Annotated in this window: 47 protein-coding genes (1 of these 47 running past the window's edge); 7 read left to right on the plus strand and 40 right to left on the minus strand. The window is 40.9% G+C overall.

All coding sequences use genetic code 11. From position 1 onward, the window contains the following. The 3 genes in view from Q7P33_RS06625 to Q7P33_RS06635 are tightly spaced (at most 22 nt apart) and all read right to left on the minus strand, a layout consistent with a single transcriptional unit that may run on beyond the window. Positions 1-1,813: the 5' portion of a VWA domain-containing protein gene (locus tag Q7P33_RS06625; protein WP_303868643.1), read on the minus strand. The gene continues 83 nt to the left of window position 1, outside the view; 1,813 of the gene's 1,896 nt are visible here — the first part of the coding sequence; its start codon is at positions 1,811-1,813; its stop codon lies beyond the left edge, outside the window. 22 nt (positions 1,814-1,835) lie between these two features. Then, positions 1,836-2,573 (minus strand): ABC transporter permease, encoded by a 738-nt coding sequence (locus Q7P33_RS06630; protein WP_303868645.1) that lies wholly within the window; start codon positions 2,571-2,573, stop codon positions 1,836-1,838. Next, positions 2,574-3,410, minus strand: coding sequence for an ABC transporter ATP-binding protein (locus Q7P33_RS06635; RefSeq protein WP_303868647.1), 837 nt, complete (start codon positions 3,408-3,410; stop codon positions 2,574-2,576). 312 nt (positions 3,411-3,722) lie between these two features. On the opposite strand from Q7P33_RS06635, the gene Q7P33_RS06640 reads away from it, so the two are divergent. Next, entirely contained in the window at positions 3,723-4,037 is a 315-nt protein-coding gene (locus Q7P33_RS06640) for a hypothetical protein (protein ID WP_303868649.1), read from the plus strand. Between the two features lie 64 nt (positions 4,038-4,101). Here the strand turns inward: Q7P33_RS06640 and Q7P33_RS06645 are convergent, their stop codons facing one another. From Q7P33_RS06645 to Q7P33_RS06780, 28 genes are all read right to left on the minus strand, one after another. After that, positions 4,102-4,326: a hypothetical protein gene (locus Q7P33_RS06645; RefSeq protein WP_303868651.1), complete on the minus strand. Its 225-nt coding sequence runs from the start codon at positions 4,324-4,326 to the stop codon at positions 4,102-4,104. Between the two features lie 396 nt (positions 4,327-4,722). Continuing rightward, complete coding sequence (locus Q7P33_RS06650) at positions 4,723-4,941, minus strand: hypothetical protein (protein ID WP_303868652.1); 219 nt, start codon at positions 4,939-4,941, stop codon at positions 4,723-4,725. After that, a complete protein-coding gene (locus Q7P33_RS06655) occupies positions 4,942-5,364 on the minus strand; it encodes a DUF3842 family protein (protein ID WP_303868653.1) in 423 nt (140 codons plus the stop codon). It abuts the gene before it with no gap. 66 nt (positions 5,365-5,430) lie between these two features. Next, on the minus strand, positions 5,431-5,565 hold the full coding sequence (locus tag Q7P33_RS06660; protein WP_303868655.1) for a CooT family nickel-binding protein: 135 nt from the start codon (positions 5,563-5,565) through the stop codon (positions 5,431-5,433). Between the two features lie 114 nt (positions 5,566-5,679). After that, complete coding sequence (locus Q7P33_RS06665) at positions 5,680-6,435, minus strand: ABC transporter ATP-binding protein (protein WP_303868656.1); 756 nt, start codon at positions 6,433-6,435, stop codon at positions 5,680-5,682. A gap of 4 nt (positions 6,436-6,439) precedes the next feature. Further along, positions 6,440-7,225 (minus strand): ABC transporter ATP-binding protein, encoded by a 786-nt coding sequence (locus tag Q7P33_RS06670; RefSeq protein WP_303868658.1) that lies wholly within the window; start codon positions 7,223-7,225, stop codon positions 6,440-6,442. A gap of 27 nt (positions 7,226-7,252) precedes the next feature. After that, positions 7,253-8,809, minus strand: a complete 1,557-nt coding sequence (locus Q7P33_RS06675; RefSeq protein WP_303868660.1) for an ABC transporter substrate-binding protein — start codon at positions 8,807-8,809, stop codon at positions 7,253-7,255. Next, complete coding sequence (gene nikC / locus Q7P33_RS06680) at positions 8,806-9,690, minus strand: nickel transporter permease (protein ID WP_303868662.1); 885 nt, start codon at positions 9,688-9,690, stop codon at positions 8,806-8,808. The genes Q7P33_RS06675 and nikC overlap by 4 nt, the downstream gene beginning before the upstream one ends. Before the next feature lie 3 nt (positions 9,691-9,693). After that, positions 9,694-10,635 (minus strand): nickel ABC transporter permease, encoded by a 942-nt coding sequence (gene nikB / locus Q7P33_RS06685; protein ID WP_303868664.1) that lies wholly within the window; start codon positions 10,633-10,635, stop codon positions 9,694-9,696. 155 nt (positions 10,636-10,790) lie between these two features. Next, positions 10,791-11,705, minus strand: coding sequence for a LysR family transcriptional regulator (locus Q7P33_RS06690; RefSeq protein WP_303868666.1), 915 nt, complete (start codon positions 11,703-11,705; stop codon positions 10,791-10,793). Between the two features lie 95 nt (positions 11,706-11,800). Next, positions 11,801-12,757, minus strand: coding sequence for a M14 family metallopeptidase (locus Q7P33_RS06695; protein ID WP_303868667.1), 957 nt, complete (start codon positions 12,755-12,757; stop codon positions 11,801-11,803). A 38-nt stretch (positions 12,758-12,795) separates the two neighbouring features. Then, positions 12,796-13,140 carry a metal-sensing transcriptional repressor gene (locus Q7P33_RS06700; RefSeq protein ID WP_303868669.1) on the minus strand — a complete coding sequence of 115 codons (345 nt, stop codon included), beginning with the start codon at positions 13,138-13,140 and terminating at the stop codon, positions 12,796-12,798. Between the two features lie 84 nt (positions 13,141-13,224). Further along, complete coding sequence (locus tag Q7P33_RS06705; protein WP_303868670.1) at positions 13,225-14,823, minus strand: AAA family ATPase; 1,599 nt, start codon at positions 14,821-14,823, stop codon at positions 13,225-13,227. Positions 14,824-14,992: 169 nt separating this feature from the next. Then, a complete protein-coding gene (locus Q7P33_RS06710; protein ID WP_303868671.1) occupies positions 14,993-15,751 on the minus strand; it encodes a class I SAM-dependent methyltransferase in 759 nt (252 codons plus the stop codon). Positions 15,752-15,849: 98 nt separating this feature from the next. Further along, positions 15,850-16,881, minus strand: a complete 1,032-nt coding sequence (locus Q7P33_RS06715; protein WP_303868673.1) for an energy-coupling factor ABC transporter permease — start codon at positions 16,879-16,881, stop codon at positions 15,850-15,852. Between the two features lie 461 nt (positions 16,882-17,342). Further along, positions 17,343-18,887 carry a Tn7-like element transposition protein TnsE gene (locus tag Q7P33_RS06720; protein ID WP_303868675.1) on the minus strand — a complete coding sequence of 515 codons (1,545 nt, stop codon included), beginning with the start codon at positions 18,885-18,887 and terminating at the stop codon, positions 17,343-17,345. Continuing rightward, entirely contained in the window at positions 18,868-20,739 is a 1,872-nt protein-coding gene (locus tag Q7P33_RS06725) for a TnsD family transposase (RefSeq protein ID WP_303868677.1), read from the minus strand. The genes Q7P33_RS06720 and Q7P33_RS06725 overlap by 20 nt, the downstream gene beginning before the upstream one ends. 9 nt (positions 20,740-20,748) lie before the next feature. Continuing rightward, on the minus strand, positions 20,749-22,440 hold the full coding sequence (locus tag Q7P33_RS06730) for an ATP-binding protein (protein ID WP_303868679.1): 1,692 nt from the start codon (positions 22,438-22,440) through the stop codon (positions 20,749-20,751). After that, positions 22,418-24,580 carry a transposase gene (locus Q7P33_RS06735; RefSeq protein WP_303868680.1) on the minus strand — a complete coding sequence of 721 codons (2,163 nt, stop codon included), beginning with the start codon at positions 24,578-24,580 and terminating at the stop codon, positions 22,418-22,420. Before Q7P33_RS06735 ends, Q7P33_RS06730 begins: the two co-directional genes overlap by 23 nt. Then, a complete protein-coding gene (locus Q7P33_RS06740) occupies positions 24,577-25,452 on the minus strand; it encodes a TnsA endonuclease N-terminal domain-containing protein (RefSeq protein ID WP_303868681.1) in 876 nt (291 codons plus the stop codon). Before Q7P33_RS06740 ends, Q7P33_RS06735 begins: the two co-directional genes overlap by 4 nt. Positions 25,453-25,604: 152 nt before the next feature. Beyond that, complete coding sequence (gene glmS, locus Q7P33_RS06745) at positions 25,605-27,428, minus strand: glutamine--fructose-6-phosphate transaminase (isomerizing) (protein ID WP_303868682.1); 1,824 nt, start codon at positions 27,426-27,428, stop codon at positions 25,605-25,607. Between the two features lie 336 nt (positions 27,429-27,764). After that, positions 27,765-29,102: a phosphoglucosamine mutase gene (glmM, locus tag Q7P33_RS06750; protein WP_303868683.1), complete on the minus strand. Its 1,338-nt coding sequence runs from the start codon at positions 29,100-29,102 to the stop codon at positions 27,765-27,767. Between the two features lie 74 nt (positions 29,103-29,176). Further along, complete coding sequence (mnmA, locus tag Q7P33_RS06755) at positions 29,177-30,220, minus strand: tRNA 2-thiouridine(34) synthase MnmA (protein WP_303868684.1); 1,044 nt, start codon at positions 30,218-30,220, stop codon at positions 29,177-29,179. A 23-nt stretch (positions 30,221-30,243) separates the two neighbouring features. Beyond that, positions 30,244-31,008: a cobalamin biosynthesis protein CobQ gene (locus tag Q7P33_RS06760; RefSeq protein ID WP_303868685.1), complete on the minus strand. Its 765-nt coding sequence runs from the start codon at positions 31,006-31,008 to the stop codon at positions 30,244-30,246. Beyond that, complete coding sequence (locus tag Q7P33_RS06765; protein WP_303868686.1) at positions 31,008-32,363, minus strand: Mur ligase family protein; 1,356 nt, start codon at positions 32,361-32,363, stop codon at positions 31,008-31,010. The genes Q7P33_RS06760 and Q7P33_RS06765 overlap by 1 nt, the downstream gene beginning before the upstream one ends. Positions 32,364-32,393: 30 nt before the next feature. Then, a complete protein-coding gene (locus tag Q7P33_RS06770) occupies positions 32,394-33,434 on the minus strand; it encodes a potassium channel family protein (protein ID WP_303868687.1) in 1,041 nt (346 codons plus the stop codon). Positions 33,435-33,446: 12 nt separating this feature from the next. Continuing rightward, positions 33,447-33,710 carry a GIY-YIG nuclease family protein gene (locus Q7P33_RS06775; protein ID WP_303868688.1) on the minus strand — a complete coding sequence of 88 codons (264 nt, stop codon included), beginning with the start codon at positions 33,708-33,710 and terminating at the stop codon, positions 33,447-33,449. A gap of 150 nt (positions 33,711-33,860) precedes the next feature. Then, the gene (locus Q7P33_RS06780; RefSeq protein ID WP_070369760.1) at positions 33,861-34,028 is read right to left on the minus strand and encodes a zinc-ribbon domain-containing protein; all 168 of its coding nucleotides are present in this window, start codon (positions 34,026-34,028) and stop codon (positions 33,861-33,863) included. A 234-nt stretch (positions 34,029-34,262) separates the two neighbouring features. Here Q7P33_RS06780 and Q7P33_RS06785 point away from each other — a divergent pair, with 234 nt between their 5' ends. From Q7P33_RS06785 to Q7P33_RS06800, 4 genes are all read left to right on the plus strand, one after another. Further along, positions 34,263-35,369, plus strand: a complete 1,107-nt coding sequence (locus Q7P33_RS06785; protein ID WP_303868691.1) for an aminopeptidase — start codon at positions 34,263-34,265, stop codon at positions 35,367-35,369. An 88-nt stretch (positions 35,370-35,457) separates the two neighbouring features. Next, positions 35,458-37,128, plus strand: a complete 1,671-nt coding sequence (locus Q7P33_RS06790) for a glutamine--tRNA ligase/YqeY domain fusion protein (RefSeq protein WP_303868693.1) — start codon at positions 35,458-35,460, stop codon at positions 37,126-37,128. A gap of 42 nt (positions 37,129-37,170) precedes the next feature. Next, positions 37,171-38,478 carry a phenylacetate--CoA ligase family protein gene (locus tag Q7P33_RS06795; protein ID WP_303868695.1) on the plus strand — a complete coding sequence of 436 codons (1,308 nt, stop codon included), beginning with the start codon at positions 37,171-37,173 and terminating at the stop codon, positions 38,476-38,478. A 10-nt stretch (positions 38,479-38,488) separates the two neighbouring features. After that, positions 38,489-38,932 (plus strand): amino acid-binding protein, encoded by a 444-nt coding sequence (locus Q7P33_RS06800; RefSeq protein WP_303868696.1) that lies wholly within the window; start codon positions 38,489-38,491, stop codon positions 38,930-38,932. Between the two features lie 250 nt (positions 38,933-39,182). Here Q7P33_RS06800 and Q7P33_RS06805 read toward each other — a convergent pair whose 3' ends face one another. The 9 genes from Q7P33_RS06805 to Q7P33_RS06845 all read right to left on the minus strand — a co-directional run bounded on the left by Q7P33_RS06805 (position 39,183) and on the right by Q7P33_RS06845 (position 47,837). Continuing rightward, positions 39,183-39,797 carry a V-type ATP synthase subunit D gene (locus Q7P33_RS06805; RefSeq protein ID WP_303868698.1) on the minus strand — a complete coding sequence of 205 codons (615 nt, stop codon included), beginning with the start codon at positions 39,795-39,797 and terminating at the stop codon, positions 39,183-39,185. Positions 39,798-39,805: 8 nt separating this feature from the next. Continuing rightward, on the minus strand, positions 39,806-41,188 hold the full coding sequence (locus Q7P33_RS06810; protein WP_303868699.1) for a V-type ATP synthase subunit B: 1,383 nt from the start codon (positions 41,186-41,188) through the stop codon (positions 39,806-39,808). Between the two features lie 11 nt (positions 41,189-41,199). Continuing rightward, positions 41,200-42,987 (minus strand): V-type ATP synthase subunit A, encoded by a 1,788-nt coding sequence (locus tag Q7P33_RS06815; protein ID WP_303868700.1) that lies wholly within the window; start codon positions 42,985-42,987, stop codon positions 41,200-41,202. Then, entirely contained in the window at positions 42,988-43,605 is a 618-nt protein-coding gene (locus Q7P33_RS06820) for a V-type ATP synthase subunit E (protein WP_303868702.1), read from the minus strand. Between the two features lie 12 nt (positions 43,606-43,617). Continuing rightward, the gene (locus Q7P33_RS06825; RefSeq protein ID WP_303868704.1) at positions 43,618-43,920 is read right to left on the minus strand and encodes a V-type ATP synthase subunit F; all 303 of its coding nucleotides are present in this window, start codon (positions 43,918-43,920) and stop codon (positions 43,618-43,620) included. Between the two features lie 2 nt (positions 43,921-43,922). Further along, positions 43,923-44,363 carry an ATP synthase subunit C gene (locus tag Q7P33_RS06830; RefSeq protein ID WP_303868706.1) on the minus strand — a complete coding sequence of 147 codons (441 nt, stop codon included), beginning with the start codon at positions 44,361-44,363 and terminating at the stop codon, positions 43,923-43,925. A gap of 12 nt (positions 44,364-44,375) precedes the next feature. Further along, positions 44,376-46,346 carry a V-type ATP synthase subunit I gene (locus tag Q7P33_RS06835; protein ID WP_303868707.1) on the minus strand — a complete coding sequence of 657 codons (1,971 nt, stop codon included), beginning with the start codon at positions 46,344-46,346 and terminating at the stop codon, positions 44,376-44,378. A gap of 20 nt (positions 46,347-46,366) precedes the next feature. Further along, positions 46,367-47,413, minus strand: a complete 1,047-nt coding sequence (locus Q7P33_RS06840; RefSeq protein ID WP_303868709.1) for a V-type ATPase subunit — start codon at positions 47,411-47,413, stop codon at positions 46,367-46,369. Between the two features lie 73 nt (positions 47,414-47,486). Then, on the minus strand, positions 47,487-47,837 hold the full coding sequence (locus Q7P33_RS06845) for a hypothetical protein (protein ID WP_303868711.1): 351 nt from the start codon (positions 47,835-47,837) through the stop codon (positions 47,487-47,489). Between the two features lie 229 nt (positions 47,838-48,066). Between Q7P33_RS06845 and Q7P33_RS06850 the strand changes: the two genes are divergently transcribed. Both Q7P33_RS06850 and Q7P33_RS06855 read left to right on the plus strand, forming a co-directional pair. Further along, positions 48,067-50,649 carry a heavy metal translocating P-type ATPase gene (locus Q7P33_RS06850; RefSeq protein WP_303868716.1) on the plus strand — a complete coding sequence of 861 codons (2,583 nt, stop codon included), beginning with the start codon at positions 48,067-48,069 and terminating at the stop codon, positions 50,647-50,649. A 3-nt stretch (positions 50,650-50,652) separates the two neighbouring features. Further along, the gene (locus Q7P33_RS06855) at positions 50,653-50,919 is read left to right on the plus strand and encodes a metal-sensing transcriptional repressor (RefSeq protein ID WP_303868718.1); all 267 of its coding nucleotides are present in this window, start codon (positions 50,653-50,655) and stop codon (positions 50,917-50,919) included. Positions 50,920-51,114 lie beyond the last annotated feature (195 nt).

The raw sequence follows: 51,114 nt of genomic DNA on the forward strand, positions 1-51,114 counted from the left end.
TCATCGCTGCCAGCTCTTTGGCGATGCCAAAACGCATCATCCCCTGTTTTTCAATGTCGATAACCATCGTATTGATCTGCTTGAATTCTCGAATTTTCTCACCGATTTCAAACAGTTCCGCTTTGGGTTTTTTGTCTTCCTCAAGGCTGACATTGCCCTTACCATCGGTAATAACAATCATCATCGGCATCAGATCCGGAGCTTTTTTGAGTTCGCTTTTAATGACCTGAATGCCCTTGGTCAGCCCGGCATTTAAGGGCGTCTTGCCACCGATTTCCATATTTTCCAGTAGTTTGTAGCCCCGTTCGACACTGCGGGTGGGTGGCAGCAACACTTGCGCTTCATCGCCGCGAAACGATACCAGACAGATTTTATCCCGTTTCACATAAGCATCTTTAAGCAGCGACATGATGGCGCCCTTGGTTTCGACCATGCGCTGGTTGGCCCCCATGGAACCGCTGGCATCGACTACAAAGACCAGCAAATTGGCAATTTTCTTTTGTCGTACCTTTTCCCGAATATCTTCTTCCCGAATATTAATCGCCATGCCGTTAGACTTTCGTTGTCGCTGAAACGGAGCGGCGGCACGAATGGTGGCATCCAGCGCCAGATCATCGTTTTTCCGTTGCATGGTGGTGAAGATATAGCGTCCGGATTTTGAGGCGCTGCGGATATTTGTTCGTTTCCCCTGTCCCCGTCTAACCCTTCGATCCGGCTGATGACCAAAATCCTTCAGCTTAAAGTCCTGTCCAATTTCAAAATTCTCAGTTAGCGGCTTGCCCGGTTTCTGCTGTTCCTTTTGCTGATCATCCTGCTCGGACTGATCCGCTTCATCCTTGTCCGGCTTTTGGTTATCCGCTTCTGAAGGCGCATCATCTGCCTGCGGTTCCTGTTGATTTTCGTCCGGCTCGAGTTCGTCTTCTGGTTCCTGAGAATCCGTTTGTTCTTCTTCCTGCTGTTGTTGCGACCGTTCTTTCTGTCGGTGCATCAAGGCAAAAAAAGCCGCTTCCTCAATATCATGATCGTTTATCTCTGTTCGTCCATTTAATGCAGCTATCGCTTTGGCGGTCTGTTCCATTACCAGATCGGCTCGATGTCCCATCACGTTGGACTTAAGGCAAAGCGAAATAATTTTCTCTAGATTTTCTTCGCTCACAACCATTCGCTTCATCAGCTCTTTGGCTTCTGAAATGAGCACCTTGAATTTTGCTTCCTGATCTCCAAAGGACTGACAAAAAAACTGACGATTTTCTTCGTATGCATATCTGTTTTTTAAAATATCAACCCGGGCTCGGGGATCTTGTTCGCCCTGGATATTCACATAAAGTCCGAACCGATCCAGAAAATGGGGTCGCAGTTCGCCTTCTTCTCGGTTCATGGTTCCCACCAGGATAAAATCGCTTTGGTGGGAAAAGGAAACCCCTTCCCGTTCAATCCGGTTCATACCGTTAGCACTGACATCCAGAAGAATATCAATGATATAGTCCTGAAGCAGATTAACTTCATCAACGTATAAAATGTTTTGATCCGCTTTTTTCAGCACGCCTGCTTCAAAGTGAACCGCACCGCACGCCAATGTTTTTTCCATATCGATGGAACCCACCAGACGGTCTTCAGAAATTGATAATGGCAATTCCACAATCTTTTTATCCGTAAGGGGTGACAATGCCCTGACTGCGGTTGATTTCGCCGTTCCTTTTTCGCCATTGATCAGGACTCCACCAATTTTAGGATTTACTACATTAAGCAACAATGCTTTTTTCATGGCTTCCTGTCCGATGATGGCGCTAAAGGGGTAATAATGTTTATTCATATCATCTGAGCCTCCTTCCTGGCTATAAATTTTTACTTATATTAATTTTGATCAATGCAACGACCATAAAAACAATGGTGTAGACAACCATGATGAAAAAACTGGCCAGACTTGCCGGTTCACCATAGGAAATCTGACGCAGTAGGCTACTTGAATGGGTTAATGGCAGTACCTGCACCACGCTCTTTAAAAGCGAGGGCATATTAGCCACCGGAAAAAAGGTATTTCCGATAAATGTCATCGGCAGAATCACAAAGGTTGAAAAGCGGCTGATATCTGCGTGGGTTTTCGAAATGATGGCCGCCATCACACCCAGGGCTGAAAAGGCCATCCCATTAAGCAACATCACCAGAAAAAAGATCAGATTGACCTGAATCGGTGCTCCAAAAATATATGCAATTCCGAGAATTAGGCTTCCCGCATACATTCCTCTCAAACTGCCACCAATCATCTGACCGATAATATATTGTCCCAAAGGCGTGGGCGATGCCAACACATTATCAAAGGATTTTTCATAAAGCCGCTGGACGTTTAAAGACATCCCAATAGCATTGAAGCTGGCATTCATGGTGGTCAACGCAATAATCCCAGGAATTAAAAACGCCATATAGCTGTGACCATCTACCACTTTGTCCATGCCCAGACCCAACCCAAAGGTCAGCAGATATAATATCGGGCTAATCATTGCTGTCCCCGTGATTTTCAACCATTCATGTTTAAACTCAATCCATTTTTCCCATAAGACGGTTAGTATTGCCATCTAATCGATTCCCCTTCCCAATCGCTTGATAAATACATCTTCAAGGTTTGTTTGCCGAAGGGTAAAGGGGTCATTTAAACTTCCTGCATAGGCCAATGCCAACTCTCGGTTTCTAAAATATTCTTGTTGTATTCCCCCAGGTGATACCACCTCAACGGCGATGTTTCCCAACTGATTAATGAGTTCCAACGGCGGGGCAATATCCAGTAGGCGACCCTCATCAATAAGGGCAATTCGTTTACATAACATCTGGGCTTCTTCCATATAATGGGTGGTGAGAATAAAGGTCATCCCCTGTTGATTTAAGCCACTAATCAGATCCCACATCTGCCGCCGAGAAAAAGGATCAAGCCCCACGGTGGGCTCATCCAAAAGCACCAGTTCGGGCTTGGGCAGCAATGCCCGACACAGCATCAGTTTTCGTTTCATCCCCCCAGACAGTTCGCGCACTCGTTTTTTTCGGTGTTCCATTAAGCCGCAGAATTCCAGCAGATCTTTTGAATCACGCTTGCGTTGTTCCCGGGGAATCCGATAAAGTCTACCCTGATATTCCATAATTTCATCCACACTCATATCCCCACGCAGAGTATATTCCTGGGTTACTGTGGTGATGCGCTTTTTTATCTCCACATTATTCCGGGTTATTTCGTTTCTATCCAGCAGGATTTTTCCATGAGAAGGCAGTAACAGGGTAGAGATGAGCTTTATCATAGTGGTTTTACCCGCGCCGTTTGAACCAAGCAGTCCGAAGAATTCCCCTTTGTCCACTTTAAAGTTTATATTTTCCAAGATTTTCTTTTCTTGAAATTTTTTTTCGATTTCGATAAGTTCCAGCATTCTTCTCTCTTTCCAGTCACAACACCATTGTTAATTGTTAATTTTTCCTTTTGGACAAAAAAAAGTCACAAAGAAAAAGACGGTTTGCAAACCGACATTAGTCTTCGAGACTTTGTATATACTTGTATTAAATTGTTTTTATTTTCTCATAATCAGATCATATTGTCAATCAAAATCACTTTTTCTTTGAACCATTATGAACCACTTATGATAATGTCCCAAAATTGAAATTTAGTATATAATGTAACCTCAGAAAATAAGGATCAACTTATATTGGAAAGAGGCAGGATAATCAGAAAGGTTAGCTTGAAAATGAATGAAGAATTGAAATATCAGACAATTCAATTACTGGTGGATACAAATGGAAATAAAAAGATTGCGGCATTAAGAATCGGGGGCTCCGTGCGACACATCAATCGGATGATTACCGGGTATCGAAAAAACGGCAAGTCTTTTTTTATCCATGGGAATCATGGACGCCAACCCACTCATACCATTGACGCCAAAACAAAACAACTAATTATTGTTCTCTACCGGACGCGATACTTTGGTACGAACTTTCAGCACTTTCAGGAACTTCTTGATTCGCGTGAAAAAATTCAATGTACAGTTCGTTCTTGCCATTAATCATACTAAGTCTGTCTTCGAATTGCAACCGAATCCGTAAAAAATCAATCTTACTCTGGCTGTCTTAAACAATCGCAAGGTCGACAATGGTCATTGCCTTCGCTTTAATAATGGCTATTTCAGACTTCTCGATGCCAAAGGTCATCCGGTTTATCATTACAGGGGCACCTCGGGGATGGTGATTCAGGCTTTCGATCATTCCCTGTTCTTTTGTGTTGGTAAAGTAATTTATGCGCTGGTGGAAATCCCGAAGTATCAACAAACATCCAAAAACTTTGACTTTGCTCAACCGGAAATGAAACCTCGTAAACTCTGCATCCCACCGATGTCTTATCCGTGACGACAGGCTTCTTTCTAACGATTCGTTAATCAACAGAAACATCATTATTATCTCCCTGAACTCAACTTTTGTTCCTTTTTTGTTCCCGTATAACTGTTTTATTCCGTCTTTATGCACTCACTTTTATGAGTGCTTATGTTTTATCTTTTTCGGAACATTTTCAAAAATGCTTGACATCATTATTTCGAATATGCGAGCATAAATACATGTTTAATTTTATAGCATTTGAGTATATAACAAATCTATCATTTTTCAATTCCAATCAACACAAAAAAAACAGCACTAAACAAGTCCTGCTTTCAAGCATCGGTTTATTTAATATTAAGAATTTGTGATTAGTATTACTTAAAACCGAATTTTTGCTTCCACAAATTTCTTTTGTGCTTCCCGCATCTTTTCAATGGCTAAAAATATTTCTTTTGAAACGTTATCTTTTGACGTTTCTCTTAGTTTAAATGCCCACTCTTCATATCCTTTGATGTGATCAGCAGTGTGGTTAATCCAATGTGCAAGAAACACTTTGAAAATTTCTTCTTCATTTGAGCTGTTTAATTTTCCATCCATTTACACATTCCCCAGATTCAACTCTTTCTTTATCAAGGTCACGGCTTCTCTGATTTGAAGCAATAACGGCTTTTCTTCCAGGGATACAATATGATGATTTTCCGGTAAAATAGGAATATAGATCTTAATTCCATCGCTGCTGGCAATGGCTTCGACCATTTTTGGCGTAACTTCACCCATCATAGAGTTAGGAATCGTCATCGCAATAGAGCAAATAATAAAATCTGCTTTTTTCACAGTAACTGATATTGCATTTTCTCCGGTCGCACCTTTATTAGCGCCCTTTTTCAACATCATAGCAGTCGCCAGCGAGTTTGTTCCCAGCCCATAAATTTCAATATACGGCGGCAATTGTTCTTTTAAAATTCCAACGATTCGCGATCCAATGCCGCCTCCCATACCGTCAAGCACTACAATATTCATACACTAAACCACACTCCCTTCTAGAATAATTTTATGGTTAAGTAATTTTACTTCTTTTAGTCTGCCTTAAACAATTTTTGTACCGCCTAATAAATTTGACAAAGTTAAGCTGCCATCGTTATTTGGCACAATATCCACCACGTAGTCTATAATTTTCGTTTCTCCTTCAGAAGTAATCATAAAAGCTGAAGATTCACACATGTTCGTAGCCTCCTTTTATTTAATCGACGTTATTCTAGCACAGACTGGCTCTTAACACAAGTTAAGGGCAAATTTGCTTATTTGAATGCTAATCATTCTTGTTTTTATATCTCTCTAAAAAACAGAGTCAATCAGTTTTTTCGTATAGTCTTCTTTGGGATACCTGATGATTTCATCCGGGGTTCCCTGTTCAACAATGCTACCGTTATGCATCACCATCACCCGGTCGCAGATCTCCTGAACCAGAGCCAGATCATGGCTGATGAACAAATAAGACATGCCGAGATCTTTTTTTAAACATTTGAGCATTTTGATAATCTGGGCTTGGACTGTTACATCCAGCGCACTGGTGGCTTCGTCACAAATCAGTAAGCTTGGCTTGATGGCAATCGCTCTTGCAATCGACGCGCGCTGGCATTCCCCACCACTGACCTGGTGGGGGTAACGTTCGGCGAATGTTTTGTTCAAACCACAGATTTCGAGATATTCCCGAGCTTTGGCTTTAGCTTCTCGTCTGCCTATTCCCTGGTTGATCAGGCTTTCCATAATACCTTCTCCCAGTTTAATTCTGGGGTTGAAGGAATCCACCGGCATTTGAAAAACCATTTGAATCTGCTGATAGACCGATCTCAACGCTTTACCACTCACCCTGGTAATCGCCCAGTCATTGAGACAAATCTCCCCTTCATCCACAGCTTCTAGGCGGGTGACCATTTTGGCAATGGTGCTTTTACCGCAGCCACTTTCGCCAACCAGACCGAGACATTCCCCTGAATTGATCTCAAAACTCACGTTATTTACAGCTTGAACCATTTCTTTGTCATGCTTATATGCTTTTTTTAGATGTTTGACTTCTAACACTGCACTCATGAAATTATCTCCTTCTGATTCGCGGTACAGCCTGAATCAATTGTCTTGTATATTGTTCCTGAGGATAGTCAATCACATCCCGGGTCTTTCCGTATTCTACCAATTGTCCCTGACACATCACCGCCACCTTGTCGGCCATATAAGAAACCACCCCAATATTATGGGTAACAATGGCTATAGCCGTTCCAAACTCATCCCGCAGCTTCATCATTTCGCGGATGACCTGGGCCTGAACGGTTACGTCTAGAGCCGAAGTGGGTTCGTCAGCAAACAGCATATCTGGCTCCAGCATCATGGCCATAACAATACCAACTCGTTGATTCATTCCCCCGGATAATTCAAAGGGGTAGCTATTCAGGATCCGGTCACTGTCGTTCAAATTGATCTTTTCAAACAGCGTTTTGGCTCTTTGATCGACCTCTTTATGATCTTTAAAACCATGCTGTTCCATGGTTTCGTAAAGTTGATCACGAATGGTTCGGATCGAGCACAAGGCACTTCCACAATTTTGGAAGATTATACCCATTTCCGGCCCTCGGAGCGCTCTGATTTTTTCTGCATTCATATTTAGAATATTATGCCCTTTATAAAAAATGTCGCCCTGATTAACTAAACCGGTGGGGTCCAGAAGACCCATCGCAGCTTTGATCAGAGTACTCTTTCCACTGCCGGATTCACCCACAATCCCAAGTATTTCACCTTGTTCTATTTTAAGATTAATATTATTAACCACGGGCTGGTCACCATATGATATGTCTACATTTTGAAAAGCCAATAATGGTTCGATCATAATAACTTCCTTTTGTCTGGATATCAATTACTCATTGATATCCAGGTCGGCGGTGATTTCATAATAATCGGATGGGTGGGCAGTAAAACCGGTCACCCCTTTTTTCATCACAAAGGACATTTTTAAATGTGATGCATAAATATAGGCATTATCATCAATTACCTGCTGGGCAATCTGTACCGCCAGATCCCCTCGTTTCTCCTTGTCAAATTCTGTCCGCAACTGGGCCACCAATTGTTCAACCTTATCATTATGGTAGTGCCCACGGTTGTAGTCAGAACCATCCACCACATGAGTTGTGAAATAGTATTGAGGATCTCCGGTGGGTGCGGTTACAAAGGCATTGGCAAAAACATCATAGTCTCCAGCTTTCAGGAAATCTTTGTAACTATCGGTGGCATTGACCTGAACATCGATTCCCGCTTGTTTGTAAGTTGCCTGAACGGATTCTGCCAATAGTGGCAGTTCCTGACGCGAAGTATAAGTCAGCCATTTGATCGACAATTTCTGACCGTCTTTTTCTCGAATGCCGTCACCGTCAGTATCAATCCAACTGGCCGCCTCCAGCACCTTCTTGGCACCTTCAATATCATAGGTCGCTGCTTTAACAGCATCTCCCCCGAATGAGAAATTGGCTGGGAATGGTCCGATGGCCGGTGTTCCGTTGCCCTGTAGTAAAACGCTGGTGAATCCATCCTTATCCATACTCATGGCCATCGCTTTACGAACTGCATCGTCTTTAATCACAGCCGAATTGTAATTCAAGCAGGCCTGATAAACCCGGGAAGTATTAGTTGAACTGATGGTATAATCGTCATTATTCTGAAACAGCTGCAGACTGGCATAAGGCAGACCTTGGGTGGCGTCGATTTCGCCGCTTTGCATAGCCATGGTCAAGGTGTCACCGTCGGTGATGCTCTTCACATTAACAGTTCCTACATGAGGTTTTCCACCCCAGTAATCCATATTTGCTGTCAAATTAATTTCGGTGTCAGTGACGTTTTTAGCCACGTAGGGACCTGTTCCCACCACATTTTTATCGGCTGATACGCCGGCTTCCATATCAATAATAGCGCCGTAGGGATCACAAAGGTAGTTAACCAAACCCGGCACCTTATTTTCAGAAACGATGATAATACTTTGTCCATCGGCTGTGATCGATTTGATCTGCAAATCCTTTGGTGCCCGGTCATGTTTGGCAATCAGATCTTCAAGACAGGCTTTTACCGATTCCCCGGTCATTTTCTTACCATTCGAAAATTTAACGTCATCTCGCAAATTAATTTTCACTGTATATTCATCGATCTGTTCATAGTCTTTTGCCAGCCAGGGTTCCAGTTCCATGGATTCATTAAACTTAAATAAGGTTTCCCCGACGCCATACCGAACTGTCGACCAACCGCTGTAACCTTCATGGGGATTTAAACCGGCATTTCCCATGGCCACCCCATAAGCGGTTGTGCCATAATTAAAAACCTTTTCCTCAGCGCTTTTTCCGCTGGTTGCTGATCCGCAGCCGGTCAACATCCCGGCAACCATTACCCCTGTCAATAATAACGTCAACATTTTGCTTTTCTTTTTCATTTTTTCCTCCAGTTTCCACTTCTTTTTGTTTTGGGATCCAGCACATCACGAACAGTATCCCCCAGTAAGTTAAATAACATCACTGTTATAAAAATAGCACAGCCAGGTGCTAGAATTACCCAAGGGGCAGTTTGGAGCATACTCCGCCCATCACTCATCATTGAACCCCACTCTGCAATCGGTGGCATGGCACCTAATCCTAAAAAGGACAAACCGGCCAATTCCATCATCATGGTACCAATATCCAGGGTAGCCGTCACCAGAATCGGACCGGTTATATTGGGCAAAATATGTTTAAAGACAATTTTCAGGGGCCCTGATCCACTGAGTTTAGCCGCAGCAATATAAGGCATGGTTTTAACGGATAAAGCCTGACCTCTGGCCAACCTTGCAAATTTTGGCCAGGAAATGCAGGCTAGGGCCACCACGGCATTGTTGATTCCACCACCTAATACCCCAGCCACCGCAATGGCGAAAACCATGCCGGGAAAAGCCAGAAAAACATCGGATATCCGCATGATCAAAGAATCGATTTTTCCGCCCTTGTACCCGCAAAATATTCCAACCAGGGTTCCAAACACAGTAATAATTCCGACCAGTAACAGAGCAGCGTAAATGGTGGTTTGGGCCCCCATAACCACCCGAGATAGCATATCTCGACCATAGCGATCCGTGCCAAACGGGTGTTCAGCGCTGGGCGGCTGAAGGGCGTTCATCAGATCCTGTGCACACGGGTCATAGGGTACAATCTGTGGGGCAAAAGCAGCAACGAGGAGTAAAAGAATAACCAGGATCAAAAAAACATAGAATTTCATCATGGTACAGTCTTTTTTTTTCCTATGCACTCTAACCGTAATCGAATTAATGATTGTTGATTCCATAGATCAAACCTCCTGTTCCAGACGAATCCGGGGATCCAGATAATGATAGAGAATATCCGTGATGAGATTAACTATCACGTAAATGAGTGCCATCCAGATAACATACGCCTGGATCATGGGATAATCTCGCATCATGATAGAATCCACTGCCAATTTGCCCACGCCATCCCACATAAAAATGGATTCAACAATGGCGGTTCCTCCTAAAAGTGACCCGATCGATAATGCCAACAGGGTGACAATGGTGAGCATCGAGGCCTTTAACACGCTGGCATATAACACAACCGGCTCCTTTATCCCTCTTGCTCTGGCACCGAGAACATAGTCTTTATTCAATTCTTCCAGCACCGTGGTCCGCACTTGCCGGGTGTACTTAGAAGCCATGGCAATTGCCAATGTCAGTGTTGGAAGAACAATCGACTTCCAACCTCCCCCGCTTCCCATGACTGGGAACAACTTCAGTCTCAGAGCCAGAAAATAAATAAGTAAAAGTGAAACAAAAAAACCCGGCAGAGAATTCCCGATAAAGCTGAAAAAACGAATCAGGTAATCGGTGAAACGATTTTGCCTTACCGCTGACAGAATTCCAAAAGGAATCGCAACCAACACCGTTAAGAGGATGGAAGTAAGTGTCAAGGCAATAGTTGCCGGTAATTTGGAAATATAAGTTTCAAAAACCGGCTTATTTGAAATATAAGAAACCCCCATATCTCCGGTGATCATCCCGCCCAACCATGTAGTATATTGAATAACGAATGGTTGATCCAGTCCCAGTTCAGCCCGTTTTTCAGCTTTAATCTGTTCCGATACGGCGCCGCTGGCATTATCATAAAGGGCATCCACCGCATCGCCTGCGGCGGTTTGCATTAAGGTAAATGACAACAGCGTGATCCCCAGAATAATAGGAATCAGTTGCAGCAGTCGTTTTCCAATATATTTTTTCATGTCGCATGACGCCTTTCTCTCATAGGTTGTATTCCCGTTCGTTATTCTACCATCAAAAAAATAGCTCTACAACCTCTCTGGGGGGTTATGAGCTATTCCAATATAGCATACTTAATTATTCCATAACCATTTTTGTTCAATAAAAATCCTGATCTTTAGGGATTCAGATTCGCAGTAATGAATTCAATAAATTTATTACCCCAATCACTGAGAACCTCGGATTTTCGGCGGATATAACCGAACATCACCACATTTTCCATTTCATAAAGCGGGATTCCATTTAATTCCTTTTCATCGACACAATCGGTGATGTAGCCACTGCTGATGTTGGCCAGATCGGTGGTCTGGAGAAGTTGTTGCATCACACAATCACTGTTGGTAACCACTACATTTTTAAAGGATGACAACTCTTTTCCATTAGGATTTTTAATTTTCCAATAGTTATTGAGATCAAACTCATCTTCATAACACTGAACCAACTTCATATCTTTTAAATCCGCTTCTTCAATTCGCTTGGCGTGATACAGGGGATGTTCTTTTCCCAGATAAAGGACGACCTGGGTCTTTTTCAATTCCACAAATTCCAGATGATTTCTCGACAAGACATACTGAAATGCGGTGTTTTGGTTAGTCATCACATAAACAAATCCGATCTCATCCTGACAGCTGGCAACCCGTTTGATAATCTCTTCCACACTAGCTGAAAACAATTGAAAATGAAGCCGTTCCACATGAAATTGATTATAAAATTCGGCAAAGGCATCGGCAATCCAGGCACTGGGGTTACTGGATATCTTAAGCTGTTCAATTTTATCCGTTTGTGAAAATGATGAAAGCATTTCAATACTTTCAATTGCTTTGCATGCGTATTCATAAACGTGTTTCCCTTTGGTTGAGAGGAGAATACCTCTACTTTTTCGTATAAAAAGATCAAAACCCAGGTGGTCCTCCAACGCTTTTATTGCTTTACTTACGTTAGGTTGGGTTGTATACAATATTTCTGCCGCTTTGCTGAATGAGCCCACATCGGCACTGACTACAAAATACTTTAATTGTTTTAACTCTATCATATCTGAAACCCTCAAATACTGACTATTCTTTATGCTCATGATTACTTCGCTTTCTTGCTATTCCATGCTGTTGTTTTCTTGAAAAACCACTATTTCTAACGATTGATTTTTCCATAAGTAATCATTGATCCATTTCTAATAATACACAGTGAACTCACCTGATATAAAATGATCCCATTACTTTTTGCCCTGCAGGTTTGCAGCGTATTTCCAAAATAGTCTTTGATCACACCCAACACTTCCCCGATTTTAATCCGGTCTCCTACCTGTTTGCATGGATACCAGCAACCGGTAGCTGACGCATTTTCATAACAAACATTTGTGACCTCAACCGGTCGATGATTATTGATTTTCACTTTACCTTCCAACACACTAAGGTGTCTTAAGACATTTTTCACGTCTTCTTTATACAATTCAATTTCTGGCTCTGTCCATCGCGCTTCTCCGCCTCGTTCAATCAGAATGCTGGGAATCCCACAGGTACCTGCATAATTGTAGAGACCTCCAGTTGATATAAATGACTGAACCATGAATGGTACATTTACCTTTTCTGCCATGGCCTTTGATTCCTTCACCACATTCATCTCAGCAGCACCTACATAATAAACATAGGGCGTCAAAGTTTCATACCCATCTCCGGCATGAAGATCAATCAAGAAATCTGTCTGACCTTCTAGTACAGTAGCAATGAAATTACTGATCTTGTCTCCTTCAGTTCCATTGGGATCCCCCGGAAAAATACGATTCAGGTTTTTCCCATCCTCAGCTACCACACTCATCGTTCGATTTTCGAAACCGCTAATATTTAATGGATGAATGATGATTATATTCCCCGCAACGTGTACAGGCAAGAATTCCTGGGCTAATTGAATGGCTGTTTCAATCCCAGTATATTCGGAATTATGAACACCACTGGTTATTAAAACCGTTTTTCCTGCTGATTCACCTGCAATTAAGGTAATGGGTATCTCTATATTTGTTCCGGGTATTGATACATAACCACTTGATTTTTCGCCTCTCTTTGCAACAATACTTCCTATTTTCAACTGCATCTTTTCTGTCTCCCAGGGTTAGTAAATTTTTTTATTATTCACTTCATAAATTGGTCAATGGCCTTGCGTAAATCGTCAAGAGCCTTCTGATTTCCATCTTCCACGGCACTGACAATACAATGCTCAATATGATCCTGGAGAATGATTTTGCCAGTATTATTAATCGCTGATTTTACAGCAGATAGTTGAATTAATACTTCTGAGCAGTCCCTCCCGGACTCGACCATTTTGCGAATGGCTTCTAAATGTCCAGTAGCTTTTGATAAACGGTTTAAGATGGCTTTTGTATTGGTATGTTGATGCACCTGTTCTTGTTTTTCATTCGTGCTGTTTTCACGATTATAGCGATGATCTTCTTTATTAAATTTTTCTTTATTATTCATTTAGTTCCTCTCAAAATGATTTTGTCTATATGGTCTCGAATTCTTGATAAATCATCTTCAACGCAAGAGTAATAATCTCACTTTTTATTTTATTGTTTCATAGAGATTTCGTTTCCAATCCTGCAATCGTGTTTCCTCATTTGACCAGTATTCTTCTAACTTAGGAAATATCCCAAATGTTGTGATCATTAATAAATCACCTTCACTGACATTATTTATGTTGCAGAAATGATTGTGACCAATTCGAAATCCATTCCCCAATGATTGATCTTTTTCAATTTCTAAATTGAGTTTCTGAACCTGCTGAACCAATTGATTAAGTTTTACATTCTTCTTAGAGTCAATATACCTGACAAACCCTTCACAATTAAATGCAGGTTCCAGTTCTACAAAATTAAAGTGTCGTTGTAGGGTCTGATCAAGCAATAGCATGCTTTTATCGGCTGTATCCATCATTCCGAGAATGTATATATTTTCTGGTATATAAAAATTTTCTACAGAAATTTTTTTTTGTCGTTTAAACTGGTTGTTGTGTGTTTCACGCTTAAATAAAAGGATCAGATCCCCCATTATCGTATTTAAATTTTCTCGATTAATACCATCGATAATGAAATAATAGTCATTTCCAGTATCTTCAACTGCCTTTTGGGAAAAAGCTAAAAAACATCCCTCTGTCAAAAGGAAGTCATTGTAGTTCTTTTCTGCGTTACCATTTAATCTGTTCTGTTCTGAAAAATATTCGTTGAGCTTTACAATTTCCACTCGATTCTTGTTTTTCTCGCCCAACAGCGAAAACACAAGCCGATCTGCGATATAACTTTTACCCACTCCGGGAGCGCCTTTTATGATGATACTCCTTTTTTCTTTGAGCAGTTTTACAATCTCATCATACTTAGAAGTTTTCATATATACTTCTGAGAAAAAATGTTCTTTGGAATATAATTCTATTTTTTCCATATCCAAATCCCTAAGGCCCCAAATGTCACTGGAAAATGATTTTCTATAAAAAAGATCTTCCCCATGAGCAAAGGATTTGGAATCACTACTGAATCGCTGTAGGGTGAACCGAACTACTGCCCGCCAATCAGGGTTTACTCGAATCATTTCTAATCTGTTTCGCTTCTGAATTTCATCCTGAATGGATGATAACTGAGCTTCCCCGCCTAGAATGTTTAATACTTCAAAAATCTCATTTTCACATAATATTTTTCCTTTAGAATTTAAACGGCTTTTCCAATAGGGTTCATTTTTAAAGCGATTAATATCTTGGGGTTTATCGTTAAATGTAAAGTCAAGCAAGGCATCGCACATCCAATTTTTAGAATTTTGTTCAACTTTCCAGATAGATCGCATGTACGTAAAGAAATACCAATTTTTATTCAGATCAGTTTTTGACCATTTTACAGAAATTTTTTTACCATTATTGTAGTTTTTGATAACAACACCTGTGGCTTTAATTTCCATAACTGAAACTATTTTTCCTTTATAATCAAATGGGATATTTTCTTTCTGGTTATGAGTAACTTTTAAAGCGACTCGATCGCCAACTTGAATTGTATTTACCATATCATCATATTTATCAGAAGTATTTTTTTCCCAAATACCTTTTTTTATAAAACGTGAAGTTAGGTCTTCCCCTTCGAAGTTTGCACTTAAAAACCAGTTTGATTCGTTACTTAACATTCTATCTTCTGAATTTATTGAACATTGCATTTATTTGTTTTCCTTTCTTGTTATTTTTGGTAAAATTATTTTTTTATAAACCGCCTTTTAAAAAAAATCAGCGACGCACAATTCCTTTTGAGAATAACTACCTCGCTGATATATTTTTATATTTTCAAAGTGAATTAATCTATTTTTCTCCATAAATCATAAACATCGGGGTAGATGCATAATTGATCTGTTCTTCTTTATCCCACACAATTTCTCCGATATTTTGTTCAACCATCACCTTTTTAAAGCCTGTATTAATCAGCACGGCGGCATCCCATTGAGGTCTCATGGTTCTGCTTAATGGAAGGTTTTTAGCAATTTCTTCCATCACTACTGTATTAGTCTGAACATAGTGGTCATTGACCCCTTCTTTTTGTGAATTAACTCGATCCTGATAATATTCCGATCGTTTCGTTTCATCATGAAGATGCAAATACCAGTTTGCATCAAAATTCAGCATTCTGCCGCCGGGAGCAAGTACCCGATGCCATTCTTTATACGCAACTTCCGGTTTCTCAAGATTCCAGGTGAGATTCCGTGTAATAATCAGATCAAAACTAAAATCGTCAAAATCAAGTGAATGGGCATCCATTTGTATAAATTTAATATTGTCATGATAAGTTCCGGCATTTTTCCTAGCCCGATGAAGCATCGCATCAGTATAGTCCACCGCCGTCACATCATATCCGCAGGACGCCATGGTAATCGCAAAAAAACCGGGACCAGTACCGATATCCAGGACTTTCAGTTTTCTGCCAACCACCAGCGGTTTATACCGATTGATCAGATTTTTCCAGACATCCATCTTATAGCTGTTAAGCTCTGCAACATTGACTTCTGAGTATCCTTCCGACCGTTGATCCCAATAATTTTCCACTTTTTCTAGAATATTTTCCATCTCACTCCTCATCTTTCCGATAATAAAAAAGTCATGAAATTTTCGTCGATTATTAAATCGAATGAAGCCTTCATGACTTTATCACTCATTTTTTTTAATTATGCTTTCTTTTCTACGATGACTGGTTTCTCTTTTCTACTTTTGATAAAGTAAATCAGCGCTCCGGTGCCACCTGCTAAAAGCAAGGTAAAGCCACCACCAATGAGCCCAGAAACACTGGTCCCAATTGCAGAACCTTCACCATCGGCTGATTTAAAACTGTAGTCTGGTAAAAAGGCGGTTGATTCCTGAATACTTCCGGCCTCTTCATAAACGCTGCCAATAGCTTCTAACTCTGGTGTTCCAGCCACTTTTTCCATTGACCATTCCAGTCCATCCGGATTCGCCGAGGCGAAAAGCGATAACCCACCGCCAAGGACAACGGCAAAGATCAACAACATCCCCATTACTTTCTGAATGGAGATATTTGACGGCAATTTTTTGTTTTCCACGGTTGATTCCAGTAATTCTGGCCGCATATTGTAGACAAAAACAAGAATCCCACCGGTAACAATTCCTTCAATCAAACCAATGGCGATATGAATCGGGGTCATCAAACCGACAAAGGTGACAAATGGAAGAGCTGTGATCCCTGAAGCCAGTGTTTCTACTACCACTGAAAAAGCACCCAGGGATAAAGCCAATACCACTGAAACGATCGATGCTGTCATAATTCGTTTAGGTGTCATGCCCTTCTTGACGATTGGTTTAAACACAAAGGGATAAACCAGTAAGCAGGCATAAAAGCCCAAATTCCAAATATTTGCCCCTAAAGCCAGCAGTCCGCCATCGGCAAAAAACAAAGCCTGAATCAGTAATACTGCGGTAATCGTTAAAAATGCCGGGAATGGACCTAGTAATGCAGCCAGTAAAATCCCCCCGCCGATGTGTCCGCTGGAACCCGTTCCCGGGATTGTGAAATTCACCATTTGTCCGGCAAAGATCACGGCTCCCATAACCCCCATTAATGGGATTTTCTTCTCATCCAAATTATCCTTACATTTGTACGCTGAATAAGCGATTGCTCCGGCGCTTGCCGCAAGCATGATTCCTCCAACTGCTGGAGAAACTAAAGCATCTGCCATGTGCATTTTAAAACCCTCCTCAAAGTTAAAAAATAAATAAAAAAACCATGAAGAATCACTCCTGCTTCTGCACGAGAAATACCTTCATGGCATTATTAGACTATTCATAGATTTCAAATTATTGTTATGATTTTATCAATGTTGAAATTATATGTCTTTTTCCATAATGTGTCAAGAATAATTTTAAAGAATTATCTTTATATTCATACTTTCATTTGAATTCTCATAAAAATGATGTCTCTAGAAGTACATACCTTCAGAATGTAAAGAAAACGACAACCAAATTTACGATATCGCTAAATGGCATATTAATAACGATCGCACTATTTAAAACGGTATAATTTTCACAGGTTAATTTAGTTTTTTGCATAACTTAATTGCATCACTGATGCGGATTCATTGGAATATATTTTTATTTTACCACACAAAAATTAGCGCCATCATTATAGAATTCATTTTAATCACTGTTAAATTATTTTTTTTAACAACATTTCAGCTCCATGACGAGCCCCTTTTCCCATGTGTTTTGCTTTAATAATTGAAATTCCTAGATTTCTAAACTTGTCCAGTGATTTACTTTTCCATGTACCAGAATCGTTGACAAGGTTTAAAAGCAAGGCTTGATAAATTTTGTCCCATTCATTAACTGAAAGCGAAAAGAGAATTAAAGTTGATAAAGAGTATGTTTCCCGCTCTATCTCTATTATATTAAATTGTCGGTTATCTATCATAATTATTTTAGCAATTAAATATCTTCGATTTGTAAAGCCATCATTTAATTTTGAGAATTTTCGTTCTCGCAAATCTATAGGTAGATTATCCAAAACTATTTTAATTTTCTTAATTTGTGGTTGTTGTTCCAAAATTCTTAAAATTCTTATGAAATCATCTAATTCATTATGAGATTCTGCCTCATTTTGATCATTTATTTCATCAATCATTAACGGCTCTATACCTCTTGCTAGAAATTCCCCTCCAACATCTGCAGTAGAGCGATTTTTATCCTCATTTCCGAAAAATCTTTTCGTATCTTGATCTTCAAGCGAACGTTTCTGAGCTTTTTCGCCTTGTTCATGTGTAATTTTTGGTAAAGATATGTAATCATGCTTTAAGATGTTCATTTCCACAAAATCAAAATCCTCAGTTGCACCATCAACTTCCTCATTTAGTAAGAGATCTTCATTTTTATCATTCAAATTATTATAAGTATATTTTTTTGCTTCATCAGAATTTTCTTGTTTTCGAAGATGCGGATGCGAAAACAAAATTTCATTTACTGGAATATGCATATTTTCAACATTCACTATTTGCAGAATTGTTATATAAGACTCGTTTTCCTTCACGCGTGCTTTTATTTTGATTTCTTGTTTGAAATCCCAGTCAAACTTTAAGATACCGTTTTGCAACCAAGTAAATGCCAGATTTTCAAACATTTGAAGTACATCATCGTTTGTTAGTAGCCAAGTCAATTGATAAATAAATGAATTTCTAGTGTATTTATATTCATATTGATTAGTAAATTCATAATAAATTCTATCTTCCTCGACTGTATGAATAAAATATTGTTCAAATGAATTACATTCAAACAAACGGTATAGCAGAAACCTATTTGTTGCTAAAATACTCCGTATCACTTCAATTACTGGTAGTACAATTTTTTTTTCTTCGCTCGGGAAACTAAAACTTCGGGAAATTGCATGATCCTTACAAGCCTTAATTTTCCAATTTCTTTCAGAATATACTACTTGATTTTGGTTTATTGTTATTTCAACTTCTTTAATTTCACTTGGAGGTCTACTTGATAAAAAATTTCCATTTTTATAATAATGCTGAATCGCTAAAAGTGGTAATGTTCCCCAGTCAAATAATACTTTTTCCGTTACTTTTTCATAATTAAAATATCCATAGATCATCATTTTATTGCCCCTTCGAAAAGGATCACCAATCCAGATCAGTTGTGCTTCTATATCTTTTTCGAAAGGCCATTGTATTTTAAATAGTTTTTTTGTCATAAAAAATCCCTTCCTGTATTTTCTGATATACCTCTAAACATGGTTTTATCTCGCGGAAATCATGAGACTTCACACCACCAATTCGTTGCACTTTCCACATAAGCACTTCTTCTCGTTTCTTTAGCATTTCATCGATTATTTTGCAACAGCGACGAATCTGAAATTGTTGAATTGTCTCAGTATTTTCGTCTAAGTATTTCTGCGTACAGGGCATTTTTTTTCTTTTATTTTCTAAACTCGACTGTATTCCAAGTCGTTTTCCAATTAATGATCTCGTTATTCTTACAGGTTTCTCTGAACATAATAATTCTTTGACCAATTGTCTTATTTTTTTGTAATATATTTGGTCTCGTAGATTCCAATCAATTTTTTTATGAAGATTTGTCTTTTTTTGATGTTCAGGAAGATTTTTAAAGAGCCATTCTTTGTCATTAGTGTAAAGATATGTGTATTGTTTATATGTGATAGCTCTTATTTGTGTTCTAGAATAAGTTGGGTTTAACTGTATCGCGTCAAGCATCTCTTTTTTGTACTGATTTAGCATTAGGAAAGATTTTTCATTAACAGCTTTCTCAGTTTTAACGGATGTTTTAAATGATTGGTATTTTTTTATTGTTTTTGAATCAACTCCGAGTAATCTCCCTAATTCTCGAATGCTATGGTTGCCTTCGCCAGATAACAAACGTAGTTTAGCTTCCCAGATTTCTCCAAATTGTTTTACTCTTCCTATATGATATTTATCTTCCACACGTTTATCAGGTCCTTTTCGCGCATATATAAAACCACATGAGCATTCAAATGTACCAATAGGGCTATTCGATTTAAAATCTCTTGTAATCGCAACATTTGGTATGACCAGTTCTCTATAATGATCTGCTGCCTTATTTAAACATGGCCAAAACCCTGTTCCAAATGGACCCTCATCTTCATTCATTTTAGTAAAAAAATTACAATCTTGATCCAAAAAGTACAAAAATAGTAATTGCCTAAATGGATGTACATGGCGTTTACTATTACGAGTTAAAACTTTTAACCAATTGTATTCATCGTCTATCACCAATTCCGAATCATATTTTTCTAAAAATCCTTTAGGAAATTTTTCTCGAAAAGCTTTGAATAAGTCTTTTTGTCTAACATGATTCGCTGGCGTGATTAAATCCCTTTCTCGTAACAATAATCTGTATTTTTTAGTAATCTGTTCTCTTGATAATTTATTGTTGCCTAAATTTAGAATTTCATATGCAAGCTCAGCTAATTTTACTTCAATATCATAATAGTTGGGATTTTCATTTTTTTTCAAAACGAATAATTTCAGATTTTTTCTCTCAAATCTAATATACTCCGTTCTACTCTTCATCTTCATATCAATTTTGTATTTCTCAAGTTGTATGTGATGATGAGCACACAAATTTATCCCTTGTAATTGATGTTCTCGGTGTATAAATGGTTCTCCGTATTTTTTAATATCTTCTTGTGCACATACTGGACAATAGAACAAGCCATTTTTTTTACAAATGCTTCCCGCAACCATTCCTAATCTAGTGTACAACCCTTTCCCATCATTTTGCACATCTTTCAAAATCTCAAGTTGACGATTTTGGGATAAAAATGGAGCATAGTATGGATAAATTGTATGTTTTAGTAATAAATCTTGTACCGAATAATTCGTACCTATCTGTTTTGACAAAATATTAAGATGACTGCCAATTTCAATACTCGGTATGACATTCCGGTTTTGGAACAATTCTTCCAATGTGTCTTTACAGTCTATATTACAACTATAAAAATGATAACGACCTATTGCCGAATATAATAATTCATCCTGATATGGTTCAGTAAAAAAAGGCAGCATTTAAAACTCCTAATAAAATTCTTCGAGTGGGTTCTTAATATATCCCCGTTCTTTTAACAACACATAAGGGTCTTCTTTTTTATCAAAAGCCTTTTTTCTTATCGCTAATAACGGTAATAGATTAGTGTTTGGTTTTGTTTTATTTTTTTGTTCTTTTTTTTGTTCATTGAGCTCAATTGCCTGCTGGATTGCTTCCAGTTTAAGAGTATTGAATTCTGTTTCGGCTGGTTTTTTTTCTACAATTGTCTTTGCTATTATTTCTAAATCCTTTTGTTGTAAACAATCAAAAATACCAATTGCAAGCAATTCTACACACAAGTTTTCAATTTTATCTTTACGCTTATATTCAAGTGTTTTTTGCCTCTCAGAAAATGCAATTTTGATTCGCCCTGCCATTTCGGTATCATTTTTTAAATTTAACATGATATCATCTAAATTTATAATAATGTCTTCATACTTCATTATGTCCGATAATTTATTATTGCGAACAGCTTTTATCATCGGCTGTATCATTTGCATATCTTCTTTTGCTGTACGTTTTAAAACTTTCGCCGAAATGATTTCATCTTGGTTATCTTCATCAAAAAGCGCTCTTTCCTGCGCTAAAATAAATAAATTTACAGCTATAGCCGTAATTCCTTGACATTCTTCATAAAAAACTTCTTTTACTTCATCAGTTAGTTCCGAATAATTCTTTAAGCATTGCAAATCCCAAAGTGTTTCAAGAAAAAACTGCCACTCTTCATCATCTTTATGCATACGATCCCAAATAATTGCTCCATCACTTGCAGCCCGCCTAGCCTGTCTAAAGTTACCATTGAAAAGTTTTTGGGCCTTTGATGTGCCTATCATTACTGTTGGGATACCTACAGTATTCGAAAGTGTAACAAAAAAGTCCAACATTTCTTCTTGTTCATTTTTTGCATGAAGCAGATTTTGTATTTCATCAATTATTAGAGTCCCAATTCCATACATGCTAGCTAACGATGTCATATGTAAAAGCATTGTTGATGTAACACGATTTAGATATCCATGTTTTTCAAGATATCGTGTTCCTAATAGATCATCAATTGCTTTAAAAAAACTTTTGCAAAGCGTTGAAAGACTTCCATCAAACGGGCAGTCAATCTTCAACCATACAATTTGGGTCCGATTAAACGACTGTCCTTTGTACTCCGTATGCTTTATAACCTGCGGATACATCAATAATAAGCGCTCTATTGCAGTAGTTTTGCCGATGCCGGAAATTCCAATAATTGATAGGCTGTCAGCAGTTGAACGGATGTAATTCATTCGATCATAAATCTTGCTAATTGATTTTTCTTCATCTTCTTTCAACTCATTTATGATGCGAATTCTTTCCAGAAACTCTTTATCTAAAGGATTTCTAGCCAAATAACCTCTTCTTATTAATGTCGAGAGTCTTCGTTCAATTTCAAAATGAATTGGAAGTGGTTGAATAAAATTCTTCACTCTCTTTAATACATGATATCGGATAAAACTCTCTTTCAATTTATCATGTTTAGTAATTTTGGGAATAGAAAAAAAATGATCCATTACATAGTCTTCCGAAAAAATTTGGGGAAGAGCTTCAATGTAAGGATTATTCTCATATTCAGATAAAAGTTGCTCTTTATAGTCAGCTTCTTCTAAATCACCCTTTAATATTGGATTAGTATTATTCTTTTCCAAATTCTTCATCCCTCTTCTTTTTTAACTTATCCATTAATCTAGAATTCTTATTTTGATCATTATTGTTGTTTATTTCCACTTTTGTTTCAAAATTAAAGATTTTTTGTTCCATTGGTTCTATTTCTGGTGTCAAATCAAATTTTTCAACCTTTCTATTTAAAGATTTTTCTGCTTGTCTATTAATTCGAATATTTTTTAGCTTTTCTGTCTTAGAAATATTGTCAATATCGTCTCTTCTCTTTTCATAAGAAGCTTTTTTTACTATTTCCTCAATTGCAGCATCTGTATTAATGGAATTCTCTAATTGCTCGGTCTTCTCAAATGATTTAAGTTCCTGTATCATTTCCTGATAAAATTGAATTTCTTCAAGAGCATCATCTTTGTATTGATCATTAATAGATAACAAATAGCAAGTATCATAACTTTTTCCATCCGAATGTGGAATATATATTTGCTTTATGTCCCTTGGGTCGTATACAACTTCAATACTGGAGTTTTTTAATTTCAAATACCACTGTTCAGCAATAGCTTTTTCTGAACCATAAAATAATTTCTTAAAAACAATACCTGCACGAGTAATTCTTGCTTTTCCGTTAGGTAAGACATTGAGTCTAAATATATTTTGATTTGATATTATCTGTAAACAGCCCTTTTTATTAGCAATTCCCCAATTCCATAAATTGAGTGGTGTTGCAATTAAACCGTCAAGAATCATACTTTTTTCAAGGGGGTATTTTTCGATTATCTTTTGATTGTGCTGAAGTACAATATGAATTATAATTTTTGTAAATTCTTTTAAGTTAATCTTAGCATCCAGTCGATAATCTTGATCCCCTCTTTTTCGATATTCCTTTTGAATTGCTCCAGGGGTTTTATGCTTAATCTTCGTATTTATGGTACGGAACTGCCGTTCTACAATTCCTTTTAAATCCCCTCTATACGCTGAGGTATTCTCAATTTTAATATTTAAATTATTAATTAAATTTTCTACAGAATAGCCTTCGAATTCGCCCCGATCGGCAATTATTATTTCTGGCAAATGCTTAGCTGGCCATTCATTTTCATTAATTGAAATATCAAACTGACGACAATAGTCAACTTTATTTGTCGCCATATTATCAAGTGCCATCATCGCACCTACCCATGAGGGTCCCTCCAATCCAACATAAATACCAGTAATCAAACGAGAGTAAACGTCAATTACAGCATAAACTATTGGTCGACCAATAATTAAGTTTCTATTAAATGAACTTACTAAATAAATATCAGCAATAGTGGCATCAATTTGAAAACGAGTTCCTGGTCCATCAGTTTCATTTGTTGAGGTACCAAGCAATGGACGATGTTTTAGTTCATATTCCTTTAAGCTTTTTCTTGAAATAATATCAAGTTGTGGGTCTTCATTTTTTTTATACCAATAGTAAAATTGGCCAAATGTTGGAATTCTTGAAGCATCCCAGACTCTGTATTTTTTTTCATTGTTTTCAAAATATATATCTGAATAATAAGTTTTCAATAAATAGCTATATGTTTCTGTTAAAGAATTCTGATTTTTTTGTTGAAATTGACTCTTAATAACATACTCAAATTGTTTTTTGACATTGTCAGTAATATTAAAACCGTTGCTACCATCATCTAATAGATTAAATTTTCGTGGTCTTCCCGTTTTCGCTCCGGTAAGATCTCTTTCTTTCCCTTTTCCGCCCGAAAAAATATAGTCAGGTAATAACGCATTTTTATTAAGACCTCGTTGCCAGAATCTAGTAAATACACGTTTTATTTTTAGTTCGTTTAAACCTGTCTTGATCGCAATATCTTTGAATAAATCTTCTCTTTTATCCATTGACAATAGCTCAATTTTGCTCTCTTCCCAGTATTTGGATACAATTCTCCAATTATCATTTCTTTTTTTTATTTGCGTATTTGTCAAATTTTCATCTGAATAACTATTTAAATATGGATCTGGTATCAGTAGTAATGCCTCCCCCAGTAATTCCGCTTCTAACGTGTTAATTGTAGCTATCTTGGGCATTGCTGTATCGCCATGCAGGTTAACAAAATAAGCATTTCCACCTTCAATATGAATGATTCTAATTCTATTCTTTTCAGCTTTATCTAAATATTCATAAACTTGATTATAACAGATCATATTACACTCTCTTTCAGAGAAAAATCTTTATAAATTGCTTCGATTGGAATGTTTTCGTTTATATCAAGCTTCACTTTAAGATTAACATCAATTATTTTGCTAATTATTAAATGTTTAAAAATAGTTAGACCACTTCCCGCATTGAGACCAAAATCTCTTTCAAATTCTTTCGATATTGTTCGAATTGAATTGGACGATGTTCTTAACATCCTGTTAATATAATCCGTTAATAAGTCCTCCATTTCAATTTCTGGGAAAGCTTTAAAATCTTCGAAATTTGTTAACTCTTTATACGAATGAACAAAACCAATATTTTGTGCTGTTGTTTTATTAATTTCTTCCTCAGTAACAATTCCCCAATCAATCTGGTGCCGTTCCCAATAAACACGTTCTATTTCGAACTTTTCCAATATTCTCTCATTTGATAATTCTTTCTTCATTTTTACTGTTCTCGCATGATCTTTAATATTTCCATCATTTTTCATTGTAACAACAAAATCTGTTGACATAACAATTGGTTCATTCGTCTGTGGATTACGAGGATGTATAATACCTAATTCATCTGCAATTAATAATGTATCCTCAAGCGGTAGAAGCGGGTATTGTTCTCGTATATCTACTACATAGTCGGAAAATTCCAACAAGTAAAAATAGTTTTTTTCCAAATCAGATAGAAATTCATATTGTCTCGGTATTTTTATCCCTTTTAAACGGGTTGATCTACCTAATGAAGAAACATCTTGAATAACAAGCCAAGGTTTATAATCTATCCCAGCACCAATTCCTCTGCCTTCCTTTAATTTTTTATCTATAGAATTTTTTCTGCTGCGTTTTGCCAATATTTCGCCTCCGAATAGTTTATTATCTAACATGCATATGTGATTGAAGAATAAAAAAATACCGTTTAGTTATATAATACCCTAAACGGCTTTTTTTATCAAACTTTGTTTTTAATTATCAAACTTTGTTTTATGTTATCAAACTTTGTTTTAAAACTACAAATACTTCAAAATTTGTCGTCTATTTACTCCACCGTCACACTTTTTGCCAGATTTTTAGGTTTATCAACATCACACCCTCGGGCAACTGCCAGATAATAGGCCAACAGCTGTAGATACACAATGGTGGGAATGGCGGTGATATCATCATCCATCTCCGGAATCACCCAGACCTCATCCACCTCCGAAGCAATATCCTCATGACTGGCCTGAACAATCGCCAATACGTGGGCGCCTCGGGCCTTTACTTCTTTAATATTGCTGAGCATTTTTTCGAACACATTTTCCTGGGTACAGACGGCTACCACGATGGTACCCTCCTCAATCAGGGCAATCGGGCCGTGTTTGAGTTCCCCGGCTGCATAGGCTTCAGAATGAATATAGGAGATCTCCTTAAGTTTTAGTGAACCTTCCATGCTGGTATAAAGATCCACCCCTCGCCCCATATAAAAAAGATCACTGATCTGATAATTTTTATCGGCAAATGCTTTAATCACGTCCTGGGTTTCCAATGCTTTATCGATCAGTCCCGGGGTCATCATCAGCCCATGACAAATCCGAGCCGCATCTTCTTTGTTCATTTTGCCATTGAGATTTCCTAAAAATGAAGCCAGCAGCATCATACAACCAACTTGGGTGACATACGCCTTGGTCGATGCCACGGCAATTTCCGGTCCGGCATTGGTATAAATAACGTCATCGGCTTCCCGGGCAATGGAACTGCCGACCACATTGGTCACCGCCAAAACCCAGGCTCCCCGTTCTTTAGCCAGGCGGATCGCCGCCAGCGTATCGGCGGTTTCGCCAGATTGACTGATCACAATCAACAGGGTATTTTCGTCGATAATCGGATTTTTATAGCGATACTCCGAAGCTGCTTCGGTTTCGACGCTGATCCGGGCGAATTTTTCAAAATAGTACTTGCCCACCATCCCGGCATGGTAGGCAGTGCCACAAGCGACAATCTGAATCCGGTTGATCTTTTTCATCATCTCCGCATTGAGCTTCAACCCAGTAAAGGATGCACCATTTTCACAGCAACGGCTCATTAAAGCTTCCATCATCGCCTTGGGTTGCTCCACCATTTCTTTCATCATGAAGTGATCGTAGCCGCCTTTTTCAGCATCTCCGGGATCCCAATCGACAACAAAAACTTCTTTATCAACGGTGTTACCAGCGCTGTCCATAACCTGAATATGGTTTGCTGTCAAAACTGCCATTTCGCCGTTATCCAGCAGATAGACTTCCCGGGTATAGTTAAGAATCGCGGGAATATCCGAAGCGATAAAGTTTTCGCCATCACCCAGTCCGACAATCAAGGGACTATCTTTACGGACAGCCACAATCTTATCCGGCTCGTTGGCACACAGAACCGCCAGGGCATAAGAGCCGCTCATCCGCTGTAAGGCAATCTGAATCGTTTCGACCAGATCACCGGTATAAAGTTCATTCAGCAGATGGGCAATCACTTCGGTATCAGTATCCGAAATAAAGACATGGCCTTGCGCCTGCAGCTCATCTTTCAACGTCATATAATTTTCGATGATACCATTGTGAACCACCGAGATTTCTTTATTGACACTACAATGGGGATGGGCATTGGCATCGGAAGGAACCCCATGGGTTGCCCAACGGGTATGTCCGATACCGACCTGCCCAGAAAGCGGTGTTTTATCCAGAACATCTTGCAAGTTTTTAAGCCGCCCTTTTTTCTTTTCCACTCGGATCACTTCATTTTCCAGAGTCGCAATTCCGGCTGAATCATACCCCCGGTACTCCAGCCGGGAAAGACCGTTAATAAGCACTTTCTGGGCCTGTTTATCGCCGATATAACCTACTATTCCACACATTTTTTCACCTGTATTTCTTTTTTATGCCACCTCTGTCCTGAAAATCACTCTTCAGTTTTAAATGACAATTCTCCAGGGCATCCGCCGAATTTTCGATACTCCCTGACCTCGTCAACTCAATTTTTGTGTGGACCATCACTTGAGTTCTGGCGCTTTTTTGCAGTCTTTTGGGTTTAGTCCGTTTATTTCATACCCAAAAACATACTGAGATATTCTACCACAAAAATATATTCAACACAAAAAAATGAGGGATAACACCCTCATTTCTTAAATTATTATTAATTTTTCAGATTTTACGCGCGGTGTTAACAGTTCGATTATCAGTTTCGCCAAATTTCAACAACCTAAACGCTGTTCAATCAATGTCGCCAATTCACAGGCTATAAGGGTTAATTCATCCTGATCTTGCCCCTCAATCATCACCCGTACCAATGGTTCAGTTCCCGATGGACGAATCAACACCCGTCCGTGCCCATGAAAATGAGCTTCCACTTCCTGAATCCGCCTTTGAATCTCAGCATCATTCAGATAGTCCAGTTTCTTTTTGTTTTCGACTTTGGCATTAACAAGGATCTGAGGGTAAACCGTCATCAGATTATTCAGGGTCTTGGCATCCCGGCCATCCTGTTTTAACAATTCCAATAAGATCATGGCCGTAAGCATCCCGTCCCCGGTGGTGTTATGATCCAAAAGGATCAAATGGCCGGACTGTTCACCGCCCAGATTATAATCGCCGGCAATCATCGCTTCAAGGACATACCGATCACCAACATCCGTCTTAATGGTTTTACACCCAGCGGCACTTAACGCCAGATCCAGGCCGATATTACTCATTACGGTGACCACCACGGTATCTTTTTTTAACGTATTGCAGGCCTTCATCGATGACCCGATCAGGTTCATAATTTTGTCGCCATCGATGATCGCACCACCATTATCAACTGCCAGACAGCGATCTGCATCGCCATCAAAAGCAATACCGATATCGGCTTTTTCGTCAACCACCCGACTTTGTAAGGGCTGTAAGTGGGTGGATCCACACCCGGCATTAATATTCTTGCCATCAGGTTGATCCCCGATGACCACAACATCGGCTCCGAGGTGACGAAAAAACGTCGGAGCAATGCTATAAGCAGCCCCGTTGGCACAGTCCATCACTACCTTAAGCCCAGAAAAATCACTTTTTATCGCCTGTTTGATGTGGTTTAAATAGAGGTCTTCCGGTTTTTCCAGTCGACTGATTCGGCCCCCCTCTTTTAATACAACTTCCTGTTTTTCCAGAACGATGGTTTCAATTTCGTCTTCTACTGCATCTGGCAGTTTGAATCCCAGACCATCAAAAAATTTGATCCCATTAAATTGATAAGGGTTGTGGGAAGCCGAGATCACGACACCAGCATCGGCATGAATTGCTCGGGTTATCACTGCAATGGCAGGGGTTGGTAAAACGCCAACCAACACGGCTTCACCGCCAACCGCCATAATACCCTGAGCCAGAGCCTGTTCCAAGGCGTTTCCGGATTCCCGGGTGTCCATGCCAATGACGATTTTGGGACGATGCGCGTTTCTTCCCAGAACACTGGCTCCGGCCTGACCTAAACCATAAGCCAGATCCAATGTCAATTCTTTTTCATATACACCACGAACGCCATCAGTACCAAATAATTTTCCCATCTATATAAAACTCCTTAGTCTTTTTCTCTTTACTTAAAATTTACTGGCTTTATTATAACCTAATGCGACTTATTTTAAAACCGTTTAATGATGCCACCGCCGAGAACCCGCCGACCCTGATAAAAGACCAGGGCCTGACCGGGTGCCGGAGCGCGAACCGGAACCTGACTGTGCACAATGGCCTGAGTTCCGGAAAGTCGTTCGATTTGGCCGTCATACTCGTGGCCCCAGCGGCAGGTTTTAAAGGTGAAGCCGGTTTCCGGCAACCCCCCGGACGATTGGATAACCAACGCATCCACCAGAATACGACTTTGATACAAACTCTGTTCTTCATCCAAAACCACCGTATTGGTGGCTGGGATCACCTCAACTACCGCCAGCCGCTTTTCTCCAGTAATCCCTAAACCCCGGGTTTGACCCGGGGTAAAATGATGAATGCCCAGGTGCTTCCCCAGTATTCTACCAGTTTTATCCACAAAATTACCAGGGGTTGTAGGGTTATTTCCAAACACAGCCTCCTTGAGAAACAAACCATGGTCCTTCTTTGGGATAAAACAAATCCCCTGGCTTTCAGCACCCTGAGCGAGCTCTGGCAATAATCTCAAAATTTCTTTTCGAACTGCATCTTTGGATGTGACCGCATTTAGCGGGAATAATAAACGCCCCAGTATATCCTGATCCAGATGATATAAAAAATAGGACTGATCCTTATTTGCATTGGGGCTCGCCCAGAGCTGATATGCCCCTTCATGCTGGCGAACCTCGGCATAGTGGCCGGTGGCAATCATAGCATCGCCATTGGCTGTGGCAAAATCACGAAGCAACTTAAACTTCATGTTCTGATTACACAACAAACAGGGGTTCGGGGTTTTCCCCAGCCGATATCCTGCTACAAACGGATTAATCACTTTTTTCTGAAATTCATTTTGAGCCGCCAGTACATGATGCTCAATTTTTAATTTTTCAGCCACCAGTTTGGCGGCATTAATGGTAGTTTCGGCATTTAAAAAATTAAAGGTTACGCCAATTACCTCGTAACCTTCACCTTGTAACCGATAAGCGGAGGCAGCACTGTCGATGCCACCACTTAATCCGATAATGACTTTTTTTCTGTTCACACTTTTTCCCTTATGGTTTTAAACTAACGTTCACTGATACTCTTTAGCCGGGTTTCTTTTTTATTAATATGGACAATTTTACTTTTTTGTGATTTCAGCTCGAGGCTGTTATCCCGTTGTTCTTCCCAAACTGGCCAGTTCTTATTGACTTCAATCAAATTGATGATTTCTTCAGTGAGCCAGGGGTTGCCAACCAGCACCGGCCCCAGGGTATTGGTAAAAATCCCTTTGCCGCTGATCACCCCTTCAACCTTTGTCTTGCCATTGTTGCCGTAACCATACTTAAGCCGTCCAAATGGTGACTCTTCTTTTATATCCAAATCGATCATTTGAATCTGACTGCCGATAATTTCCATTTCCTTGCCATTATACTGACAGCTGTAATACAGATCATCACCATACACGACGTGATTCTCCGAGGTTTGGATCTCAATGATCCCCAGTCCAATAATCTCGGACTGATCATCCCGCTTGATTGTTTCCCCAAACAGCGCTACTGTGGTACCGGTAACCAGCATCGGTCGAGTTTCAATAAAAGCCATCAGTTCGTTTCGATGCGGTTCCAGATACACGGCCACCGCTTCAAAATGCTCAATTTCACCCGGTGGGCAAAACAGAAAATCAAAATCCAGCGGATTAAAGGTCTCTGTGTCCAAGTTAATTTGGGTAACCTCAACCCGGTAGCCCCGTCTTTTTGCCTCGGCCTGAATCGCCAGCAGATTACCTCGGTCGCCATGAAGGTTAAACATATTGTTAAAAAGCCAGCCGACTTTTATAGTCTGTTCCATTAATTCTGTCCTCCTTCAATGAATTTTTTCATCTTTTCAAAGGTAGAAATCCAGGTGATCAAATAAATATTATCCGTTTCGGCCTTGTCGATTTCGGCAAAGATTTCCTTGATGTCATCGCTGTCCATAATGGTGATCTCCTCCCGGCTGACCCCTTCATAAACCAGTCGATTGGCAGTATCATAAGCAACATGCTCGGAGAAACACAGATACCGCTCAACATTGGAATCCACCAATGGTTTAAAATCACAGTCAAAAGCATAAAAGGTGTTGATGTAATGCGGAACGAAATCATTAACCACATACAAACCCAGAGCCACCATTTTTTTGCTTTGATCTGAAGCCATAATATTTAAAGCACTTTGAAGCGTATCAGGATTTTCCTGTTTAATCCGCATGTACTTAATGGTTTTATTTTTGTAGGTCATGACCTCAAAGCGGCCTCCAATATTTTTGAAATTCTCAAAAGCCCCAGCCGCAGCTGCCGGCGTAATCCCACAGATCGCATCGCAAATGGCCAGCGCTCCGGCATAATTATAGAACATAAATGGCAGATCGTAGGGCATATGAAAGACCACATCCTTCAATTTGAAGGTATTATCTTTAAAATTAAGCTCAGTAACCGAGTAGTCTGGTGTGCTTTTGCTGGCAAATCCACAAAAATCGCACGCAAAAGCGCCAATACTGTCGACGTTGTAATAATCAAAACGCAGATCGTGATGGCATTTGGGACACGCTTGGGTGGGGTAATCCCCACCTTTTACGAAGGATTCATTATGGCGGGAAACGCTGTAATAAATCGAACGACGGGCGACTTCCTCGAAAAATCGGGATCGCGGTTCTTCGTTATTGAGGATCAGTGTCATATTGGGATTGACCACCTCTTTTAACTTGCGGATAATAAAATCCGGATCCCCATTTCTCTGGACCTGGTCTTTTTGGAGATTGGTGATTAGCATATTTTCAGCTGGCAATTGAGCGTAAATTAACGGCAGATAGCGTTCATCGGTTTCAAAAATGTAATAGTCAGCCTTGAGTTTCCCTGACAAGCTGGCTTCTTTGGCCAGACTGGTGGCAATTCCGCCCAATAAGTTGGCACCTTCCAGATTGGAAACAATTTTTTTGCCATTCTGCTTTAAGATATGCGTTACCAGATTGGTGGTCGACGATTTCCCATTGGTTCCGGTAATAAAAACGACTTTGGAATAATCAATATTTTTAAAATGTTTGACAAAATCCGGGTCAATTGTCAACGCTTTCTCCCCGGGAAGGTTGGTTCCCCGCCCCTTGCTGACAAGTTTAATGGCAATTCCCATTAATTTTGCCAACCATAATGCAAAATAAAATTTCATCATTAATAACCTTTCTTCTTAAGTAATTGCCTGTTAAAGCTCTTTATTTTTCAATTTTTCATGGATCACGGAAATTATGCTTCGACGCTCATTTTTTTCGTCCGGATTTGACGGCGCACCGTTATCCTGATTTTTTTCTTCCAGGCCCTGATTCCAACTCATCTGAGCAGCTCCGGCAACCACCGCACCGACAAAGCAGGCGGTACTGAACATACTGGCCAGACCGATGACCATGGCCACCAGCTCGCCGTAGATAATCCCATTAAAACGAACCGGATGAATATCCCCATAGCCGATGGTGGCAAATGAAATGACCATATAATACAGCATATCAAAAGCATCCAGGGCCCGGTCTGAATTCGCTGCATAAAAGCCGGGATTAATTTTAAAACAATTATAAACCATCAGATAAAGAATACTCATTTCACTGACAACCAATACCAGCATCCCTTTTAGTATACTGGCGGTTTCGTGATACTTCCGCCTTTTTGAAACGGAACTGCGGATCAGAGTGGGGTTGGCGATTGCTCGGATCATCACCGAAAAACAGAGCATCAGGGCAAAAGAAAGTCCCACCAAACCCAGTGGCAGGCTCGGCGGTGAGATAAAGTTGGCAAACAACACGAAATAATGACCCAGGACCAGATAAAAGATCAAATCCATAAAGCGGGAGACGATAATATCCTGAAACTGATCGATTTTCATAAATAGGTGTTGCACTAAAAATACGATGATAATAAAAACGGCAAAGCTTCCTAAAATTCCAATCAGTTCGCCAATCAGTATTCGGTGATGCAGCGACACCACCAATAACGAGATCACCAACAAAACACCAGTGACCATGAGAACTCCCTGATATTCATAATTGACAATCAATTTTACCAGAAACCGTCGAACTGGTTTAATCTTTTTTGTTTTGTTCTGCTTTACCTCAGAAATAATGCGTTCTTTGTTGTAGAACAGAAACAATTCAAATAAAAAAAGCAGAAGAATGAACAAATCATAGATAATAATAATGGCGTTACCATTGGCTAGGGTTTCGTAAACTGGGATTTCATTGACAAAGGGATTCATCTGAAAACTCCTTTACTTTTTTGATTCATGGTTCTTTATCAACTCTAATTTCTTCGCCTTTGACATTTTCTTGATGGCCGCTTCACGACTGAGGGCTTCTGACCGGGTGGTCAGCGTTTCCCAATAAACCAGCGTGACTGGCAACCGCCCCCGGGTATATTTTGCACCGGTTCCCGAATTATGGGCTTTGATCCGAGCTTCGATGTGAGTGGTCCACCCGGTATAAAGGGTGTCATCACTACATTTTACGATATAAACGTGAGCCTTGTCTATCATTTGTTTTTCTTTCTCTCCGTTTCATTGAGAAATCTGTTTACGCGTCTATCAACCGCTCATATAATTTGGCTGGATTAATTCTCATACTTTCCAAACCAACAAGAAAAAAAGATCCCTATAAGGGATCTTCATTGTTTTTTTTAGAAATTCCTAGAAGTTGCTGTTTCTTGGTCTTCTAGTTTGTTTTCTTTTTGTTCGACATTCACGACATCTTTTTGGTTCATTGTCAAAACCTTTTTCCTGGTAGAATTCTTGTTCACCTACAGTAAATACAAATTCTTCGCCACAATCTTGACAAACTAAAGTTCTGTCTTCCATGAGTACCTCCACTTAATTTTAATGTACAGGATCTGATTATTCTTTGTTAAATGGAGCATGGACAATTTTGTCTGAATGTTGTTACCATTTATGAACTTGTAATCATTAACTATACTACCGTTATTATACAATGTTCGTTTACATTTGTCACCTGTTTTTTTATTTTTTTATTGAGTTAAATTCTTTTTTCGGCTATATTTAACTCATACAATTTCAATTATAAGGAGATAAACCATGAGAGATCATCGACTGATAAAATATGCCCAAACCCTGGTCAATTACTCCCTTTATGTTAAACCGAATGAGTGGGTTGTGATCCGCGGATCTGACCTGGCAATGCCTCTGATAAAAGAGTGCTACCGTGAGATCTTAAAGGCCGGAGCCCACCCCACGGTCATCCTCACCCCTGACGGTCTTTCGGAAATTCTTTTAAAGGAAGGCAGCGACGAGCAACTGCAGTTTAATGCACCAATGATGCTGGAGGTTTATGCCAAAGCCGATAAAATCCTAAACATTCTGGGCGATCATAACCTCAAGTCACTATCGGCTATTCCCAGTGAACGAATCGCACTGCAGCGCCGTTTTGGCGCACCGATCACGAAGCTTTACAACGACCGGGTGGCCCGTGGTGAAATGGACTGGACGCTGTGCCTCTACCCCACCGCAAGTGGTGCCCAGGAAGCCAATATGTCGCTTTCCGACTATGAAGAATTCGTCTTTGAGGCCTGTCTCCTAAACGGCGAGAATCCCATTGCCGCCTGGCAAAAAATCCATGATGACCAGGAAGCCATGGTTACCTATTTAAACACGAAAACCAGCTTCCATGTGGTGGCCAACGATACCGATCTGACGCTTTGTACCGAAAACCGGGTCTGGATCAATTCCGATGGTCACCACAATTTTCCCAGCGGCGAAGTCTTTACTGCACCGGTAAAGGAAAGCGTCAACGGAACCATTCGGTTCACCTTTCCCGGTATTTACAGTGGTCAGGAAATTGAAGATATCCAGCTGACCTTTACAGACGGCTGCGTTGTTAAGGCCAGCGCCAAACGCGGTGAAGCCCTGCTTCACGCCCTGCTTGACACCGACGCCGGTTCCCGCTATGTGGGCGAGTTTGCCATTGGCACCAATTACGGCATCTCCCAATTTACCAAAAACATGCTTTTTGATGAAAAAATCGGCGGCACGATTCATCTGGCCCTCGGCAAATCCTACCCGGAATGCGGCCCGATCAATGATTCGCTGCTTCACTGGGACATGCTCTGCGACATGAAGGACGGCGGGGCCATTTATGCCGACGGCGAGCTTTTTTATCAGAACGGTCTCTTTCTAAAAAAATAGCCCGCTTTTAGCTTTACCATCCGTCAATTTATTGTAATAAAGCTGGCTTTATGGTATTATTGGCAAATATCATTACAGGAGGAAATTAATGGAGCCCATAGAAAAAAAGACGAATTTTATCACCAATGCCATCGATCAGGATATTGCCGACAAGGTTTACACCAATGATCGCGTTCACACCCGCTTTCCACCCGAACCAAACGGATATTTACATATAGGTCATGCCAAAGCCTCACTGCTCAATTACCGGATTGCAAAGCAGTATCATGGAAAATTCAATCTCCGCTTTGATGACACCAACCCCATCAAGGAAGAATTGGAGTTTGTCGATTCCATCAAGGAAGATCTCTCCTGGCTGGGAATCGAATGGGATGACCGGCTTTTTTTTGCCTCCAGCTATTTTGATAAAATGGCTGACTACGCCGTTGAACTGATTGGCAAGGGTCTGGCTTTTGTGGATCAGCTCTCTGCTGAGGAAATGCGCCAGTATCGGGGCAGCCTCACCGAGCCCGGCAAGGAAAGCCCGTACCGCAACCGCCCGATCGAAGAAAACCTGCAGCTTTTTAAACAAATGAAGGCTGGCGAGCTGCCGGAAGGTTCCCATATTCTGCGCGCCAAAATCGATATGGCCAGCCCCAATATGAATATGCGCGATCCAGCCATCTATCGGATTCTGCATACCAGCCACCACTCCACCAGCGAAGACTGGTATATTTATCCGATGTACGATTATGCCCATCCGATTGAGGATGCCTTAGAAGGGATTACCCACTCTCTCTGCACCCTGGAATTTGAAGATCACCGCCCCTTCTACGACTGGGTGCTGACCAACATCGATGATTTCAAAAAAGAGCCCCCCCGACAAATTGAATTCGCCAAGCTGAATCTGACCAAAACCATTGTTGGTAAACGCTTTTTAAAACAGCTGGTGGAAGAAAAAATTGTCGATGGCTGGGACGATCCCCGTCTGGCCACCATTTCCGGCTTACGCCGCAGGGGCTTTACCCCTGAATCAATTCAGGCCTTTTGCGAAGCGATTGGTGTCGCCAAAACCAACAGCACCGTCGATATTGCCATGCTCGAACATTTTATCCGGGACGATTTAAAGCTTAAAGCCCCCCGTTTAATGGCCGTGATCGATCCCCTGAAGGTGACCATCACCAATTACCCGGAAAATCAGACTGAATGGGTTGAGTTACCACTTAACCAGGAAAATACCGAAATGGGTAGCTACACTACCCCATTTAGTCGGGAAATTCTGATCGATCGCAGTGATTTTATGGAAATACCACCCAAAAAATACTTCCGACTCTTCCCCGGCAATGAGGTGCGCCTACGCGGGGCCTACTTTATCACCTGTCAGGAAGTGGTTAAAGATGCCGACGGTCAGGTCATTGAACTAAAATGCACCTACGACCCGGCCACCAAATCCGGTGCTGGCTGCGAGCGGAAGGTCAAAGGCACCATCCATTGGGTGGACGCCAATCATGCCAGCGAAGTCGAGCTCCACCTCTATGACTATCTGGTTGAGGATGACGCCGGACTGACGAAAGACAATTTTCTGGAGCGAATCAATCCGAAATCCCTGGAAATTGTCAAAGCCTATATTGAACCGGAATTATTAAAGGCTCAACCCTATCAGAAATTTCAGTTCATCCGCAACGGATTTTTCTCCGTCGATCCCAAATATTCAACCCCGGAGGCTTTGGTATTTAACCAGATTGTCTCTTTAAAAAGTTCCTGGAAACCAACCAACTAAAAAAAATACTGGCAACATGCTGTTTTAGATGAGGGAGAAGTTATGAAAATATGGTCTGATAAAGAAAAGCTGTCCCGGGATGAGCTCCGGAAACTGCAGTTTAAGCGCTTAAAGAAAACCCTGAACCACGTTTACGAAAACGTACCTTATTATCATGAAAAGTTCAAAACCGCCGGGGTTAAACCGGTAGATATCCGCACTCTGGAAGACATGCGGCTGCTGCCGCTGACCACCAAGGAAGATCTCCGCAAGAATTATCCTTTTGGTCTCTTTGCTATGCCCAAAAATAAAATTGTCCGCTATCACGCCTCTTCCGGAACCACCGGCAAACCAACCGTGGTCGGTTACACCAAACACGACATGAAGGTCTGGCGGGAAGTGATCGCCCGAATCGCCACTATGGGCGGTGTCACCGCTGACGATACCGCTCAGATTACCTTTGGGTTTGGCCTCTTTACCGGCGCTTTTGGTCTACAACAGGGGCTGGAAAAAATCGGTGCCGGGGTGATTCCAATGTCAGCCGGCAATACCCAGAAACAGATTATGATCATGCAGGATTTCCAATCCACCGTACTGATTGGTACCCCCTCCTATGCCTTGCATCTGGCCGAAGCCGCTCAGGAAATGGGGATCGACCCCAAAGAAGAGCTGTTTCTTAAATACGGCCTCTTTGGCGGCGAAGGTTCCACCGAAGAAATGCGTGCCAAATTAAACGAAGCCTGGGGCATCACCGCCACCGAAAACTACGGCATGAGCGAGCTGATTGGCCCCGGCGTTTCTGGCGAATGTCTGGCTTTTAAAGGGATGCACATCAATGAAGATCACTTCATCGCTGAAATCATCGACCCGGAAACCCTGGAAGTGCTGCCGGAAGGTGAAGTCGGCGAACTGGTTATCACCCCGATTACCAAAGAAGGGCTCCCACTGATCCGTTACCGCACCAAGGATATTACCCGACTTGACACTACTCCCTGTGATTGCGGCCGAACCTCGGCGCGGATGGCCAAAATCACCGGACGAACCGACGATATGCTAATAATCGGTGGCGTCAATGTCTTCCCCTCACAAATTGAAGGTGTTCTTTTGGGCATAAAGGGGATCGGCTCGAATTACCAGATTCGAGTTCTCAAAAAAGGCTATCTGGACCGGATTGAAATTGACGTCGAAGTGGTCAACCAGGATCTGCTCGTTTCAGTAACGCTGCTGGATCAGCTTTATAAAGAAATCCAGTCCAAGCTGCACACCACCCTCGGTATTCATGCCGGTATCCATCTGGTTGAACCCAAAAGTCTGGTTCGCTCGGAAGGCAAAGCCAAACGGGTCATTGACCTGCGATCTGAAAATTTATAGGAGGCAAACCATGCTTATTAATCAATTGTCGGTCTTTATTGAAAATAAAAAAGGCCATCTTTCAAAGATCACCAAAGTCTTGAAAGATGCCCAAGTGGATATTCGGGCCATTTCCGTTTTTGACAGCGCCGAATTCGGTATTTTGCGGATTGTCGTCGATAAGCCGGAGGTCGGGGCCGAAGCCCTAAAAAAAGCTGGACACGTCGTCAAACAAAGCTATGTGCTGGCGGTTGATCCCTCCGATAAGGTTGGCAGCCTGCACGATGTCTTTGCCCTGCTTTCTGAAAATGATGTTAACATTGAATATGTCTACTCCTTCGTAATGCCCAATAACCAGGGTTCACCCCTGATTATTTTAAAAGCCGACGATCAGGAAAAAGCCATTGCCCTGCTGACCGCTTCAGATTTTAGCCTGATTCCCAAAGAAGCCGTCTATAACGTGCAAAAAGGCTGAACGCCCACCCTCCGTACCGACCAATTGTTAATCTGTTGTTCGCTGCGCCATGCGAAATCCGCTACGCTCCTTTCGCATTGGTCGCGGGCAGTCGCCAACTATAAGCAAGCTTATGATTGGCTCGTTGCCTGCGCGCAGAATCGGACAGGCTCTGCCGTGTCCGCTCCGATGCGTACAACATGATGTAACAATTGTCGATACTTGAGTTTATCGACAGCCTCAAGCCGGAGCATTGCTCCGGCTTTGTTGTTTATCGTCTGTTTTTAACCTTTTTAAGCCGGAAAAACTCTTCCCGTTCTTTTTCCTCAATGGTATCCTGAATGTACTTTATTTCGGCCCTTAACCGCGGAATCTGGATCTTATCCAGGGCGTTGGCACTTTTCTGGGTTTTTTTTATTTCCAGCGACAGTTTATAGGCCGTCGTTTCCACCTGCGCCAGCTGATACGACAAATACTTGACATCGTTGAATTTCTTAATGGCAATATCCAGAGCCGGATTATTCTCGTTAAAACCAAAGGCCAGGTTTCGTTCCCGCCGTTCCGTATAAATAACTTCGGGAATGTCAACCCCCATGACCCCTTTGGCCCGAATTTCAAAACCGATCTCCGGGGGAACCGAAAGGGCAAACTCTTCCAGATGATTGAGGCCCATGCTGATACAAACCTGCTGCAGGGCTTCATAGGCATCCCGAAACATCTGACCGATTTCTTTCTCGATCAGTTCAGCTTCTTTGACCAGCTGCATGATTTCCTGAATTAAAATGGTTCGTTTTTTATCGAGCAGCTCATAACCTTTAATTGAAAATTTCAACCGACCCTTGGCCTTAATCAGATTCGCCTTGGTCGGTGTTATTTTAATGGCCATGATACCACCTATGCCTTCTTGGGAAAATACTTATCAATGTTTTCGGGACTGAGTCGATCCAGTTCGGTCAGCGGCAACAGCGATAGGAGCTGCCAGCCGAGATCAAGGCTTTCAATAATATTCCGGCCTTCATCAAACCCCTGATTCAGAAATTCCGCTTCAAAAGCCCGGCCAAAGGCCATGTACTTTTTATCAGTGGGACTTAAATCTTCTTCCCCAATAATCTGGGACAAATCTCTTACTTCCTGAACCTTGGAATACGAGGCGAACAACTGGTTGGCTACCTCAGCATGATCCCCCCGGGTAAACCCTTCACCAATTCCATCTTTCATGAGCCGTGACAATGAAGGTAAAATGGCAACTGGCGGGTAAATGCTGCGCTGGAACAAATCCCGACCAAGTACAATCTGACCTTCGGTGATATAGCCGGTTAAATCCGGGATCGGATGGGTAATATCGTCATTGGGCATCGTCAATATCGGTAAGAAGGTGATCGAACCGACCTGATCTTTTAGCATCCCGGCCCGTTCATAGAGCGAAGCCAGATCCGAATACATATAACCAGGATAGCCTTTCCGACTGGGCACTTCTTCCCGGGCTGACGAGATTTCCCGGAGTGCTTCACAATAACTGGTGATATCAGTCATGACCACCAGAATATGCATATGTTTTTCAAATGCCAGGTATTCGGCGGCTGTCAAAGCGCATCGGGGCGTCGTTATCCGCTCAGCGATGGGATCATCGGCATAGTTGACAAACATGACGACCCGATCCATAACATTGGCTTCGTCAAAACTTTTTCTAAAAAACTTCTCGTCATCATGTTTAACGCCGATGGCGGCAAATACCACCCCAAATTCTTCATTGACATTATCACCCAGTCTGGCCTGACGAACGATCTGTGCCGCCAGTTCATTGTGCGGCAAGCCATTGCCGGAAAAGATCGGTAATTTCTGACCACGAATTAAGGTTGCCAAGGTATCAATGGACGAAATTCCGGTCTGAATAAAATTACGGGGATATTCCCGGGACATCGGGTTAATCGGACGGCCGTTGATATTGGCTTCAACCAAACTGAAGATATCACTACCATTATCAATCGGTTCGCCAATGCCGTTAAAGATCCGTCCCTGTAAATCCAGAGACATCGGCAAATTAAAGGATTCCCCGGTAAACTTGATGATACTGCTCCCAGCTGACAAACCGGCGGTATTTTGAAACACCTGGATAATCACGTTTTTTTCTTCAATTTTGATGACTTTTCCCTTTTTAATATTCCCGGTGCTGATTTCAACAATATCAACCACTTCACCATAGAAGACATCATCCACATCTGAGATCTGGATCAGGGGGCCAACAACTTTGTCGATTTGCAGATATTCTTTTTTCATGCTATTCCCCCCTAATTCTCATATTTTTTAAAGAGCACTTCATAATACTGATCAATCTCATCCTTCAGCTTGTCAATCCCGCTTAAATCATCGTTGGGAATGGTATATTTCATTTTTATAAACTGACTGAAAATATCTACATTTTTGAGCTGTGATGTAGGAATCCCGAGCTTCAAACCTTCCCGTCCCCGTTCAAACAAATATTCAATGGCTTTTAGCATTGCGTACTGTTTTTCCAGCGGAACATAGGTGTCATCTTTATTATAGGCATTCTGCTGCAGATAACCAACTTTAATGATTTTGGCAATCTCCAGAACCCAGCGCTGATCATCCGGCAATACATCTTCACCAACTAGCATGACCATCTCCTGAAGTTTGTTTTCTTCATACATCAGCTCCAGCATTTTATTTCTCAGACTGATGCAATCTGCGGCCACGTTATCCTCATACCAGTCGGATAAAATTTTAAGATAGCCACTGTAACTTTCCAGCCAGTTTATGGCCGGGTAATGTCTGGCATAGGCCAAGCTTTTGTCGAGGGCCAGAAAGACATTGACAAAACGCTTGGTATTTTCGGTGACCGGTTCCGAGAAGTCACCACCAGCGGGTGATACGGCGCCAATGATCGTAATCGAGCCATCATCGCCACCCAGGGTTTCAATACTTCCAGCCCGTTCGTAAAACTCGGCAATTCGGGATGGCAGATACGCCGGATAACCTTCTTCAGCTGGCATTTCTTCCAGTCGGCCGGAAATCTCCCGCAATGCTTCAGCCCAACGGGAGGTGGAATCGGCCATCATCGCCACCGCATAACCCATATCCCGATAATATTCTGCAATCGTAATTCCCGTATAAATACTGGCTTCACGGGCCGCTACCGGCATGTTTGAGGTATTGGCAATCAAAACCGTTCGTTCCATGATCGACTTACCCGAGCGGGGATCGATCAACTTGGGAAAGTCTTCAATAACCTCGGTCATTTCGTTGCCGCGCTCGCCGCAACCGATATAGACAATAATATCGGCATCAGACCATTTCGCCAACTGATGTTGAGTCATTGTTTTGCCAGTACCAAAGCCGCCAGGAATTGCAGCCGTTCCACCTTTGGCAATGGGAAAGAAAATATCGATAACCCGTTGACCAGTGATCAGTGGCACCAAGGTTTCACGCCGATAGGCATTGGGTCTAGGCGTCCGCACCGGCCATTCGTGAGCCATCTTAAGTTCATGCAGCTCGTTTTTTGCATCCCTGATTGTTACCAGTACATCTTCGATGGTATACTCACCATCTGGCATCACGGAAACAACGGTTCCCGACAGGTTCGGCGGCACTAAAAGACGGTTCTGAATGACTTGAGTCTCCTGAACGGTTCCAAAGCAACTACCCGCCAATAAGAGATCTCCCGGTTTCACGGAGAGCGTTGCTGTCCACATTTTTTTGTCATCGATCGATAAAAGGCCAATTCCTTCAGGAATAAAAATCGGCGAAAGCTCCTGAATTTTTTCAAGGGGTCGCTGAATCCCATCAAACATGTTTTTAAGCATCCCAGGTCCCAGTTTAAGACTAAGCGGTCTACCAGTGGGGGTAATTTCCTCACCGGTTTTGAGGCCTTCTGTTTCTTCATACACCTGAATCGTGCCGATATCACCTTCTAAAACAATAACTTCCCCAATTAAGCGCTGCTCCCCCACGGTAACCATTTCCCGCATCTTAAAGCTGGTCATGTTTTTTCCTTTAATAACGGGACCGTTAATGGCAGATATAATGCCCTTTACTTTGTTTTCTTCATTAACTGCCACTTAGCTCACCTGCTTTTCCATAAACCCGTTCAGCGTCATTCCGATGAGTTTATAATTGCTTTTAATCAGATTCTCAACCGTAAAATCACAATGGAGTCGACCTTCGGCATCCTCAGCAATAAATCCGCCGATGCAGTCGATACACTGTTGCCGGTATTCAATATTAAAATCTGCCAGTTGTTGATCCATAATAGTTTTAAGCTGGTTGAAATCACCTTCGCTGACAAAGACGACAATATCCGTTTTTCCTGCAAACACCTGATGAATCTGCGCTACACAATCCTTTAGATAACCATTGTACACCTCGTCGGTCAGGAAATCCCGAGCTTTTTCCCGGATCAGCTGATTAAAATCCATGAGGATTCGGTTCTTCTCTTCCAGTTCCAGGGTTTTGGCTTTATTTTTACCTTCAGCGATAATTTTGTTTTTATCTCTGAAAATCGTATGATAACTCCGCTCCTCGATGGCCCGCTTTTCTTTTTTTATCTTTTCCTCTGAGTCAGTCAACAGCGCCTTCTTTTTATCCTTGGCATCGTAGATGATATCTTTGCCCCACTTACGTTCCTTGCTTAAGAGATATTGGGTAAATACCCGGAGTTTTTCTTCTACTGAAATCATTTTATCACATCCTTACAATCCCACAGATTCTTTAATGTACTTCATGATCATCCCCTCACTGCGCGAATAGCCATGGCGATCGGGAATGACCGTAATTAAAGGTGAAAAGTATTTCTTTTTTGCTTCCAATACCAAATCGCTAATCATCAATGATGCTTTTTCGGTCAGAAAAATTATCCCAATGTCTTTGTCTTTCATGGCTTCCTTAAACGCTGCTTCAATCTCTGCCTGTGTTTTTACATAAGCCCCTTCAATACCAGCCAGTTGCATTCCCAAATAGGAATCACGATTCTCACTGATCACATACGATTTCATGCTTATAGACTTCCAATAATCATGATTGAAATAACCAGACCGTAAATGGCAACCCCTTCAGCCAGTCCAACAAAAATCAGTGTTTTTCCAAGAATTTTAGGATCTTCAGAAACTGCCCCCAAAGCGGCTGAACCAACCACACCAACCGCATAACCGGCCCCAACACAGGCAAGACCAGTTGAAAGCGCTGCTGCGATATAGCCTAAACCAGCGTCTGTCATTCCCCCTGAAGCGCTACCGGTAGCAGCTGCAACCACTCCTGGTGCCATCACAATCAGTGCTGCCGCCAACATCGGAATAAAGGTTGACAGATTTAATTGTAGAAATTTTTTTAATTTTACCTGTTTGGCATCACATCCACGATAGTTAAAATAAACACCCAGAGAAATAGTTCCCAAAACAAGTAATGCGGTGCCAATGGTTATAAACGTTAATACATTCATTTGCGGTTCTCCTTAAAATAAATTAATTTGCAGGTCAACGGGTCGAAATTCAACCCCATCACCGATATAGTATTTACTGAACAATTCATAAAATTGTAGTCTCAATGCTTGAATCGAAACAATCAATGTTTCCAGAACAATGACAAAAATATTGGCAAAAATCAAGACGCCTACACTGATAACCCCATTATGTGCCATTTCAGCCAGGGTCTGAAAAGCTACAAAAAGCCCAACATGAACCAGGGCAAAGGCGCCAATTCGAATAAATGAAACGGTATTACTAAACATCCCCAGCAGCATCTCAAACAGTTCAAAACCACTTTCAATATAATAGGCCGAGGGTTCTTCTTCGTAAAGATGACTATTTTTCTGCAAATAATTTGCCAGTGGCTCCCGTATTAATACGATAAAAACCAAAAGCACTGCCAAGATCCCTAAAATTGGTGTCAGCACTGCTGACACTGGAAATCCGGCGACGTTTATCCCGACAATCGCCAGTAAACTGGCGTACAGAGCAAAGCCACAGATGCCATTTTTACCAAAGACACCTTCTTTGATTTCTTTTTGCCTAAGCTTATTAATAATGCTGTAGACATAGGCCACAAAAAGCATCCCGATACCAATTCCAATTGCAACAAATAATATCGAATTGATCTCTTCAAATGGTCTTAACCACACGGCATGAATCACTTCTTCAAAACCAAAAACACTGCCATACATAAATCCAAAGAATGTGGAGCAAATTCCCAGACGAAACAAAACCTTCCCAAGCTCTACTCCCCTTTTTCCCAGAATAAACCCGGCGACCGCCAAGACCAGACCTTGACCGACATCACCAAACATAAATCCAAAACAAAACATATAAGTTAAACTTAAAAAAGGGGTTGGGTCCAGCTCATTAAATGAGGGTACTCCATACAACTTGACTAAATTTTCGAAGGGCTTAAAGAGCCAGTTGTTTTTCATTTTTGTCGGCGGTTTGCCGCTGCCCTTACTGCTATCTGAAAACATGATGATCATTTCCGGATATTTAGCAGCAATGGCTTCCATCCGCTGTTTATCGCGCTTCGAAATCCATCCCGAAAAATAAAAGTTTTCATCACTAAAAGCCATAAACTTTTTAATAATACTAAGATTCGCATAAAGGCTCAAGGTGTTAAAACTGTCTGTGGCATCAGCCCGGTTTTCTTCCAGATGCAGGTTCAATTTACGAAACAGATCGGCTTTCCTGGTATGCAGTTCTTTGATTTCAGCATCGATTGCTTCCAAAATCTGCTTTGGCGACTCGGTATACTTTTCATTAAACCCTTCAATCGGTTTAAAATTGAGAGCCTTCAAAATCCGCTGTGATTCAATCTCCAGATCTTTGGGAGATACAATCATAAATACTTCTTCATTATCTTCTTGATTACCGACATGAAAGACAATCGACGTCACACTGTTGTAAATGCTCTTTAACCGCATGGCATTATCTTTGGTCACTGAACCAAGACTATAGGAAAAGTTCTCCAGACTATCCAACTCACTCATCTTTGCATCCAACTCATCCAGATAGGAATACGCAATCTTGCTTTTTCCCAACGCTTCAATCTGATTATTGATCTGCTTTAATTCACTGTATTCCACCACCAGATTGCCATCAAATTCGCGGGCTTTGCCCAGCGCTTTGCCAAGATCACTCTCACTTTTTGCCAGCGAAATCATGTCTAAATTAAGGGAACCCTTGTAGAGTTCATTTAACTTATTGACTGTTTTAACAAAATTCTTCTCATCCATCATCGTCTCGCCGGATACAAGCTGTGCAAATCCCAGCAGCTCACCCATGTTTTCCTCACGTATTGGAAGAATGAACCGCCCAGAATCTATTTCTTGCATGGCATCGACGATTTGAATATCATTGAAAAGAAAAATGTCTTTGGCGAATTTATCAACATATTTGATTTTTCCGACCACATCCATCATAATCACATTTTCAATTGCCATAGAATACTTCCTTTCACACCCTAATCAATGGGTCTGATTAAATATTTTTTTGTTTCATCCGCTCCCATTTGATAGCGCTTACTTTCGATGATCGAAGTTATATCTTCGATCTCGAAATCCAGCAGCCGAATATAGGCGACAACTCGCCCCAGGCTACCATTTCCTTCACTAAAAAGCTTAAGATACATAAAATAAAGATACCGCTCCTGCCGCCTTTCCATATATAGATCGATGGTCTTGGTATGATTAAATAAAAAGGCATAATCGGTATCTGCAATTTGTTCTTTCATCTCGATAAAATTCTTTGCTTCAACCAATGCCACCAATCGTTTCTCATTTAAAACCAGTCCACCTCTCAAGGAGTAAGCAATCAACTCTTCCCGGGATAACTTATAAAACTTTTTACCCCGATAAATCCAAATTAAATTTAGTAGATCAAAGTTGCGACGTTGAGCATTAATCAGATCCCGGTTGGCTTTCTTATCTAATTTGAGCAACCGATTCTTTATCAGATCGTAATAATACCGATCCAGATTTTTTTCAACCATTACCAAATCCTGATCGGTTCGGATATCTTTATAGATTTCCAGAATTCGATAATACTCGGTATTGATCAGCAGCTTTTTAAACTCGTCCCAATCTCGGGCCCGGAATAATTTTTCGAAGGGGACAGTTGAATACTGATGCGAATAGACAATTAACTCCCGAAGCGATTCCAGGTCGTCGTCTCGAGCAATGCCCCGAATTAAGACCCTCAAAGCCTCAACTTCCAACCGTACCAGAAACACCTTAAAATAGCTCTTATCATCCCCTGATAAATAATGCATCAATTTTTCTGTTTCCGAAACCTTAAGATCATTTAAATGCGCTTCAAACTCAGTTCGATGAAGATCGTCAATATTCATGGTTTTCAGAAACTCCCCATAGTAGGTATTGTCTCTTAAATACTGAAAAACTTCTTTTAAATCCTTTGCTTTTATAAGCTCACGGAAATCATCGTCATCAATTTTTCGCGCTCTCATTGCCAGTGCTTTTGCACTTATACAAGCATATTTACTCTTAGACATACGATTCTCACACTTTTCTTTAAATCAAGAAAGAAAATCAGAAAAAATTAGCCTGACGCTGATCTTTTTTCTTTTAAACATCACTAACTTTTTTCTTGAAGAGTATTTCCAGAACTTCCCTGGTTTTGTCTTCTTTTTTTTCATCATAACGACAGCGGATTTTTGTGAGCTCCTGTTCCATCTCATCGATAATTTTCTGGCGTTCTTCCCTGGCTTTGTTAATCTCCTGCTGGTAGTTTTGTTTTGCCAATTCCTGGGCTCCCTCCAGCTCCGCTTTTTCCTTTTCTTTTATATCATTTTTGGTACGATCCAGAATTCGTTCAGCACGTTGAACAACATTTTTTTTTATCCGCACTGCCTTCGTATCAAGATTGATGACTTGTCGGATGACCACATTAATATCAGCATCTTCACTATGTAGCATGTTCAGTCTCCTTTCAGTAGTATTTTGTCCAAATTACTTCTTATTAATATACCCATTAATTATGATTTTCATTATAGCACTTTAAAAAATACTATCAACCTCTATTTTTTCTGGCAATCGATTACAAATTCCATTAAATTACTTATTATGTTGACATTGCTCTATTTCAGGTGTATGATAATATTAAATACCCCCTCCCCTCGAGGGGCGCACTATTAAGGAGGTCGCCATGGAAATATTACAATTCAATATCAGCGGTATGACCTGTACAGCCTGCGCCAGTGCCATCGAACGAAAGGTCGGTCAAATAAACGGCGTCGCATCGGCGGTCATTAACTTCTCAAATGAAAAACTGGTTGTCCAGCACGATCCGGATCTCGCCCCGGCATCACTGATTATCAGCACCATCGAAGCGCTGGGTTATGGTGCCGAATTGGTCAATCCCGAAAAAAATATCCCTATCAATAACAGCGAAACCGGTAAACACGGTTATCAAAATCAGATCGATGAGGTCAAATTTCGCTTATTTACCTCACTTGTTTTTACGCTACCCCTGGTCTATCTGGCCATGGGTCCAATGATTGGCCTACCAATCCCCGGTTTTCTGGCCGGTGAACAAAATTTGCTGCTTAATGCCTTAACCCAAATGTTTTTGACCCTGCCAGTCATTTTTCTATGTCGCCATTTTTACGTCAATGGCTTTAAAGCCCTGATCAAACGGATTCCCAATATGGATTCACTGGTGGCTGTAGGTACCAGCGCCTCCTTTATTTATGGGGTAATTGTTCTTTTCATCCTGGCTTATGGGTTTTCATATGATAACATGGCATTAATCCACCACTATTCACATGAGCTCTATTTTGAATCAACCACGGTTATCCTAGTATTAATTACCCTGGGAAAATTTCTTGAAACAAAAGCTAAAGGAAAAACATCCCAGGCCATTGAAAAACTCATCGCCCTGGTTCCCGATACTGCCCGCGTTTTACGAAATGATGCAGAAATTGAAGTTAGCATTGATACAGTACAAATTGATGACATCGTGATCATTCGTCCCGGCGAGAGAATACCCGTTGATGGAGAAATACTGACCGGACATTCAAGCGTCGATGAATCATTACTCACTGGTGAAAGCTTACCGGTAGAAAAATCCATTGGTGACGTTGTTATCTCTGGTAGTATCAATAAAACCGGATCCTTTGAATTCAAAGCGACCAAAATCGGAAAGGATACGACCCTCAGCAAAATTATTCAGCTGGTTGAAGAAGCCCAATCATCAAAGGCCCCAATTGCCAGAATTGCAGATGAAATCAGTCGTTTCTTTGTACCAGCTGTAATGAGCATTTCACTACTTACCTTTGCTATATGGATGATCCTCGGCTACGGGCTATCCTTTGCTTTATCAGCAGCGATATCGGTTTTAGTTATTTCCTGCCCCTGTGCATTGGGTCTTGCTACCCCCACCGCAATTATGGTCGGAACCGGAAAAGGTGCCGAAAAAGGCATCTTATTCAAAAATGGTCCAGCACTGGAAATTCTTGGAAAATCCAATACCATTGTATTTGATAAAACCGGAACCCTAACCATCGGTTCACCATCCGTTACCGATATCATTCTTTATGATCCGGATGTTGATTCGAATCAATTGGTACAACTTACTGCTTCACTGGAAAATAAATCTGAGCATCCCCTTAGTGAAGCAATCATCAAAGAAGCCACTGCACGGCAATTATCCTTAGACGCTCCAGACACATTTGAATCACTCTCTGGTTTCGGCATCAAAGGACAGATTGGCGACAAGAAAATTCTGGTTGGCAATATTAAACTGATGGAGCGTCATGGACTCACCGTTGAATCGATCATGGCTGATTATCTGCGCCTTTCTGATTTGGGAAAAACACCCCTGCTGGTCGGCTGGAATCAGTCCATTAAGGGGATTATCGGTGTAGCTGATATTATTAAAGAAAACAGCTACCAGGCTGTTTCTCAACTCAAAGCGATGGGCATTGATGTTTATATGCTTACCGGCGACAATGAACGGACTGCTCAGGCAATAGGTAGCATGGTAAACATTGAGAATGTGGTGGCCAACGTTCTTCCCCATGAAAAAGCCACGATGATCAAGCGGCTTCAATCCCAAGGACATCAGGTAATCATGGTCGGTGATGGCATCAATGACGCACCAGCACTGGCCCAAAGCGACGTAGGAATTGCCATCGGCAACGGCACAGATGTTGCCATTGAATCCGCTGATGTCATTCTGATGCAGAATGATTTGATGAATATTGTTTCTGCTATTCAATTAAGCAAAGCGACCTTACGAAACATCAAGCAGAATTTATTCTGGGCGTTTATCTATAACGTAATCGGCATCCCCCTCGCAGCCGGTGCTTTGTATATTCCATTTGGACTTAAACTAAACCCAATGTTTGCAGCAGGAGCCATGAGTTTAAGCTCAGTATCTGTTGTTCTCAACGCTTTGTCACTTAAAACATTTAAAACAAAACTATTTCCCATGAGCAAGCTTGAAACCAGTCAAGTTGTTACAACGGCAGAACTGGCTCAATATAAAAATATAGAAATGAAAGAAGGAAAAACCATGAAAAAATTATTAAAAGTTGCTGATATGAGTTGTCAGCATTGTGTTAAACGAGTCGATGGTATTTTAAATGAATTCGATGGGATCACTGATGTCTCCGTTTCACTGGAAGAAGGTCAGGCGAGTTTTTCAGCTACTGAAAATGTCGATATCAGCGCCGTTACTGCTGCTCTAACCGATGCCGGTTACCCTGCCTCTGAAATCACCGAGTAAACAATGGAAACCAAAGATCGTTCAACCGAGCTTAATTTACTTAAAACCGCCAGGGGCCAGATAGATGGCATCATCAAAATGCTGGAAAGTGATCGTTATTGTATTGACGTATCAAAACAAATACTGGCAGTTCAGGCACTGCTAAAAAAATCAAATTTAGAGATTTTAAAGAAACATATGAATTCCTGTGTTAAAGATGCCTTTGAAAAAGGAAATGGAGAAGCTAAAATTGATGAGATCATGCTTGTGCTGGATAAATATTATCGCTAATGAGAAATGCGAAAAGCATCTCAAGTCAGATCTCTATTATTGTCAAAAAACAAGGTTTGCCCGCACGAGGCTAGCCTTGTTTTTATTTATTGATTCGATTTTCTTGTAAATTATTATCCATCTTTAACTTGCGCTAAATAAAAAAAACCGCATGATCTGCGGTTAAAATTAGAAATTGGTGACCCATGGGCGACT

Origin of the sequence: Acetobacterium wieringae, assembly GCF_026646375.1 — a bacterium.
GTDB lineage: Bacteria > Bacillota > Clostridia > Eubacteriales > Eubacteriaceae > Acetobacterium > Acetobacterium wieringae_A.

Excerpts from the sequence above, each read along its gene's own strand:
- Q7P33_RS06630 (WP_303868645.1), bottom strand. The coding sequence starts at position 2,573 with ATGGCAATACTAACCGTCTTATGGGAAAAATGGATTGAGTTTAAACAT.
- Q7P33_RS06635 (WP_303868647.1), bottom strand. The coding sequence starts at position 3,410 with ATGCTGGAACTTATCGAAATCGAAAAAAAATTTCAAGAAAAGAAAATC.
- Q7P33_RS06640 (WP_303868649.1), top strand. The coding sequence starts at position 3,723 with ATGAATGAAGAATTGAAATATCAGACAATTCAATTACTGGTGGATACA.
- Q7P33_RS06650 (WP_303868652.1), bottom strand. The coding sequence starts at position 4,941 with ATGGATGGAAAATTAAACAGCTCAAATGAAGAAGAAATTTTCAAAGTG.
- Q7P33_RS06655 (WP_303868653.1), bottom strand. The coding sequence starts at position 5,364 with ATGAATATTGTAGTGCTTGACGGTATGGGAGGCGGCATTGGATCGCGA.
- Q7P33_RS06660 (WP_303868655.1), bottom strand. The coding sequence starts at position 5,565 with ATGTGTGAATCTTCAGCTTTTATGATTACTTCTGAAGGAGAAACGAAA.
- Q7P33_RS06665 (WP_303868656.1), bottom strand. The coding sequence starts at position 6,435 with ATGAGTGCAGTGTTAGAAGTCAAACATCTAAAAAAAGCATATAAGCAT.
- Q7P33_RS06670 (WP_303868658.1), bottom strand. The coding sequence starts at position 7,225 with ATGATCGAACCATTATTGGCTTTTCAAAATGTAGACATATCATATGGT.
- Q7P33_RS06675 (WP_303868660.1), bottom strand. The coding sequence starts at position 8,809 with ATGAAAAAGAAAAGCAAAATGTTGACGTTATTATTGACAGGGGTAATG.
- nikC (WP_303868662.1), bottom strand. The coding sequence starts at position 9,690 with ATGGAATCAACAATCATTAATTCGATTACGGTTAGAGTGCATAGGAAA.
- nikB (WP_303868664.1), bottom strand. The coding sequence starts at position 10,635 with ATGAAAAAATATATTGGAAAACGACTGCTGCAACTGATTCCTATTATT.
- Q7P33_RS06690 (WP_303868666.1), bottom strand. The coding sequence starts at position 11,705 with ATGATAGAGTTAAAACAATTAAAGTATTTTGTAGTCAGTGCCGATGTG.
- Q7P33_RS06695 (WP_303868667.1), bottom strand. The coding sequence starts at position 12,757 with ATGCAGTTGAAAATAGGAAGTATTGTTGCAAAGAGAGGCGAAAAATCA.
- Q7P33_RS06700 (WP_303868669.1), bottom strand. The coding sequence starts at position 13,140 with ATGAATAATAAAGAAAAATTTAATAAAGAAGATCATCGCTATAATCGT.
- Q7P33_RS06705 (WP_303868670.1), bottom strand. The coding sequence starts at position 14,823 with ATGTTAAGTAACGAATCAAACTGGTTTTTAAGTGCAAACTTCGAAGGG.
- Q7P33_RS06710 (WP_303868671.1), bottom strand. The coding sequence starts at position 15,751 with ATGGAAAATATTCTAGAAAAAGTGGAAAATTATTGGGATCAACGGTCG.
- Q7P33_RS06715 (WP_303868673.1), bottom strand. The coding sequence starts at position 16,881 with ATGCACATGGCAGATGCTTTAGTTTCTCCAGCAGTTGGAGGAATCATG.
- Q7P33_RS06720 (WP_303868675.1), bottom strand. The coding sequence starts at position 18,887 with ATGACAAAAAAACTATTTAAAATACAATGGCCTTTCGAAAAAGATATA.
- Q7P33_RS06725 (WP_303868677.1), bottom strand. The coding sequence starts at position 20,739 with ATGCTGCCTTTTTTTACTGAACCATATCAGGATGAATTATTATATTCG.
- Q7P33_RS06730 (WP_303868679.1), bottom strand. The coding sequence starts at position 22,440 with ATGAAGAATTTGGAAAAGAATAATACTAATCCAATATTAAAGGGTGAT.
- Q7P33_RS06735 (WP_303868680.1), bottom strand. The coding sequence starts at position 24,580 with ATGATCTGTTATAATCAAGTTTATGAATATTTAGATAAAGCTGAAAAG.
- Q7P33_RS06740 (WP_303868681.1), bottom strand. The coding sequence starts at position 25,452 with ATGTTAGATAATAAACTATTCGGAGGCGAAATATTGGCAAAACGCAGC.
- glmS (WP_303868682.1), bottom strand. The coding sequence starts at position 27,428 with ATGTGTGGAATAGTAGGTTATATCGGCGATAAACAGGCCCAGAAAGTG.
- glmM (WP_303868683.1), bottom strand. The coding sequence starts at position 29,102 with ATGGGAAAATTATTTGGTACTGATGGCGTTCGTGGTGTATATGAAAAA.
- Q7P33_RS06760 (WP_303868685.1), bottom strand. The coding sequence starts at position 31,008 with ATGGAACAGACTATAAAAGTCGGCTGGCTTTTTAACAATATGTTTAAC.
- Q7P33_RS06765 (WP_303868686.1), bottom strand. The coding sequence starts at position 32,363 with ATGATGAAATTTTATTTTGCATTATGGTTGGCAAAATTAATGGGAATT.
- Q7P33_RS06770 (WP_303868687.1), bottom strand. The coding sequence starts at position 33,434 with ATGAATCCCTTTGTCAATGAAATCCCAGTTTACGAAACCCTAGCCAAT.
- Q7P33_RS06775 (WP_303868688.1), bottom strand. The coding sequence starts at position 33,710 with ATGATAGACAAGGCTCACGTTTATATCGTAAAATGTAGTGATGACACC.
- Q7P33_RS06780 (WP_070369760.1), bottom strand. The coding sequence starts at position 34,028 with ATGGAAGACAGAACTTTAGTTTGTCAAGATTGTGGCGAAGAATTTGTA.
- Q7P33_RS06785 (WP_303868691.1), top strand. The coding sequence starts at position 34,263 with ATGAGAGATCATCGACTGATAAAATATGCCCAAACCCTGGTCAATTAC.
- Q7P33_RS06790 (WP_303868693.1), top strand. The coding sequence starts at position 35,458 with ATGGAGCCCATAGAAAAAAAGACGAATTTTATCACCAATGCCATCGAT.
- Q7P33_RS06795 (WP_303868695.1), top strand. The coding sequence starts at position 37,171 with ATGAAAATATGGTCTGATAAAGAAAAGCTGTCCCGGGATGAGCTCCGG.
- Q7P33_RS06800 (WP_303868696.1), top strand. The coding sequence starts at position 38,489 with ATGCTTATTAATCAATTGTCGGTCTTTATTGAAAATAAAAAAGGCCAT.
- Q7P33_RS06805 (WP_303868698.1), bottom strand. The coding sequence starts at position 39,797 with ATGGCCATTAAAATAACACCGACCAAGGCGAATCTGATTAAGGCCAAG.
- Q7P33_RS06810 (WP_303868699.1), bottom strand. The coding sequence starts at position 41,188 with ATGAAAAAAGAATATCTGCAAATCGACAAAGTTGTTGGCCCCCTGATC.
- Q7P33_RS06820 (WP_303868702.1), bottom strand. The coding sequence starts at position 43,605 with ATGATTTCAGTAGAAGAAAAACTCCGGGTATTTACCCAATATCTCTTA.
- Q7P33_RS06825 (WP_303868704.1), bottom strand. The coding sequence starts at position 43,920 with ATGAAATCGTATGTGATCAGTGAGAATCGTGATTCCTATTTGGGAATG.
- Q7P33_RS06830 (WP_303868706.1), bottom strand. The coding sequence starts at position 44,363 with ATGAATGTATTAACGTTTATAACCATTGGCACCGCATTACTTGTTTTG.
- Q7P33_RS06835 (WP_303868707.1), bottom strand. The coding sequence starts at position 46,346 with ATGGCAATTGAAAATGTGATTATGATGGATGTGGTCGGAAAAATCAAA.
- Q7P33_RS06840 (WP_303868709.1), bottom strand. The coding sequence starts at position 47,413 with ATGTCTAAGAGTAAATATGCTTGTATAAGTGCAAAAGCACTGGCAATG.
- Q7P33_RS06845 (WP_303868711.1), bottom strand. The coding sequence starts at position 47,837 with ATGCTACATAGTGAAGATGCTGATATTAATGTGGTCATCCGACAAGTC.
- Q7P33_RS06850 (WP_303868716.1), top strand. The coding sequence starts at position 48,067 with ATGGAAATATTACAATTCAATATCAGCGGTATGACCTGTACAGCCTGC.
- Q7P33_RS06855 (WP_303868718.1), top strand. The coding sequence starts at position 50,653 with ATGGAAACCAAAGATCGTTCAACCGAGCTTAATTTACTTAAAACCGCC.